54 protein-coding genes (1 of these 54 only partly in view) are annotated in these 56,488 nt (G+C 67.6%); 19 read left to right on the plus strand and 35 right to left on the minus strand.

Going from position 1 to position 56,488, the window contains the following annotated elements; genetic code table 11:
* Positions 1–161 precede the first annotated feature (161 nt).
* From ACWDUA_RS13280 to ACWDUA_RS13320, 9 genes are all read right to left on the minus strand, one after another.
* On the minus strand, positions 162–770 hold the full coding sequence (locus ACWDUA_RS13280) for a TetR/AcrR family transcriptional regulator (RefSeq protein ID WP_449751476.1): 609 nt from the start codon (positions 768–770) through the stop codon (positions 162–164).
* 16 nt (positions 771–786) lie between these two features.
* Positions 787–1,602 (minus strand): enoyl-CoA hydratase family protein, encoded by an 816-nt coding sequence (locus tag ACWDUA_RS13285; RefSeq protein WP_449751477.1) that lies wholly within the window; start codon positions 1,600–1,602, stop codon positions 787–789.
* Positions 1,603–1,643: 41 nt separating this feature from the next.
* A complete protein-coding gene (locus ACWDUA_RS13290) occupies positions 1,644–2,810 on the minus strand; it encodes an acyl-CoA dehydrogenase family protein (RefSeq protein ID WP_449751478.1) in 1,167 nt (388 codons plus the stop codon).
* Positions 2,807–4,876 carry an acetyl/propionyl/methylcrotonyl-CoA carboxylase subunit alpha gene (locus ACWDUA_RS13295; RefSeq protein ID WP_449751581.1) on the minus strand — a complete coding sequence of 690 codons (2,070 nt, stop codon included), beginning with the start codon at positions 4,874–4,876 and terminating at the stop codon, positions 2,807–2,809. The genes ACWDUA_RS13290 and ACWDUA_RS13295 overlap by 4 nt, the downstream gene beginning before the upstream one ends.
* Before the next feature lie 88 nt (positions 4,877–4,964).
* On the minus strand, positions 4,965–6,563 hold the full coding sequence (locus ACWDUA_RS13300) for an acyl-CoA carboxylase subunit beta (protein WP_449751479.1): 1,599 nt from the start codon (positions 6,561–6,563) through the stop codon (positions 4,965–4,967).
* Positions 6,560–7,720: an acyl-CoA dehydrogenase family protein gene (locus ACWDUA_RS13305; protein WP_449751480.1), complete on the minus strand. Its 1,161-nt coding sequence runs from the start codon at positions 7,718–7,720 to the stop codon at positions 6,560–6,562. The genes ACWDUA_RS13300 and ACWDUA_RS13305 overlap by 4 nt, the downstream gene beginning before the upstream one ends.
* Positions 7,721–7,799: 79 nt before the next feature.
* Entirely contained in the window at positions 7,800–9,521 is a 1,722-nt protein-coding gene (locus tag ACWDUA_RS13310) for an acyclic terpene utilization AtuA family protein (protein ID WP_449751481.1), read from the minus strand.
* A gap of 4 nt (positions 9,522–9,525) precedes the next feature.
* Positions 9,526–10,347: a TIGR03084 family metal-binding protein gene (locus ACWDUA_RS13315; RefSeq protein WP_449751482.1), complete on the minus strand. Its 822-nt coding sequence runs from the start codon at positions 10,345–10,347 to the stop codon at positions 9,526–9,528.
* Between the two features lie 137 nt (positions 10,348–10,484).
* Entirely contained in the window at positions 10,485–11,360 is an 876-nt protein-coding gene (locus ACWDUA_RS13320; RefSeq protein WP_449751582.1) for a PaaI family thioesterase, read from the minus strand.
* Positions 11,361–11,557: 197 nt separating this feature from the next.
* Here ACWDUA_RS13320 and ACWDUA_RS13325 point away from each other — a divergent pair, with 197 nt between their 5' ends.
* Both ACWDUA_RS13325 and fadD1 read left to right on the plus strand, forming a co-directional pair.
* On the plus strand, positions 11,558–12,163 hold the full coding sequence (locus ACWDUA_RS13325; RefSeq protein WP_449751483.1) for a hypothetical protein: 606 nt from the start codon (positions 11,558–11,560) through the stop codon (positions 12,161–12,163).
* 56 nt (positions 12,164–12,219) lie between these two features.
* The gene (fadD1, locus tag ACWDUA_RS13330) at positions 12,220–13,791 is read left to right on the plus strand and encodes a fatty-acid--CoA ligase FadD1 (RefSeq protein WP_449751484.1); all 1,572 of its coding nucleotides are present in this window, start codon (positions 12,220–12,222) and stop codon (positions 13,789–13,791) included.
* Positions 13,792–13,817: 26 nt separating this feature from the next.
* Here fadD1 and ACWDUA_RS13335 read toward each other — a convergent pair whose 3' ends face one another.
* From ACWDUA_RS13335 to ACWDUA_RS13370, 8 genes are all read right to left on the minus strand, one after another.
* On the minus strand, positions 13,818–14,687 hold the full coding sequence (locus ACWDUA_RS13335) for an SDR family NAD(P)-dependent oxidoreductase (RefSeq protein ID WP_449751485.1): 870 nt from the start codon (positions 14,685–14,687) through the stop codon (positions 13,818–13,820).
* A complete protein-coding gene (locus ACWDUA_RS13340) occupies positions 14,687–15,970 on the minus strand; it encodes a hypothetical protein (protein WP_449751486.1) in 1,284 nt (427 codons plus the stop codon). The genes ACWDUA_RS13335 and ACWDUA_RS13340 overlap by 1 nt, the downstream gene beginning before the upstream one ends.
* Positions 15,971–16,011: 41 nt before the next feature.
* Positions 16,012–16,554 (minus strand): nuclear transport factor 2 family protein, encoded by a 543-nt coding sequence (locus tag ACWDUA_RS13345; RefSeq protein WP_449751487.1) that lies wholly within the window; start codon positions 16,552–16,554, stop codon positions 16,012–16,014.
* 73 nt (positions 16,555–16,627) lie between these two features.
* Positions 16,628–16,834, minus strand: a complete 207-nt coding sequence (locus ACWDUA_RS13350; RefSeq protein ID WP_449751488.1) for a ferredoxin — start codon at positions 16,832–16,834, stop codon at positions 16,628–16,630.
* Entirely contained in the window at positions 16,834–18,195 is a 1,362-nt protein-coding gene (locus ACWDUA_RS13355; protein WP_449751489.1) for a cytochrome P450, read from the minus strand. Before ACWDUA_RS13355 ends, ACWDUA_RS13350 begins: the two co-directional genes overlap by 1 nt.
* Complete coding sequence (locus ACWDUA_RS13360; RefSeq protein ID WP_449751490.1) at positions 18,192–18,995, minus strand: SDR family oxidoreductase; 804 nt, start codon at positions 18,993–18,995, stop codon at positions 18,192–18,194. The genes ACWDUA_RS13355 and ACWDUA_RS13360 overlap by 4 nt, the downstream gene beginning before the upstream one ends.
* A gap of 1 nt (position 18,996) precedes the next feature.
* Positions 18,997–20,256 (minus strand): cytochrome P450, encoded by a 1,260-nt coding sequence (locus ACWDUA_RS13365; RefSeq protein ID WP_449751491.1) that lies wholly within the window; start codon positions 20,254–20,256, stop codon positions 18,997–18,999.
* 17 nt (positions 20,257–20,273) lie between these two features.
* Positions 20,274–20,861: a TetR/AcrR family transcriptional regulator gene (locus ACWDUA_RS13370; protein ID WP_449751492.1), complete on the minus strand. Its 588-nt coding sequence runs from the start codon at positions 20,859–20,861 to the stop codon at positions 20,274–20,276.
* A 64-nt stretch (positions 20,862–20,925) separates the two neighbouring features.
* Between ACWDUA_RS13370 and ACWDUA_RS13375 the strand changes: the two genes are divergently transcribed.
* From ACWDUA_RS13375 to ACWDUA_RS13395, 5 genes are all read left to right on the plus strand, one after another.
* Positions 20,926–22,392 carry an aldehyde dehydrogenase gene (locus ACWDUA_RS13375; protein ID WP_449751493.1) on the plus strand — a complete coding sequence of 489 codons (1,467 nt, stop codon included), beginning with the start codon at positions 20,926–20,928 and terminating at the stop codon, positions 22,390–22,392.
* A gap of 55 nt (positions 22,393–22,447) precedes the next feature.
* Entirely contained in the window at positions 22,448–23,185 is a 738-nt protein-coding gene (locus ACWDUA_RS13380; protein ID WP_449751494.1) for an SDR family oxidoreductase, read from the plus strand.
* A complete protein-coding gene (locus tag ACWDUA_RS13385; RefSeq protein WP_449751495.1) occupies positions 23,182–24,060 on the plus strand; it encodes an NAD(P)-dependent oxidoreductase in 879 nt (292 codons plus the stop codon). Before ACWDUA_RS13380 ends, ACWDUA_RS13385 begins: the two co-directional genes overlap by 4 nt.
* A 62-nt stretch (positions 24,061–24,122) precedes the next feature.
* Complete coding sequence (locus ACWDUA_RS13390; RefSeq protein WP_449751583.1) at positions 24,123–24,494, plus strand: carboxymuconolactone decarboxylase family protein; 372 nt, start codon at positions 24,123–24,125, stop codon at positions 24,492–24,494.
* Between the two features lie 14 nt (positions 24,495–24,508).
* On the plus strand, positions 24,509–25,882 hold the full coding sequence (locus ACWDUA_RS13395) for an alpha/beta hydrolase domain-containing protein (protein ID WP_449751496.1): 1,374 nt from the start codon (positions 24,509–24,511) through the stop codon (positions 25,880–25,882).
* A gap of 331 nt (positions 25,883–26,213) precedes the next feature.
* Here the strand turns inward: ACWDUA_RS13395 and ACWDUA_RS13400 are convergent, their stop codons facing one another.
* From ACWDUA_RS13400 to ACWDUA_RS13415, 4 genes are all read right to left on the minus strand, one after another.
* Positions 26,214–27,929: a DUF222 domain-containing protein gene (locus ACWDUA_RS13400; RefSeq protein ID WP_449751497.1), complete on the minus strand. Its 1,716-nt coding sequence runs from the start codon at positions 27,927–27,929 to the stop codon at positions 26,214–26,216.
* Between the two features lie 806 nt (positions 27,930–28,735).
* Positions 28,736–29,557 (minus strand): SDR family NAD(P)-dependent oxidoreductase, encoded by an 822-nt coding sequence (locus ACWDUA_RS13405; RefSeq protein WP_449751498.1) that lies wholly within the window; start codon positions 29,555–29,557, stop codon positions 28,736–28,738.
* A gap of 37 nt (positions 29,558–29,594) precedes the next feature.
* A complete protein-coding gene (locus tag ACWDUA_RS13410; RefSeq protein WP_449751499.1) occupies positions 29,595–30,461 on the minus strand; it encodes an N-acyl homoserine lactonase family protein in 867 nt (288 codons plus the stop codon).
* Entirely contained in the window at positions 30,458–31,075 is a 618-nt protein-coding gene (locus ACWDUA_RS13415; RefSeq protein WP_449751500.1) for a carboxymuconolactone decarboxylase family protein, read from the minus strand. The genes ACWDUA_RS13410 and ACWDUA_RS13415 overlap by 4 nt, the downstream gene beginning before the upstream one ends.
* A gap of 146 nt (positions 31,076–31,221) precedes the next feature.
* Between ACWDUA_RS13415 and ACWDUA_RS13420 the strand changes: the two genes are divergently transcribed.
* The 3 genes from ACWDUA_RS13420 to ACWDUA_RS13430 all read left to right on the plus strand — a co-directional run bounded on the left by ACWDUA_RS13420 (position 31,222) and on the right by ACWDUA_RS13430 (position 33,793).
* The gene (locus tag ACWDUA_RS13420; RefSeq protein ID WP_449751501.1) at positions 31,222–31,881 is read left to right on the plus strand and encodes a TetR/AcrR family transcriptional regulator; all 660 of its coding nucleotides are present in this window, start codon (positions 31,222–31,224) and stop codon (positions 31,879–31,881) included.
* Positions 31,882–32,211: 330 nt separating this feature from the next.
* On the plus strand, positions 32,212–32,844 hold the full coding sequence (locus ACWDUA_RS13425; RefSeq protein WP_449751502.1) for a PaaI family thioesterase: 633 nt from the start codon (positions 32,212–32,214) through the stop codon (positions 32,842–32,844).
* Positions 32,845–32,863: 19 nt separating this feature from the next.
* A complete protein-coding gene (locus tag ACWDUA_RS13430; protein ID WP_449751503.1) occupies positions 32,864–33,793 on the plus strand; it encodes an amidohydrolase family protein in 930 nt (309 codons plus the stop codon).
* A 74-nt stretch (positions 33,794–33,867) separates the two neighbouring features.
* Here ACWDUA_RS13430 and ACWDUA_RS13435 read toward each other — a convergent pair whose 3' ends face one another.
* From ACWDUA_RS13435 to pdxH, 3 genes are all read right to left on the minus strand, one after another.
* The gene (locus ACWDUA_RS13435; RefSeq protein WP_053776646.1) at positions 33,868–34,941 is read right to left on the minus strand and encodes an isopenicillin N synthase family dioxygenase; all 1,074 of its coding nucleotides are present in this window, start codon (positions 34,939–34,941) and stop codon (positions 33,868–33,870) included.
* A 35-nt stretch (positions 34,942–34,976) separates the two neighbouring features.
* Complete coding sequence (locus ACWDUA_RS13440; protein ID WP_449751504.1) at positions 34,977–36,266, minus strand: MFS transporter; 1,290 nt, start codon at positions 36,264–36,266, stop codon at positions 34,977–34,979.
* Positions 36,267–36,329: 63 nt separating this feature from the next.
* The gene (pdxH, locus tag ACWDUA_RS13445; RefSeq protein WP_449751584.1) at positions 36,330–37,025 is read right to left on the minus strand and encodes a pyridoxamine 5'-phosphate oxidase; all 696 of its coding nucleotides are present in this window, start codon (positions 37,023–37,025) and stop codon (positions 36,330–36,332) included.
* 201 nt (positions 37,026–37,226) lie between these two features.
* On the opposite strand from pdxH, the gene ACWDUA_RS13450 reads away from it, so the two are divergent.
* Positions 37,227–38,354: a citrate synthase 2 gene (locus ACWDUA_RS13450; RefSeq protein WP_449751505.1), complete on the plus strand. Its 1,128-nt coding sequence runs from the start codon at positions 37,227–37,229 to the stop codon at positions 38,352–38,354.
* A 99-nt stretch (positions 38,355–38,453) separates the two neighbouring features.
* On the plus strand, positions 38,454–38,678 hold the full coding sequence (locus ACWDUA_RS13455; RefSeq protein ID WP_449751506.1) for a hypothetical protein: 225 nt from the start codon (positions 38,454–38,456) through the stop codon (positions 38,676–38,678).
* A 15-nt stretch (positions 38,679–38,693) separates the two neighbouring features.
* Here ACWDUA_RS13455 and ACWDUA_RS13460 read toward each other — a convergent pair whose 3' ends face one another.
* Together ACWDUA_RS13460 and ACWDUA_RS13465 are read right to left on the minus strand one after the other, a co-directional pair.
* Positions 38,694–40,295 carry an ABC transporter permease gene (locus ACWDUA_RS13460; RefSeq protein WP_449751507.1) on the minus strand — a complete coding sequence of 534 codons (1,602 nt, stop codon included), beginning with the start codon at positions 40,293–40,295 and terminating at the stop codon, positions 38,694–38,696.
* The gene (locus ACWDUA_RS13465; protein ID WP_449751508.1) at positions 40,295–41,245 is read right to left on the minus strand and encodes an ATP-binding cassette domain-containing protein; all 951 of its coding nucleotides are present in this window, start codon (positions 41,243–41,245) and stop codon (positions 40,295–40,297) included. Before ACWDUA_RS13465 ends, ACWDUA_RS13460 begins: the two co-directional genes overlap by 1 nt.
* Positions 41,246–41,342: 97 nt before the next feature.
* On the opposite strand from ACWDUA_RS13465, the gene ACWDUA_RS13470 reads away from it, so the two are divergent.
* The 4 genes from ACWDUA_RS13470 to ACWDUA_RS13485 all read left to right on the plus strand — a co-directional run bounded on the left by ACWDUA_RS13470 (position 41,343) and on the right by ACWDUA_RS13485 (position 45,287).
* Positions 41,343–41,966: a hypothetical protein gene (locus ACWDUA_RS13470; RefSeq protein ID WP_449751509.1), complete on the plus strand. Its 624-nt coding sequence runs from the start codon at positions 41,343–41,345 to the stop codon at positions 41,964–41,966.
* 85 nt (positions 41,967–42,051) lie between these two features.
* A complete protein-coding gene (gene serC, locus ACWDUA_RS13475; RefSeq protein ID WP_449751510.1) occupies positions 42,052–43,194 on the plus strand; it encodes a phosphoserine transaminase in 1,143 nt (380 codons plus the stop codon).
* 126 nt (positions 43,195–43,320) lie between these two features.
* Positions 43,321–44,427, plus strand: coding sequence for a septation protein SepH (sepH, locus tag ACWDUA_RS13480; protein ID WP_449751511.1), 1,107 nt, complete (start codon positions 43,321–43,323; stop codon positions 44,425–44,427).
* Between the two features lie 8 nt (positions 44,428–44,435).
* A complete protein-coding gene (locus ACWDUA_RS13485) occupies positions 44,436–45,287 on the plus strand; it encodes a DUF6928 family protein (protein ID WP_449751512.1) in 852 nt (283 codons plus the stop codon).
* 48 nt (positions 45,288–45,335) lie between these two features.
* Here the strand turns inward: ACWDUA_RS13485 and ACWDUA_RS13490 are convergent, their stop codons facing one another.
* The gene (locus tag ACWDUA_RS13490; protein ID WP_449751513.1) at positions 45,336–45,740 is read right to left on the minus strand and encodes a DUF2537 domain-containing protein; all 405 of its coding nucleotides are present in this window, start codon (positions 45,738–45,740) and stop codon (positions 45,336–45,338) included.
* The gene (locus ACWDUA_RS13495) at positions 45,737–46,624 is read right to left on the minus strand and encodes a TrmH family RNA methyltransferase (RefSeq protein WP_449751514.1); all 888 of its coding nucleotides are present in this window, start codon (positions 46,622–46,624) and stop codon (positions 45,737–45,739) included. The genes ACWDUA_RS13490 and ACWDUA_RS13495 overlap by 4 nt, the downstream gene beginning before the upstream one ends.
* Before the next feature lie 67 nt (positions 46,625–46,691).
* On the opposite strand from ACWDUA_RS13495, the gene ACWDUA_RS13500 reads away from it, so the two are divergent.
* Positions 46,692–47,933, plus strand: a complete 1,242-nt coding sequence (locus ACWDUA_RS13500) for a GNAT family N-acetyltransferase (RefSeq protein WP_449751515.1) — start codon at positions 46,692–46,694, stop codon at positions 47,931–47,933.
* Between the two features lie 30 nt (positions 47,934–47,963).
* Here ACWDUA_RS13500 and ACWDUA_RS13505 read toward each other — a convergent pair whose 3' ends face one another.
* Both ACWDUA_RS13505 and ACWDUA_RS13510 read right to left on the minus strand, forming a co-directional pair.
* Complete coding sequence (locus ACWDUA_RS13505; RefSeq protein ID WP_449751585.1) at positions 47,964–48,341, minus strand: MarR family transcriptional regulator; 378 nt, start codon at positions 48,339–48,341, stop codon at positions 47,964–47,966.
* A gap of 150 nt (positions 48,342–48,491) precedes the next feature.
* The gene (locus ACWDUA_RS13510; RefSeq protein WP_449751586.1) at positions 48,492–49,934 is read right to left on the minus strand and encodes an NCS2 family permease; all 1,443 of its coding nucleotides are present in this window, start codon (positions 49,932–49,934) and stop codon (positions 48,492–48,494) included.
* A 77-nt stretch (positions 49,935–50,011) separates the two neighbouring features.
* Here ACWDUA_RS13510 and ACWDUA_RS13515 point away from each other — a divergent pair, with 77 nt between their 5' ends.
* Entirely contained in the window at positions 50,012–50,281 is a 270-nt protein-coding gene (locus tag ACWDUA_RS13515; RefSeq protein WP_449751516.1) for a DUF2530 domain-containing protein, read from the plus strand.
* On the opposite strand, the gene ACWDUA_RS13520 is transcribed toward ACWDUA_RS13515, so the two are convergent.
* The 5 genes from ACWDUA_RS13520 to ACWDUA_RS13540 all read right to left on the minus strand — a co-directional run bounded on the left by ACWDUA_RS13520 (position 50,278) and on the right by ACWDUA_RS13540 (position 56,124).
* A complete protein-coding gene (locus ACWDUA_RS13520) occupies positions 50,278–50,706 on the minus strand; it encodes a hypothetical protein (protein WP_449751517.1) in 429 nt (142 codons plus the stop codon). The genes ACWDUA_RS13515 and ACWDUA_RS13520 overlap by 4 nt on opposite strands.
* A 41-nt stretch (positions 50,707–50,747) precedes the next feature.
* On the minus strand, positions 50,748–52,136 hold the full coding sequence (locus ACWDUA_RS13525; RefSeq protein WP_449751518.1) for an APC family permease: 1,389 nt from the start codon (positions 52,134–52,136) through the stop codon (positions 50,748–50,750).
* Between the two features lie 81 nt (positions 52,137–52,217).
* Positions 52,218–52,736 (minus strand): flavin reductase family protein, encoded by a 519-nt coding sequence (locus ACWDUA_RS13530; protein ID WP_449751519.1) that lies wholly within the window; start codon positions 52,734–52,736, stop codon positions 52,218–52,220.
* Positions 52,733–54,751, minus strand: coding sequence for a primary-amine oxidase (locus ACWDUA_RS13535; protein ID WP_449751520.1), 2,019 nt, complete (start codon positions 54,749–54,751; stop codon positions 52,733–52,735). Before ACWDUA_RS13535 ends, ACWDUA_RS13530 begins: the two co-directional genes overlap by 4 nt.
* A 26-nt stretch (positions 54,752–54,777) precedes the next feature.
* Positions 54,778–56,124 (minus strand): NtaA/DmoA family FMN-dependent monooxygenase, encoded by a 1,347-nt coding sequence (locus ACWDUA_RS13540; protein ID WP_449751521.1) that lies wholly within the window; start codon positions 56,122–56,124, stop codon positions 54,778–54,780.
* A 168-nt stretch (positions 56,125–56,292) separates the two neighbouring features.
* Between ACWDUA_RS13540 and ACWDUA_RS13545 the strand changes: the two genes are divergently transcribed.
* Positions 56,293–56,488, plus strand: the 5' portion of a protein-coding gene (locus tag ACWDUA_RS13545) for a TetR/AcrR family transcriptional regulator (RefSeq protein WP_449751522.1). The gene runs 410 nt beyond the window's last position; only the first 196 of its 606 coding nucleotides appear in the window; its start codon is at positions 56,293–56,295; its stop codon lies off the right edge, out of view.

A 56,488-nucleotide genomic window follows, 5' to 3' on the forward strand; every position in this document is an offset into this window, starting at 1 on the left:
AACACCCCCACGACCGCAACCACCTCCACAGCGGTCACGTCCCGAGCACGACTGTCCGAGGTTTCGACACAGGTCCTCGCTCCGCTCGGTCCTGGCTCAACCACCCACCACGAGTTGATGATTGAGCCAGACCCCCTTGATGATTGAACGGGCAGTCTCGGTCAGCCCAGTATGGCGCGCATCATCTCCGACCAGGTCGCGACCACCTGTGAGCGCCGGGCCGAGTCGTCGGAAAGGGTGTCGGCCAGGCCGAGTCCGCGCGCGAGGTCGAGGGTGGCCTGCACTGCCCGGCGGGCGGCGTCGTCGTCGGGTCCGGCACCGAGTACGGCCATCGTGGTGCGGTGCGCGGCCCGCGCAAACCTCGCTTCCATCGGCAAGATCAACGCCCGCAGTGCCGAATCCGACGCTGCGGCTGCCCAGATCTGCAGGGCCGCCTTGAATTCGGTGCCCGTGTACATCGCGACGGCGTGCTCGACGGCCGCGGACACACGATCGGCGTCGTCGGGCACCGTGTGCGCCCGGGTGGCCGAGTCGGCGAGGTCGTCGAAGATCTGCTCGAGCGTCGCCGTGATCAGGGCCTCACGTGTCGGGAAATGGTGTTGTGCCGCACCGCGGGAGACGCCGGCCCGCTCGGCCACCGCGGCGACCGTGGCGGCCGACCAACCGTCCTGTGCCAGGGCCTCGATCGTCGACGACAGCAGGCGTTCGCGGGTCAGCCGTGATCGTTCCTGTTGCGGTTCACGTCGATTCGTGCGTCCTGCGGTGGTCATGGTGTCACTGTAGTGCTCATGCCGGGTCGGTCTGTCCGGAGAGGTCCCACGCCGGCAGTCGTTTCCCGAGGAAGGCGGCCATCCCCTCGCGTGCCTCGTCACTGCCGAACAGCGCCGACGACTCCTCGGCACGCAGGTGGGCGTCGCGGTCGAAGTCGCGCAGGATCGACGCCGTGGTCAACCGCTTGGACGCGGCCAGCCCCTGCGGTGACGCCCTGCGGATACCCGCGAGGATGGCGGCCACCTCGGTGTCGAGGTCATCGACGGTCCCACATGCCCGGCTGAGGAGTCCGATCTGCTCGGCCGTCGCCGGGTCGAAGGTCTCCCCGGTCAGGTAGTAGCGGCCCGACGAGCGCGCGGTCATCTTGGGAAGCAGCACCACCGAGATCATCGCCGGGGCCAGGCCAAGCCGCGCCTCGGTGAGCGCGAAGGTCGACGACGGTCCGGCGACGACGATATCGGCGGCACCGATCACTCCGAACCCACCTGCCCGCACGTGCCCGTCGATCCGTGCCACCACCGGCTTCGGCAGTTCCAGGATGGTCCGCATCACCTGCAGCATCGCCTCGGTGCCGGCCGCCGACGCCTCCTCGACACTCGCACCACGGCGCAGCGCCTCTCCGAGGTCGGCGCCGGCACAGAAGGTCGAGCCCGCATGGGTGAGCACCACCGCACGCACGTCCCCGTTCGCCCCGGCCGCACGCAACGCCGACAGCAACTGCCCGACCAAATTCTCGCTCAATGCATTTCGGTTGCGCGGGGAATCCAGCGTGATGGTGGTGATGCCGTTGTCGGTGGTGGCGTGCACCACCTCCGGTGACGTCTCGGTCATCGTGTGTCTCCTCTGCCGGATTCTGGAAAATGACGGGGTGTTCAGTACGACTTGGGGAGTCCGAGGCTCGTCTGTGCGACGAAGTTCAGGATCATCTCGCGGCTGACCGGCGCGATGCGTGCGATGCGGGCCAGGCTCAGCATCGGGGCCAGCCCGTACTCGCTGGTCAATCCATTTCCGCCGAGCGAGTGGACCGCCTGGTCGACGATCTTCACACATGCCTCGGCGGCGGCGTACTTGGCCATGTTGGCCGGTTCCGCGGCACCCCAGTCGTCGCCCGCGTCGTAGAGGGTCGCAGCCTTCTGCATCATCAGCTTGGCCATCTCCAGCTCGATCTTGCCCTGCGCCAACGGATGCGCGATCGCCTGATGGGTGGCGATCGGCGCCTTCCACACGGTGCGGTCGGAGACGTAGGCGACGGCCTTACCCAGGGCGAAGCGGCCCATGCCGACCGCCGACGCCGCGGCCATGATGCGTTCGGGATTGAGCCCCGCGAACAGCTGGCTCAGCGCCGCGTCCTCGGAACCCACGAGTGCCTCGGCGGGCAGCCGAACGTCGTCGAGGAACAGCTGGAACTGCTTCTCCGGGTTCTGCAGCTCCATCTCGATCATCGTGAACGTGAAGCCCGGCGCATCGGTCGGCAGGATGAACAACGCGGGCTTGAGCTTGCCGGTCTTGGCGTCCTCGGTACGCCCGACGATCAGCACGGCGTCGGCCTGGTCGACGCCGGAGATGAACACCTTCTGCCCGTTGAGGATCCAGTCGGACCCGTCACGCCGGGCGGTGGTGGTGATCTGGTGGGAGTTGGAGCCCGCGTCGGGTTCGGTGATACCGAACGCCATGGTGAGCGTGCCGTCGGCCAGACCCGGCAACCACTGCTGCTTCTGACCCTCGGTACCGAACCGGGCGATGATGTTGCCGCAGATGGCCGGTGAGACCACCAGCATCAGCAGTCCGGTCCCGGCGGCGGCGATCTCCTCCATCACGATCGCCAGTTCGTACATGCCGGCACCGCCGCCACCGTACTGTTCGGGCAGGTTGACGCCGATGAAGCCGAGTTGCCCTGCCTCCCGCCACAGTTCGTCTGTCTTGCGTCCCTCCCGGGCGCACTCACGGAAGTAGTCCTGCCCGTACTTGGCGGCCAGACCGGCGATCGCCGCACGCAGTTCGGATCGTTCGGTCGTCTCGACGAACGGATTGTCGGTCATGCGTTCCCCTCCTGCTCGGCCGCGGCAGCTCCCGCGGCTTCCCCATCTGTTCGGGCCCCATCTGCTCCGGCCATCCCTGCTCCGGCCGACCCGTCGGTGATCACGGCCAGCACATCGCCGACGGCGAGTTGACGGCCGGGTTCGACGGCGAGCGTGGTCACCACGCCATCCGCGGGGGCGCTGATGGTGTGTTCCATCTTCATCGCCTCCAGCCAGATGATCGGCTGTCCGGCAGCAACCGTGTCACCCTCGGCGACAGCCACCCGGATCACCGCACCCGGCATCGGGGCCAGCAGCGATCCCGGGCGTTGCACGCTCGCCGGGTCGACGAAACGTGGCGTACGACGCAGATGCACCCCGAACCCCGGTCCGTCGACGTACACGTCGGCCTCGCCGTACCGGGCCACTGTCAGGGTCTGCTGCACCCCGTCGGCGTCGGCGAGGGTGACGGCGGCGGCGCCGACGGCGATCACCGCGAGTCCCGGCGCATCCGGCAGTTCCACGCCATCGCGGGTGTGGCGGTAGCGCACCACCGTCTGGGTGTCGTCGGGCAGCAGATAGGTCTTGGTCTGGTACCCCGACGCCATGTTGCGCCAGCCCGATTCGAGGCTCGCCTGGACGCGGGCACCGTCCCGGTTGGCGGCTCCGGTGGCCAGCGCCGCGGCGATCGCGGCCCGGGTCCGCGCCGCGTCGTCGGCCAGCGGCGCCGACAGCACACCCACACCCGTCTCGTCGAGATAGCCGGTGTCGGTGTGACCGGCGCGGAACATCTTCTCACGCAGGATGTTCACGAGGAGGTCGCGGTTGGTGACCGGTCCGTGGATGTGCGCATCGGCGAGCGTTCGCGCCAGCATGGCCGCAGCGCGCGAGCGGTTGGGTGCCCACGAGATCACCTTGGCGAGCATCGGATCGTAGTAGGTGGAGATCTCCGAGCCGTCGCCGATCGAGGAGTCCAGGCGGACACCCGGACGGTCGAGCGGCCCGAAAGACGTTGCGGCGTCCAGCGAGAACGTGTGGACCGTGCCCGACTGCGGCTGCCATCCGGCGGCCGGGTCCTCGGCATACAGGCGCACCTCGATGGATGCACCGCGGGCCGCGGGCGGCTCGGGGTCGAGTCGCTCCCCCATCGCGATGCGCAGCTGCCACTCCACCAGGTCGGTGCCGGTGGTCAGTTCGGTGACCGGATGCTCCACCTGCAGGCGGGTGTTGGTCTCCAGGAAGTAGAACCGGCCGCGGTCGTCGGCGAGGAATTCGACGGTGCCGGCACCGGTGTAGCCGATCGCGCCGACCGCGGTGCGCGCCGCGGCGTAGAGCCGCTCCCGCATGTCCGCACCGATCCGCTCGACCAGCGGAGCGGGGGCCTCCTCGACGACCTTCTGGTGGCGACGCTGGATGGAGCATTCGCGCTCGCCGACGGCCCAGATCGTGCCGTGGGTGTCGGCGAGGACCTGGACCTCGATGTGGTGTCCGCGTTCGACATACGGTTCGCAGAACACGGTGGGGTCACCGAAGGCCGACTCGGCCTCGCGTCGGGCCGCGGCCACCTGCTCGGCGAGGTCGTCGAGGGAGCGGACGATCCGCATACCCCTGCCACCGCCACCGGCCGAGGCCTTGATCAGCAGCGGCAGGTCGTCGGCCGTGACCGCATCGGGATCGATGTCGCCGAGCACGGGTACCCCGGCGTCGGCCATCAGCTTCTTGGCGTTGACCTTGGAGCCCATCGCGGCGATCGCCGACGGCGGCGGTCCCACCCACGCCAGTCCGGCGTCGAGCACGGCGGCGGCGAAATCGGCATTCTCCGAGAGGAATCCGTAGCCGGGATGGACCGCGTCTGCTCCGGCGGCCCGCGCGGCGGCGATGATCTGCTCACCGCGCAGATAGGTCTCGGCGGAAGTGGTGCCGGGCAACCGGATCGCGGTGTCGGCCGCCGCCACATGCGGCGAGTCGGCGTCGGGATCGGAGAACACCGCGACGGTGTCGAGCCCCATCGCGGCGGCGGAGGTGAACACCCGCCGGGCGATCTCGCCGCGGTTGGCCACGAGCACCGAGGTGATCGGACCGGCCATGATCGAGGCGTCTCCCGTGACGGTCTCCGGTGCGCTCCCGGACGTGATTGCTGCTGCGGTGATTGTCGTGTCGTTCAACGTCGTCCCCTCACATCCGGAAGACGCCGAAGTTCGACGTCCCCTCCACCGGCCCGCTGTGGATCGCCGACAGGCACAGTCCGAGGATCGTACGGGTGTCGCGCGGGTCGATCACGCCGTCGTCGTAGAGCATCCCGGACAAGAAGGCCGGCACGGACTCGGCCTCGATCTGAGCCTCGATCATCTGGCGCATCGCGGCGTCGGCGGCCTCGTCGACGGTGCCGCCGCGGGCCTCGGTGGCCGCCCGGGACACGATCGAGATGACGCCGGCGAGCTGGGCCGCCCCCATCACCGCGGATTTCGCGCTGGGCCACGAGAACAGGAAGCGCGGGTCGAAGGCGCGTCCGCACATGCCGTAGTGCCCGGCCCCGTAGCTGGCGCCCAGCAGCACCGACAGGTGTGGCACGGTGGAGTTGGACACGGCGTTGATCATCATCGAGCCGTGCTTGATCATGCCGCCCTTCTCGTACTCCTGACCCACCATGTAACCGGTGGTGTTGTGCAGGAACAGGAGTGGGGTGTCGCTGCGGTTGGCTAGCTGGATGAACTGGGCCGCCTTCTGCGACTCCTGGCTGAACAGCACGCCCTGCGCGTTGGCGAGGATGCCGATCGGGTAGCCGTGGATGCGGGCCCACCCGGTACACAGGGAGTTTCCGTATTCGGTCTTGAACTCGTCGAAGTCGCTGTCGTCGACGATACGCGCGATCACCTCGCGCGGATCGAAGGGGATCTTGAGATCACCGGGGACGATACCGAGCAGTTCCTCGGTGTCGTAGCGGGGTTCGAGGACCTCGGCGGCAGGGGCCGGTCCCCGCTTGCGCCAGTTGAGGCGGGCGACGATCCGTCGGCCGATCCGGATCGCGTCCTGCTCGTCGGCGGCGTAGTGGTCGGCCAGACCTGACTGACGAGCGTGTAGCTGTGCGCCGCCGAGCGATTCGTCGTCGCTGTCCTCACCGGTGGCCATCTTGACCAGCGGCGGTCCGCCGAGGAACACCTTGGACCGGTTCTCGATCATGACGACGTGATCGCTCATGCCGGGGATGTAGGCACCGCCGGCAGTGGAGTTGCCGAAGACCAGTGCGATGGTGGGGATTCCGGCCGCCGACAGCCGGGTGAGGTCACGGAAGAGTCGTCCGCCGGGGACGAACACCTCCTTCTGCGTCGGCAGGTCCGCGCCGCCGGATTCCACCAGGGAGATCACCGGAAGCCGGTTGGCCAAAGCGATGTCGTTGGCGCGCAGGTTCTTGCGCAACGTCCACGGATTGGACGTGCCGCCCTTGACGGTGGGATCGCTGGCGACGATGAGGCATTCGACCCCTTCCACCACGCCGATCCCGGTGATCACCGATGCCCCGACGGTGAAGTCGGAACCGAATGCCGCGAGCGGACACAGTTCGAGGAAGGCCGAGTCCTCGTCGATCAGCATCTCGATGCGCTCACGCGGGAGCATCTTGTCGCGCTTGCGGTGTCGGGCGACGCTCTTCTCGCCCCCGCCCGCGAGCGCCTTGTCGAGTTCGATCTGCAGCTCGTCGAGTTTGTCGAGCATCTGCTCGCGGTTGCGGGTGTGATCCTCTCCGGTGGGGTCGAGGGTGGAACGCAGTGCGGTCATCGTTGGTACCCCAATCGTTTTGCGGCCAGTCCGGTGAGGATCTCGGTGGTGCCACCGCCGATGCCGATGATCCGCATGTCGCGGTACTGACGTTCGACCTCGGTGCCGGTCATGTACCCCAGTCCGCCGTGCAGCTGAACGGCCTTGGACGCCACCCATTCCCCGGCCTCGACGGCGGTGTTCTTGGCGAAGCACACCTCGGCGATCATGTCGTCGTCCGAGGTCACCTTGCGTTCGACGACGGCCCGGGTGTAGGTGCGGGCGACGTCGATCCGGCGGGCCATCTCGGTGAGGGTGTCCTGCACGGACTGTCGGGCGATGATCGGTTTGCCGAAGGTCTCGCGGTCGCGTGCCCACGCCAGGGACAGGTCCAGGCACCGCTGGGCACTGGCATAGGCCTGCACGGCCAGCGACGAGCGTTCGGACACGAAGGCGGTGGCGATCTGGGCGAATCCGGAGTTCTCGGCCCCCACCAGGTTGGTGACCGGCACGCGGACGTCGACGAAGGACAATTCGGCGGTGTCCGAGCAGCGCCAGCCCATCTTGTCGAGTTTGCGGGTGACGGTGAATCCCGGTGTGCCCTTCTCGATCACGAGGAGCGATACCCCCGCCGCCCCGCCGCCGCCGGTGCGCACGGCGGTGACGACGAAGTCGGCGCGCACGGCGGAGGTGATGTAGGTCTTGGCGCCGTTGACGATGTAGTGGTCGCCGTCGCGGACGGCGCGGGTCGTCAGGTGCCCGACGTCGCTGCCGCCGCCCGGTTCGGTGATCGCGAGGCTGCCGATCATCTCGCCCGCGAGGGTGGGTCGCACCCAGCGGTCGATCTGGTCGGGGTCGCCGGCGGTGATCAGATGCGGTAGCGCGATTCCGTGGGTGAACAGCGAGGCGAACACCCCGCCGGCGGCACCGGAGTAGTGCAGTTCCTCGGCGAGGACGGTCGCGTCGATCATGTCGCCGCCGCTGCCGCCGATCGCCTCGTCGATGCCCAGTCCGAACAGGCCCAGGTCGGCCGCCGCGCGGTGGACGTCGCGGGGGATCAGTCCGTCGCGTTCCCAGTGGTCCTGATGCGGCAGGACGTGGCGGGTGACGAATCCGCGAACGGTCTCACGCAGGGCGCGACGTTCGGGTCCGTCCCACACGGAGTCGGTGATCGGCATATCGGTGGGTCCTCGCAATCATGGGCGTGGGGTGCCGGGTCGGACGAGTCGGGAGTGGTTGCGGTGCAGCGTCCGACGGTCACAGGAAGGACCGGGGAATCGGGACGGGCCGGGAGCGCAGCCACTCCCCCATCCCCTTGGCCTGCGGATCGAAGCGGACGTTGTCGGCGACCCCGCGGCCGAGGACGCCCTCGATCACGAAGTTCACGGCGAGCAGGTTGGGCAAGCGGTGACGGTGGATCGTCAGGCCCCGGACCTCGGGCAGCAGGTCGGCGAGCAACTCGGCGTCGAGCGTCTCCTCGAGCCAGGTGTAGTGTTCCGGAACCCGCACCCACACACCGATGTTCGCGCTGCCACCCTTGTCACCGCTGCGAGCGCCGGCGATTCGGCCCAGCGGTTGCCGTTCGGTGGGACCGAAATCGGTGGCGGCCGGGACGGACTGCGGGTCGGGCACATCCGGCTCCACCCGGGTACGCAGCGGGCTCGGGTCGATCCGCTCGACGACGCCGTCGGGGAAGGCGACGCGGTGTTCGACGAGGGCGGCATCGACATATCCGGGCTCGAAGATCCCGAAGGGCGAACCGCTCCCGGGGGGTGCGGTCATGGCGAAGCCCGGATAGCTGGCCAGGGCGAGTTCGACGGCGGTGGACGAGAATCCGCGCCCCACCTTGGTGGCGTCGGGGTCCCGGGCGACGCATCGCAGCAGGGCACTGGCCTGTTCCTCGGTCTGGGCGTCGGCGCGATCGAGGCGGGACAACTCCCAGCTGATCCGCTGCGGTAGCGCGGGCAGTGCGGCGAGGAACTGGGCGCGGAACAGCTCCGCCTTGGCCTCGATGTCGAGACCGGTGAGGATCATGGTGATCTCGTTGCGCACGCCGCCGAGGTGGTTCAGCGACACCTTGGTGGTCTCCGGCGGGGCCTCGCCGCGGACCCCACTGATCGAGACACGGTCGGCCCCTTCCTGGGTGAGCGTGATCGAGTCGAGGCGGGTGGTCACGTCCGGACCGAGGTAGCGGGGGCCGCCCACCTCGTAGAGCAGTTGCGCGGTGACGGTCCCGACGGTCACGGCCCCTCCGGTGCCCTCGTGTTTGGTGATCACCGACGAGCCGTCGGCGGCGATCTCGGCGATCGGGAATCCGATGTGTCCGGCGGCGCGCGAGTCACGCAGCGGCAGTTCGGTGAAGAAGGCGTAGTTGCCGCCGGTCGCCTGCGCCCCGCATTCGATGACGTGACCGGCGACCACCGCTCCGGCGAGTGCGTCGAGATCGTCGTAGTCCCAGTCGAAGACGCTGGCTGCGGGCCCGACGGTGAGCGAGGCGTCGGTGATCCTGCCGGTGACGACGACGTCGGCCCCGGCGTCGAGCGCCGACTTGATCCCGAAGGCACCGAGATAGGCGTTGGCGGTCAACGGTTTCCCGAGACCCAGGTCGGCGGCGCGACCGAGGAGGTCGTCACCGTCGACGAAGGCGATGTCGGCGTCGACGCCGGTCTTGTCGGCGAGGTCACGCAGCGCGACGGCGAGCCCGTGTGGATTGAGTCCGCCGGCGTTGGCGACGATCTTGATCCCCTTGTCGACGGCGAGGCCCAGACAATCCTCCATCTGCCGCAGGAATGTCTTGGCGTAACCGGTCTTCGGGTCCTTGAGCCGGTCCTTGCCCAGGATCAGCATGGTCAGTTCGGCCAGGTAGTCGCCGGTGAGGAAGTCGAGCTCGCCACCGTCGAGCATCTCGCGCATCGCCGCGAACCGATCGCCGTAGAAGCCGGACGCGTTACCGATCCGTACGCTCTGCTGCACGTTCATGTGCTCAGCCCTCCGCCGTCGTGGTCGCATCCGCCGGTCGCGTGGGTCCCGGTTTCCGTCCGGACCCTGGCGGACCGGCGAAACACTGTGCGATGGTGGACCATTCGCGAGCGTCGTCGCCGATGAAGTGCAGTGCGAGGTCGGCGGGGGCGCGCCGCTGGGTGACCAGCAGGCAGAAGTCGAGCGCGGGGCCGCGCACGATGTCGGTGGCGTCGTCGGGTCCCCAGATCCACCGGGCGCCCGAGGGAGCGACGAGTTCGATCCGGAACGGTTGTGCGGGTGGCTGTTTGCCGTTCACCGCGTAGGCGAAGTCGCGGGTACGCACGCCGATGTGGGCCACGGCTTTGATCCGGTCGGTGGGGTCGAGGGTGACGCCGAGCGCGTCGGCGACGTCGAGGCCGTGGGCCCAGGTCTCCATCAGGCGGGCGGTGGCCATCGACGTGGCCGACATCGGCGGGCCGAACCACGGGATCTTGGTGCCGTCCGGAACGGCGAGCAGCGCCGCCGCCAGGGTTTCCCGTGCGGTCCGCCACTGCGCGAGCAGTTCGGCCACCGGCAGCCCTGCCCCCTGCTCGGCGGCCTCGTCGACGAAGCCGGTGGGATTCTCCAGCGCTTCGGCGACGACGACGGCGAACGCCGCCGGGTCGGTGGCGGCGAGCCCGGACTGGGTGTCGGTCCAGCTCAGATGCGCGATCTGATGGGCGATGGTCCAGCCGGGCGCCGGTGTCGGGGTGGCCCAGCCGTCGTCGTCGAGACCGGCGACGAGCTCGTCGAGTTCCCGGGACTCCGCGGTGAGGTCGGCCACGATCTCGTGCACATTCGACATGCGACGAGCGTCACACACCCGCCCACAAAAATCAAGCGTGCATGATTGTTTCTTGCCGAGACCCGCGCCACGGGACGTGACGCAGCAGTGGTGGTGGTGGTGGTGGTGCGGTCCCCGGCAGGGCAGACCCGTGAGGACTAGGAGTAGTGGATGTCCGCACTGCCGTCGGCGAGGAGCGTGCCATCGGTGTCGACCATCGTCGCGCGGAAAGCGGCGATGCGTCGGCCGATCTTGACGGGCTCGACGTCGACGACGACGTCCACGCCACCGACCGCCGGCGAACGGTAGAAACCGAACGAGAGGTCGCCGACGCGGTAGTCCTTGCCTGCGGCGGCATGCGCCTGCCCGGCCAGCGAGAACGCCTGGCCGATGATGGTCGCGATCACACCACCGTGCATGGTGCCGAAGACATTCGCCATCCAGACCTCGGTGGCCGCGATGAAGCGCAGCATGCCGCTGTCGCCATCGAACTCGACCCGTCCGCCGAGCAGTTCGGCGAGCGGACCGATGGGCCGCCGGCCGCCGGCGATCTCGGCGATCACGTCCCGACCGTCGAGGTGCGCGGGAACCGGTCCCGGGACCTCGATACCGTGCCCGTCACACGCCGGGGTCTCGGTGGCGATCGGGGTCTCGTCCTCGTCACCGGCGGCGGGCCGCGCCACGCGCATGTTGCGGGCGAGACCGGTGCAGCCCAGCGTGCCGTCGGAGGTACGGATGTCGACGGTGGTGATGCCGGTCCCGTCGTCGTGCATCACCACCTCGGCGCTGCAGCTGATCTTCTCGTCGACGTCGATGTGCCCGAGGCCGGACATGGTGAGGCGGGCCTGCATGCTCAGCGCGCCGGCGTCGGCCCCGAGGCGGAAGAACGGGATCCCACCGACGTGATCGAAGAGGACCCCGAGGGCGGGCAGGTCGATGCGCCCCCGGTGATCGGCGAATCGGGCGCAGAGCTGCTGGTCGGCGCGGATCACGTTCCCCTCCACCGCCATGTGTCCGATGTGGAGCACCGACATCGGCGTCTCGGGGACCGGCGCGGGATCGACGGCAGCGGGATCGACGGCAGCGGGATCGACGGCAGCAGGAACAGATGGGGCCTCGGTCATGCCACAGTCCTATCACCCGGTACACCCACGCACCCATTCCGGCGAAGTGGCCTCGGGATGGGCCCACTGGTACCGTGGTGTGACGGAAGGGGCTGATGTTACTGATGATGTTCAAGAGAATTGCGATCGCGACAGCCGGTGCGATCACACTCGCCGCCGCACCGATCGCCGCCGGAGTTGCCACCGCCGCACCCGACAGCACACCGCAAACCACCACGCCGCAGACCTCGACGCCGCAGACCTCGACGCCGCAGAGCAGCACACCGGACGCCGGCGCTCCGAATGCGCCCGCTCCCGATGCCACCGTCCCGGGCGCCACGGCGCCCAGCGAGCCCGCCGTCCGCCAGCTCGATGCGACCAACCAGACGCCGACCGTCGGCATCACGCGCGTGGGCATCCTGCCGACCGGTGGATTCGTGGCACCGCTGGCCGCCGCGGCCACCGGTACCGACACCACCGTCGTCTGGCTCGAGCCGATGCCACAGAATGCGTGTGCCACCAGCCTGCGTACCGCGAAGGTCGCGGTGAGCTGGAAGAACACGTCCACCCACAAGGCCGACGATGCGACCTTCCCGGCCTGCACCGCGGGCAAGCCGACGATCAGCCCGGCACTGCCGACCGGTGCGGGCACCCTGAGCCTCACCGTGACCGTGCTCGGCGACGGCGGAAACACGGTCACGTTGTCACCCGGGATCGTCAATCTGAACCGCTAGTAGACATTTTCCCGAATCTGTCCACCGGTAGGTGGAACACGTTCTAGATTTGGGGCATGGCCGACACCGTGACCCAACTCCTCGCCGAACGCAGCGACGACGACAACCTGGCGATCACCTATCAGGACCGCCGATGGACCTGGCGCGAGTACATCGACGAGGCCCGCCGCACGGCGGCCACCGTCCTCACCGACACCGACCCCGCCCGTCCGATGCACATCGGCACGCTGCTGGGGAACACCCCCACCATGCTGATCGCCATCGCGGCGGGCGCGTTCGGCGGCTACGTCACCGCCGGGATCAACAACACCCGCCGCGGCGAGGCGCTGCTCGGTGACATCCGGCGCGCCGACTGCCAGGTCCTGCTCACCGACGCCGAGCACCGCGATCTGCTGAGCGGTCTGGATCTGTCCGGGGTCACCGTGATCGACACGTCGAGCCCGGAGTGGGCCGAGCGGGTTGCGAATGCCGGTGAGCTGACACCGTATTCGGTGCCCGCACCGCTCGATCCGTTCATGTTGATCTTCACCTCGGGGACGAGCGGCAATCCCAAGCCGGTTCGGTTGGCGCACATGCTGATCCCGTTCGCCGGCCCCCCGCTGGTGCAGAAATTCGACCTGACCTCCGGCGACGTCTGCTATCTGTCGATGCCGCTGTTCCATTCGGCGGCGCTGCTCGGCGGATACTGTGCCGCGGCCACCGCCGGCGCGTCGATGGTCCCCGCGCGGTTCTCGGCGTCGACCTTCCTCGACGACATCCGCCGCCATGGCGCGACCTACATGAACTACGTCGGCAAGCCGCTCGCCTACATCCTGTCCACCCCGGAGAAGCCCGACGATGCCGACAACCCGCTGCGCGCGGCGTTCGGCAACGAGGCCACCGATCACGACATCACCGAGTTCGCAAGACGTTTCGACTGCAACGTCTGGGACGGATACGGGTCGTCGGAGCTCGCGATCATCGTCACCCGCGAACCCCACACCCCGCCCGGGTCGATCGGCAAGGGCTTCCCCGGTGTCGCCGTCTACGACCCGGACACCGAGACCGAGTGTGCCACCGCCGTCTTCGACGACAACGGTGCCCTCACCAACGCCGACGAGGCGATCGGTGAGCTCGTGAACACCGATGGCGCAGGCCTGTTCACCGGCTACTACAACGATGCGGCCACCACCGACGAGCGTCTGCGCGGCGGCAAGTACTGGTCGGGCGATCTCGCCTACTGCGATGCCGACGGCTGGATCTACCTCGCTGGCCGTACCGGCGACTGGATGCGAGTGGACGGCGAGAACATCACCGCCGGACCGATCGAGCGCGTCCTGCAGCGCATTCCCGGGGTCAATCAGGTTGCGGTGTACGGGGTTCCGGACGACCAGGTCGGTGATGCGGTGATGGCCGCCATCATCCTCGACGACGACGTCAAGCTCTCCCCGGACGAGTTCGTCGCCGAGCTGGAGGCACAACCGGACCTCTCTCCCAAGGCGTGGCCGCGGTATGTGCGGGTCGCCAAGACCCTGCCGACCACGGCGACCAACAAGATCGTCAAGCGGACGCTCAAGGCCCAGGGCCCCACTGCCGGTGACGGCACGCTGTGGGTGCGGGAGCCACGAACCCACACCTACACCGCGTAGCAGTCCTCTTCTGACGAGCCAGACCCTCAGCCGAGCATCTCGGCCAGTTCGGCCATGCTGTACGGCGCGGTGTCCTTGTGGTCGCGGTAGGCGATGAACGTCGGCTGCTGCGGATGGTAACGACCGATGAAACCACCTGAGGCGGTGAAGATCTGGCCGGTGATCCCCGACGACAGGTCGCCCGCCAGGAACTCGTAGAGCGCAGCGACGTACTCCGGCGGTGCCGGGTCGAGGGCGGCGTCGCGGGTGTGGTCGTCGAGAATGCCCCGCTCGTGCAGGCTGTGGATGTGCCGCACGTAGTCATCGCCCAACGACAACCGCGACCTGGCCCCCGGCATCACGACGTTGATGCGCGCCCCGAGGCCGGTCAGGTCCCCGGCGGCGGCCAACGCGAGCGCGTTGACGCCCCCTTTCGCCGCCGGGTACCCGCTGCCGCCGAACGTCCCCAGGGATGCGGCCGATCCGGTGAGCACGATCGCCCCCGAATTCTGTTCGGCGAAGACTCTTCCCGCCACCTGCGTGATGTGGAAGGCACTCATCAGGTGTGCGTCGACCTGCTCGCGGAACTCGTCCTCGGTGATGGTGAGCACCGTCGATCCGGCCGGCTCGGCGATCCCGGCGCAGTTGATCGCGATGTCGAGGGCCCCGAACTCCGACAGCGCGACGTCGGCCATCGTCTCGGCCACCCCCGCCTGCCCCGCCGCACCGCACACGCCGACGGCATAGCCACCGCCGCCGACGATCTCGTCGACGGTGGCGGTCACCGCGGCCTCGTCCCGACCGTTGACCACCACCGACACCCCGCTCCCTGCCAAGGCATAGGCGACAGCCAGTCCGATTCCCCGCGTGGCGCCCGCGATCATCGCCACCCGCCCGGCCAATCCGGCGTCGGTCATCAGACGCCGCCGGCGACCGGGGTGATCGGGATCGACCGGCCGCGGTCGGTGAAGGAGAAGTCGGCACCCGAGGAGAACCGTGCGATGGCCACCTCACCACACTCCTTCTGGTCGTCGTGGCCGAGCACGAACCGCACCCGCAGGCCGTCGTCGGTCTGCTCGGCGGCACCGATCGTCCACCGCGGATGCACCGCGACACCGATCGCCGCCAGCGGTTCGGTGTGGTCGGCGGTCAGCACCGTGACCCAGCCGCCGTCGGCGAAGGCATCCGACGACGCCGGGATGTGCACCACCACCTCACCGTGGTCGCGGCCGTCCCCCTCCACGGTGGCCGTGACACCGCTGTACTGCTGGGGCCCGAGGACCGGCACCAGGCGGATCACCTGGGCCAGGTCGTCGGCACCGGTGCCCAACCGCAGGGCACGCCGCAAACGGTCCGCCGACAACCCCGCGATGCCGGTGAACTGTTTGCGGTAGATCTCGAGTGCCTGCTCCGCCGACTGCGCATACCGCCGCACCGACAGCAGGAACCCCAACGCCAGCAACTGATGTTGCAGCGCAACCTCTTCGGCGATGCGCACCAGGGCACTCGCCGACCACTCGCGGAACTGCAGGTCCCCCACCAACGGTCCGCGATAGTCCACCCATCCGTCCACCGCCGAGATGTCGATCTCGGAGAGCTCCGTCGACGCGGCGCGTGAGGTGAACATCGTCTCCGCGTCGGCGGGCAACGGCAGTTCGTCACGATCGGGTTCGACAGTCACCGTCCACGCACAGTGTGGGTACCGGTCGGCCGGGCGACGCGGGGGTCGGTGGACGGGCCGGATCCGGGCGCGCCGGTTGGTGGCGATGGCGGTGGCGTCGAACGTGGGATCCTCGATGTCGTGGCACATCGCGGTGACGTACTCGTCGCCGAGCGGTTCCACATCCATCAATGCGCCACAGTGGTTCAGCACGAACGCACCGTGATAGCGGTCGGTGATCTCGTACCGGAAGTCCATGAACTGCGGTGGTGCGCCGATGTCGAGTTGGAGGCATTTGAACATGTCCTCGACACCGTCGCCGTCGATCCCGAGAGCGGTACGCATGCGGTGGGTGTAGACCGGGCTGGCGGCCATCCACTCCTCGATGGCCACCCGGGTCATGGTCTCGCGGCCGAAGGCGCTGATCAGGTGGGCCATGCCGCTGCGGTCGATCAACTGACCCGACAACAGCAGTTCGGGAACGAGGCCGGCCAACTGGCCGCCGGTGAGGTCGGAGTACGACTGGACTGTGTGCGTCATTCTCGTTGTCTGCGTTCGTGTTCGGACTACGTGTGCGTGCATCACCAGAACGGGACGGGTGCCTTGCCGAACGGATACCAGCCCGGCTGGTCGCCGGTGGCCTTCTCGATCCGCTTGAGCATGCCGTCGCTCATCGCGTTGTTCTTGAGCAGTTCGATGAACAGTGCCGACACGTTGCCGTAGTCGAAGAAGTCACGCTGCCAGGAGAACTGGAAGTTCCCGCCGTACCGGAACCAGCTGCCCTGGATGCCCTCGAGGGCGTAGTGGCTGCCGTCCTCGCGGGTCCGCTCGTACACCTGCTTCCACAGTCCGATCATCGACCCGGTGCGGTCGTCGATCACCCACTCCTGGTAGGGATAGGTCCAGCCCTCGAGGCCCTCCATCTCCTGACCCAGTGCGATCTCCCGGATCTCGTCGCGGCCGACGGCCATGAAGTCCTTGTCGGGGCCGTAGTTCCAGCCGTAGGTGGCGTCCTCGGTGTAGAACGAGGCGAGCGGCTTCCAGTCACCGGCCTTCTCTGCCTCGATGTTGGCCTGCAGCCAACGCTCCTTCATCTCTTCCAGTTCGGCACGGTCGAATGACATGTATCTCAACCTCTTTCGTCGGTGAACGTCGGTTGCGGGTCGGGGTGGACCCGGCCGTCAGGTGGTGGCTGGGTCAGGCGCTCTCTGCATCGTCGTCGACGATGCGCAGGGCCTGGGTCGGGCAGTAGTGGACTGCGGCGAGGACCTGCTCGCGGAGGCTCTCGTCCGGGTGGGCGTCGAGGATCTCGGCGTGATCGCGGTGGGCGACGAAGACCTCCGGGGCCTCCATCTCGCACATGCCGTGGCCCTGGCACAGATCCAGATCGATCTCGATCCGCATCAGCCCGCTCCGTTCGCCTCCGCCCGCCGGCGGTACCGGACCCGGCACGGCTGCGCGAGCTGGACGACCATCTTGGAGTGGTCGTTGTGGTAGGAGTCGGCGGGCTGGGCCATTTCGAACTCGTAGTTCTGGAACAGGACCGAGAAGATGGCCTTGAGCTGCATGATCGCGAACTGCGCTCCGACGCAACGGTGTCGGCCGGCCCCGAACGGAATCCACGTCCACCGGTTGACCAGATCCTCCTGGCGCGGCTTGACATACCGGTCCGGGTCGAAGGCGTCGGGGTCCGGGAAGTCCTCGGGCAGACGGTTGGAGATCGCCGGCGACACCGCGATCGACTGTCCGGCCGTGATCTCGAAATCCTCGATGCGGAAGTCGTTCTGCACCACCCGCATCAAGACGATCAGCGGCGGATGCAGCCGCAGCGCCTCCTTGAGTGCGTTCTCCAGCTTCGGGATCTGCCGCATCGCGGCAAAGCTGTACTCCGGCTTGCCGTCACCACCATCTGCGTAGATGTCGTCGAGTTCGGCGTACACCTCCTGCATGTACTCGGGGTTGCGCAGCAACTCGATCAACGTCCAGGCTGCGGTGCCCGAGGTGGTGTGGTGTCCGGCGAACATCATCGAGATGAACATCCCGGTGATGGTGTCGGCGTCGAATCCGACCTGCACGAGCACGTCCATCAGGTCGCGATCGTCTTTGTTCTCGGTGGGGTTCGCGATCCGGTCGTTCATCACACCTTGTATGAAGTCGACGAGTTCGGCACGCGCGGAGTCGCGTTTGCGGAAGCTCTCGATGTCGGCGTTGTAGTCGACGTAGGCGATCGGGTCGGTGCCCTTCTCCAGGTCGTGGAACAGGTGGGCGATGTGTCCGTTGAGCTGTTCACGGAAGCGGCGGCCGATCAGGCAGGCGGAACTGGTGTAGAGGGTCAGCTCGGCGAAGAACTCGAGCAGGTCGATCTCACCCTCGTCACCCCAGCCGGCGATGATGCGTTCCACCTCGTCGGGGATGGTGATCGCGTGCTGCTTCATGTGCGGGCCCTTGAGCGCCGCGTTGTGGATCGCCTTGGAGCGCTCCTCGGGGCTGGTGTCGAAGACGACGCCCTCACCGAACACCGGGGTCATGAACGGATAGGCGGCGGCCTGGTCGAGGTCTTCTTCCGGGGCCCGGAAGAACTCCTCGTTGGCGGTGGCCCCGGATACCAGCACCACTTCACGGTCGGCGAGCTGGAACTGTCCGACGTCGCCACACTCGGAACGGATGCGCCAGAACAGGGCGATCGGGTCGGTGGCGAGTTCGTCGAGGTGGCCGTGTTCTCCCTCGCCGCCGGAGACGCGTTGGGGAGTGGTCAATGTGGTCATCTGTCGTGTCCTTTCGCAGCGAGCGTGTTCTTGGGGACCGCACCCTCTGCCTCGACCTCCACCGAACGCATGTGTGCGCCGCGGGGCATGGTGACCATGGCGGCCACCGCTTGCGCGATGTGTTCGGGGGCAAGGAAATTGCCGTGGCGGGCCAGTCCGTGCCTGATCCAGTCGTTGAGCATGTTCTCGGTGACCTCCGGGTCGAGGTCCATCCCCATGCCGGTGAGGGTCTGGCCGGGTCGCACCACGCCGGCGCGCACCCCGGTGCCCTCGAGTTCGAGTTGGATGGTCGCGACCAGTCCGTCGATCCCCGACTTGGCGGCGACGTAGGCCGACGACCAGGGCCGCGGCCGGATGGCCACATCGGAGCCGATGAAGACGAAATCGCCTCGGCCACGGTCGATCATGCCGCCGATCACCGCCCGGTACACCCGGTAGGCGCCGTTGAGGTGGATGTTGATCTGGTCGGCGAAGGCCTCGGGGCTGGTCTCGTAGGACAGTCCGACGGCGAGGTCGCCGGCACCGGCGACGACGATCTCCAGGTCACCGAGGGAGGCCTGCGCCTTGGCGACACAGTCGATCACCGAGGCCTCGTCGGTCACGTCCAGGGGAACCGCGACGGCCTCCCCGCCGTCGGCGACGATCTTCTCGGCGAGCGCCTGCAGCCGCTCCACCCGACGTGCCGCCAGCGCTACCGGATATCCCTGTCCGGCAAGCCATTCGGCGGTGGCCGCACCGATACCGGAGGAAGCCCCGGCGATCAGTACCGGACGACGGTCGGGATGGGGGATGAAACCCATGTCAGTGCCCTCCGTTCCGGCGGGTGATCCGCACCGGCAGCTCGGCGAAGCCGCGCACGTTGACCGAGTGCACACGCACGGCGCGCTCGATGTCGATGTCGACGGCGCTGACGGTGCGCGCCACCTCGGCCAGACCGATGTTGGCCTCGAGACGGGCGAGGTGGGCGCCGAGACAGAAGTGGGTCCCCATCCCGAAGCTCATCAGGGCCTGCCCGCAGTCGCGGCCGATCCGGTAGTCGTCGGGCTCGGCGAAGACCTCGGCATCGCGGTTGGCCGATCCCACCAGCAGCAGCACACGCTGACCGGCGGCGATCACGTGGTCGCCGTAGGTGACGTCATTGGCCACCCGGCGCAGCACCATCTGCGTCGAATTGTCGTAGCGCAGAGTCTCTTCGGTCCAATCGGGCACGATGGCGGGATCGGCGATCACCTTGGCGAGCTCATCCGGATTGTGCCAGCCCCAGTAGAGCGCATTGGCCAGGAGTTTGGTGGTGGTCTCGTTGCCCGCCACCACCATCAGCACCATGAAGCCGACGATCTCGTCGTCGCTGAGACTGGTCTTGTCGCCGTTCTCGTCGTCGATCTCGGCGTCGATCTCGGCGTCGATCAGCGCGGAGACGAGGTCTTCGCCGGGATTCTTGCGGCGGTCGGCGATCAGGGCGCTGTAGTACTTGTGCAGTTCGAGGTAGGCGTAGATCGCCGCCTCGGGGACGTCGAGCACCCCTTCTTCGCGGTGCAGCAACAGATCCGACTGCCGACGCAGGAATGCGCGGTCGGCCTCGGGGACACCGAGCAGTTCGGATACCACATCCATCGGGAGCAGGCCGGCGAAGTCGGCGATGTAGTCGAACTCGCCCTTCTCCAGGCACACATCCCAGTGTTGCCGGGTCAGCGTGGTGATCCGTTCGGACAGGTCGTTGACGCGGCGCGGGGTGAATCCCTTGGAGACGAGCTTGCGGATGCGCATGTGCTTGGGATCGTCCATCGCCAGGAATGACATGGACTTGTGCGCGTCGGGACTGTAGGAGGACGGGTCCAACGAGACTCCCCACGCGTTGGACAGGTTCACCGAGTCGCGAAAAGCGCTGCGTACGTCCGCATGTCGGGCGAGTGCCCAGAAGTCCATGGCACCGTTGTAGTAGACGGGCGCCTCGCCGCGGAGGCGGGCGTAGGTGGGATAGGGGTCCTCGTGGAAGTCATAGGCGTACGGATCGAACGGGATCCGCTGCTCCATGCCTGCCTGGGTGACGGTGTCGGTCATCGGATTCGCTCCATGATCTAGGGCTGCTTCTCCATGAGTAGGTGGGCTGCGGCGACGAGTCGCTCGGAGGTCTGTTCGTAGCTGAGGTGTCCCATTCCGGCATGCACGAGCGCGCCGGCATAGAGCATCTCGAGGGCGTCGACGACGGGGCCGGGATTCTCCGGATCCACCTCGAGGGCATCGGCCAGGCGGCGGCGGATCAACCCGCCGATTCGCAGGCGCAGATGTTCGACGTCGGGGTCGGTGCCGAGCAGTGCAACGGTGACCGCACCGCCGAGCTGCCCCTGTCCGGCGACCACCATCGACACGTCACGCAACACCTGCGCGACGCGTTCGGCCGGCGGCAGGGCGGCGTCGGGCTCGGCGAGTCCGTCGGCCAGCCGGCGCCAGAAGACCTCGGCGACAAGGTGACTCTTCGACGAGAAGTAGGTGTAGGCGGTCGCCGGTGCCACCCCCGCGAGCTTGGCGACCGCGCGCACGGTGAGGCCGTCGAAGCCCTCGTCGTTGAGCACGTCGACGGCGGCGTCGGTGAGGCGGGCGACGGTTTCCGCCTGCTGTGCCGAGAGGCGTCGTCGGGTCGATTCCTGCGATACGGGGCTGGACATGTGACCGACGCTACACTAGGTTCGAACTCGAGTCCAGACACCTGTCCAGATGGAGTTCCAGTTCATGTCTCTCCGACCCGAATCCGCATCGGATCTACTCATCGACGGCAAGCTGGTCCCCGGCAGCGGGGGCGCCTTCGCCATCATCGATCCCGCCACCGAGGAAACGATCGGCCACGCCGCCGACGCCACCGCCGACGACATGGACGCCGCCATCGCCGCGGCGCGTCGCGCCTTCGACACCACCGACTGGTCACGTGACCACGCCCTGCGTGCACGTTGCCTGCGTCAGCTGCGCGATGCCCTGCTCGGCCATGCCGACGAGTTGCGCGAACTCACCGTCGCCGAGGTGGGCTGCCCGGTGTTCCTCACCCACGGGCCGCAGCTCGAAGGGCCGATCACCGACCTCGGCTACTTCGCCGATCTCGCCGAGAACTATACGTGGACAACCGATCTCGGCGAGGCCTCACCGATGGGCCTGAAGAATCGCCGCGAGTTGCGCGCCGAGGCGGTCGGCGTCGTCGGCGCCATCACACCGTGGAACTTCCCGCACCAGATCAACTTCGCCAAGATCGGCCCGGCGCTGGCCGCCGGATGCACCGTGGTCCTCAAGCCCGCCCCCGACACCCCGTGGTGTGCCGCACTGGTCGGCAAGGTGATCGCCGAGGAGACCGACTTCCCGCCCGGCGTGATCAACATCGTCACCTCCAGCGACCACACCCTCGGCGCCCGGCTCGGTTCCGATCCGCGCGTCGACATCGTCTCGTTCACCGGGTCCACCGCGACCGGCAAGAAGGTGATGGCCGGCGCCGCCGAGTCGCTGAAGAAGGTGTTCCTCGAACTGGGCGGCAAGTCGGCGTTCATCGTCCTCGACGACGCCGACCTCACCGCCGCCTGCTCGATGGCCGCCTTTGCCGTGGTCACCCATGCCGGCCAGGGCTGTGCGATCACCACCCGCCTGCTCGTACCGCGCAGCAAGCTCGACGAGGCCACCGCGATCACCCGCGACAGCCTGGCCGGTCTCGCCGCCGGTGACCCGACCGAGCCGGGCACCATCTGCGGGCCGCTGATCTCCGCCCGCCAGCGTGAACGCGTCGAGTCCTACATCGCCCACGCCCGCGAGGAAGGCGGCACCATCGAGATCGGCGGCGGTCGTCCGGCCGACAAGGAGAAGGGCTTCTTCGTCGAGCCCACCCTGATCTCCGGCCTCGACAACTCCGCCCGAGTCGCCCAGGAGGAGATCTTCGGTCCGGTGCTGGTGATCCTGCCGTTCGACGATGACGACGACGCCATCCGGATCGCCAACGACTCCCCCTACGGCCTGTCCGGTGCCGTCTGGGGTACCGACGAGGACCGGATCGACCACGTGGTCAACGGTGTTCGCACCGGGACCATGGCCGTCAACGGCGGCATCTGGTACTCCGCCGACGTCCCGTTCGGCGGCTACAAGGCCTCCGGCATCGGCCGCGAGATGGGCGTCGCCGGCTTCGAGGAGTACCTCGAGATCAAGGCCGTCGCCCGCCCCGCCTGACGGGGCACTCGGTCACCTTCCACCCACGATCCACCAGTCACCAGAGGAGAACCCCATGAGCACAGGACGTTTCGACGGCAGGACCATCATCGTCACCGGCGCCGCCGGCGGCATCGGCGAGGGCTACGCCCGCGGACTCGCCGAAGAGGGCGCCCACGTCGTCGTCGCCGATCTCAACGACGAGGCCGGCGAGAAGGTCGCCGCCGACATCGGTGGCCTGTACGTGCACGCCGACGTCGCCGATCCCGACTCCGCACAGAATCTCGCCGCCGCCACCGTCGAGAGGTACGGCACCATCCACGGCCTGGTCAACAATGCTGCGATCTACGGTGGCATGAAGCTCGACTTCCTGATCACCGTGCCGTGGGACTACTACAAGAAGTTCATGAGCGTCAACCTCGACGGCGCACTCAACGTGACCCGCGCGGTGTACCCGCACATGACCGACGGCGGCGCGATCGTCAACCAGTCCTCCACCGCCGCCTACGTCTACAGCGGTTTCTACGGACTCGCCAAGGCCGGTATCAACAACCTGACCTTCCAGCTGGCGAACGAGCTGGGCGGCAACAACATCCGGGTCAACGCCATCGCCCCCGGCCCCACCGACACCGAGGCCACCCGTACCACCACCCCCAAGGAGATGGTCGCCGAGATGGTCAAGGCCTTGCCGCTCAAGCGGTTCGGCACCGCTGACGATCATGTCGGCATGTGCAAGTTCCTGCTGTCGGACGAGGCTAGCTGGATCACCGGCCAGATCTTCAACGTCGACGGCGGGCAGGTGTACCGGCCGTGAGCGCTCCCACCCTCCGTCTCGGGTACGTCGGCCTCGGCAACATCGGCGGTCCGATGGCCGGCAGCCTCGCCAAGTGGCACGGCGGCCTGAGTGTCTTCGACCTGTCCGACGACGCGATCGCCAAGGTCGTCGACCAGGGTGCGACGCGGGCCGACTCGCTCGCCGAGCTCGCGGCCTCCGCCGACATCATCGGGATCTGCGTGCTGAACGACGAGCAGGTGCGCATCGTCGTCGCCGGTGACGGCGGACTGTTATCGGCGGCACGGGCGGGCACCATCATCACCGTGCACTCCACCATCTCGCCGCAGACGGCCGTCGATCTCGCCGAAACCTGTGCGGCCCAAGGTGTCACCCTGCTCGACGCGCCCATCTCCGGTGGCGCCGGCGGGGCCGCCGAAGGCCGACTGGCGGTCATGGTCGGCGGACCGCGAGTGGCCTACGAGCGGATCAAGGAGCCGTTCGCGCTCACCTCGGACATGCTGGTGCACGCCGGCGACGAGGTGGGTGCGGGCACCCGGATGAAGCTGGCCCGCAATCTGCTGCACTTCGTCTCGTTCACCGCCACCGCCGAGGCCGCCCGGCTGGCCGAGGCTGCCGGGATCGACATCACCGAACTGGGCAAGGTGGTGCGCCACACGGACGCGATCACCGGAGGGGCCGGGTCGATCATGCTCCGCGACACCACAGCCCCGATCGCCGAGGACGACTTCTGGTTCGGCATCTTCACACCGGTGCGCACGCTCGGCGAGAAGGATCTGACCCTCGCACTCGAACTCGGTGCACACCTCGGCGTCGACCTGCCGCTCGCCGAACTGGCCCGTCGCGATCTCGCCGCCGCACTCGGCGTCCCCCACACCGAAGGAGAAGACCAGTGAGCACGGACGCATCGGGTGACGAGCACACCGAATCCACCGCGCAGCGCCGCAAGGGCCTGGACATGATGTCCCGGGTGTACGGCTGGGAGATGGCCGACGGTCCGGGCGACTTCTTCGCACACACCGCCGATCAGGTGTTCGGCGAGGTGTGGAGTCGCGAGGGCCTGTCCATCCGGGATCGGCGACTGATCCTGCTCGGCGCGCTCGCCCAGGCCGGGCAGATCGACGTCGCCGAGATCCAGGCGGGGTCGGCGCTGGGCAACGGTGAACTCACCCCCGAGCAGCTCGAGGAGATCAGCTTGTTCCTCTGCTACTACGTGGGCTGGCCGCTGGGCACCAAGATGCACTTCATGTTCGGCAAGGTGATTGCCGAGCACCGCAAGAAGCAGACCCGGAATACCGAGCACAGCGACGAAGCACAACCGACGTCGTGACCTACACTCGGGACATGAGAGCAGTCGTCACCTTCTCCGTCCTGCACGGCGGGAAGGGACACAACATCCTCGCGGCCGCCAAGACACCCGATCTTCGCGATTCGGACTATTCCGAAACCGAATATGCCGCAAGCGGTACCGCCCGGCACTTCCTCGCCGACGCCCACGGCGGAGTCGTCGAGGCGGGTGCCGCCCCGTACATCACCCGCATCCTGGTCCGCAGACCCGAGCGTGCCGCCGCCTTCAACGGATTCGTCGTCGTCGAGTGGTTCAATGTGTCCTCCGGAGTCGACGCCGCACCCGAATACTCTTATCTGGCAGACGAACTGATCCGTTCCGGCTATGCCTGGGTCGGCGTGTCGGCGCAGTACACCGGGATCGAGGGCGGTGCCGGGTCGGTCGGTCTGGGTGAGGCGCTCGGCGGCCCCCAGGGTCTCGCCGCGAAGGAACCGGAACGCTACGGCACCCTGCACCATCCGGGTGATGCGTTCTGCTGGGACATCTTCGGGCAGATCGGGGCGGCGCTCGCCGACAACGACGCCCCCGGGCATCCGCTCGCCGGATTGGCGGTACGCCACCTGATCGCTGTCGGCGAGTCGCAGTCGGCGATGGCGTTGACCACCTACACCAATCATTTCGTCGACCACCACCAGGTCTTCGACGGTGTGCTCATCCACAGCCGGTCGATGGGCACCCTGCCGCTCGGCCCGGTGGGTGGTCCGGCCGACATCACCGACGCCTACCATGGGGAGCCGGTCTCGATCTCCCTTGACATCACCGTCCCGGTGTTCGTGGTGCAGACCGAGACCGACGTGCTCACCAACTTCCAGTATGTCCGTGCACGCCAGCCTGATTCGGATCGTCTCCGGGTGTGGGAGATCGCCGGCACCGCACACGCCGATCTGCATCAGATCGGCGAGTACGAGTCGATGCTGGGGTGCCCGAGCCCGGTCAATCGCGGTCAGCAGCGGTTTGTGCTGCGGGCGGCGCTGCGTCACCTGCGCGACTGGGTGGTCGGCACAGCCGAGCCCCCGGTCGCCCCTCCGCTGCTGGTGACCGATGCGCACGGTCATCCGCAGTTCGAGGTCGACGCGGTCGGCAACGTCCTCGACGGGGTGCGCACACCGTGCGTCGACGTCCCGACGCAGGTACTGAGCGGCGTCGTGGATGCCGATGTCCCCCGGATCTGCGTCCTGTTCGGCAAGACCAGCCCCTTGCCCCCGTCGATCCTGGCCGACCTGTACGCCGACGAGCAGGAATACCTGGCGAGTTACGCGACCGCCGCAGACGCCGCGATCACCGCGGGTTTCATCCTCCCCGAGGATCGGGATGCGCTCCTCGCCGACGCTCGCACCGACCTCATCGCCGGGGCCTCAGCGTTCCGGTAGCCCGCGACCGGGTGGTGCCGGCTCAATCATCCAGCTGCAGTTGGTGGTTGAGCCGACGAAACGGGTCGACACGGGTCCTCGCGATGCTCGGTCCCGGCTCAATCATCAAGCTGCAGTGGGTGGTTGAGCCGATGAGGAGCGAAGCGACGAGACGAGTCGAAACCTCAGACAGCCGAAGTCGGGACGTAACCACCACGAACGCACAAGCTCAATCAGCAAGCCGTCGTTGCTGGTTGAGCCGATGAGGAGCGAAGCGACGAGACGTGTCGAAACCTCAGACAGCCGACCTCCCCAACGCGACCACCACGAACCCCGACAACGCTCCGACAGCTCAGAGCCCGAGGCCTTCCAAGATCTCGACCAGGCGGGTCTCGATCGGCCCGACGGGGGTGATGACTTCCCTGATGGGGAGTCTCATCCCGGTGTCCTCCGGATCGGGATCTTCCGGATCGAGGGCGAGGGGTGGGTCGAACACCGTGATCACCAGAGCATCGTCGTCGATCATGACGAACCCGTCGTCGGTGGTGCTGTCGAGAGTCACCTTGCCCGGTTGACCGATACTGCTGGTGTTGGTTTCGGTGCCGTGGATTTCGGCACGTACTTGTGCCAGGTGTTCCACATACTGCTGCCCGACATCCGGTAACCGGTTGACCTGTTTCTCGTTGTCGGGTTGGCCGGGTTTGGTGTTGCGTTGCCACCAGGTACGGCCCTCATCCGGACCCGACCCGACTTTCCCGGTCGTGTACTGGCCCGGCTGGTCACCCACCATGCGGTGGTGGGTGGGACAGGCCGGAGCCAACTCGATAATGTCGGTACGCCCACCGTCGGCGAAGTCGTTGACCGCATGATGGATTTCGACGTGTGCCGCTGCCCGGTCACATCCGGGTGCCGAGCAGTGATGGCCGTCGGGTGCGGAAAACAACATCAATCGTTGATGTTTCGTGGCGACCCGTTTCGCTTGCCCGAAGTACAGGGGGATCGCGGTGTGGTCTTTGAACACCGACAGATACATTTGGGCGTCGGCGGCGAGGTCGATCAGGTCTGGCATCGGGATCAGGGTTCCGGTCGCGGTGACCGCATACCCGGCTTCGCGGATCAGGTCGTTCACATCGGTTTTGACGATCAACTGGATCGGCACACCCATGTTGGTTGTGCCGAGCATTCCGTCGGCGAACACGGCGGTCAGCAGGGCGTTCACCGCGTCGTGGTTGCGTTGGGGTTGGGTGCGCATGTCTTTGACCGCCGCCGCCTCCAGGGCGTCGGGGTCGACCATCTCGGCGGCACGGCTGTCCCCGTTCAGGCCGTTGGGATGGTCGGGGTTGTTGACGCCGTACTTACCCCACGCGGCGAACAGTGTTTCCAGTCGTGCCCGCAGGATGGGGTCGACGTAGCCGGACAGTTTGGACATGCCGTCGGCGCCTTGTTTGCCGAGGGTGATTCCGCGTCGACGGTCGCGGTCTTTCTTCTCGATCAACTCGCCGTCGGGGTCGATGTGGGCGATGATGCGGGAGCCGCAGGTGCCGAGTGCGGACGCCCCGAATTCGGTGGCGTGTCCGGCGAGGGTGCGTTCGGCGGCGATTTTTTCGTCGTAGGCGGCGGCGAGGGGGATTTTCTTGAGCCAGGACAGGGCGATGTCGATGTGGGTGGTGCCGGCGTCGCCGGAGGCGAACACTTTCGCGAGTTCGGGGTATTCGGGTTGGGTGGGTTCGCCGGTCAGGGATCGTTCGGGTTGGACGCGGTCCATCCGTTCGAGTCGGGCTTTGCAGTTGGAGGCGTGGAGTTCGGTGTCCATGAACGCGAAGATGGTGCGGTAGCCGCGGTCGCGGTGGATGTCTCGGTGGTTGATTTCGGTGATCACCCGGTCGCTTTGGAAGGTCAACCGGTTCAACGATTTTTCGGCGGTTTTCGCGATGGTGATCAGGGTGTCGGCGTTGCTGGCGGTGAGGTCGGCGGCGGCGAGTAGGTCCAACCCTTGCGTGATCAGGGCGAGTGCACGGGCCGCGTCGGATGTGGGTTCGGTTGTACCGGTATCGGTCTCGTTGGTCATCGACGCTCACCCCCTGTCGCGTGAAGATTCTTTTATGGTACAGGTGTTCGACGGTGTGTGCAAGGGTTTTGTCGTGGTTGGTTTCCGGTGCTGTCTGCGGAGATTTCGACTCGGGTCCTCGCGATGCTCGGTCCCGGCTCAATCACCAACGGGCAGGTGGTGGTTGAGCCGATGAGGAGCGTAGCGACGAGGCGTGTCGAAACCTCGGGCGGCCGGGTTCGTCGACGACACCACCTCGGATGTGGTTGCTACCCGGCGTGTGCTGTGGAGATTTCGACTCGGGTCCTCGCTACGCTCGGTCCCGGCTCAATCAGCAACGGTGGTCGCTACCCAATCACAATCGCCAACGGGCAGGTGGTGGTTGAGTTGAGCCGGTGAGGAGCGTAGCGACGAGACGAGTCGAAACCTCAGAAATGGTCACCACCCAGCCCACACTACAGAGATTTCGACACGGGTCCTCGCTACGCTCGGTCCCGGCTCAATCAGCAACGGTGGTCGCTACCCAATCACAATCGCCAACGGGCAGGCAGTGGTTGAGCCGATGAGGAGCGTAGCGACGAGGCGTGTCGAAACCTCGGGCGGCCGGGTTCGCGAGGTGACCACCTCCGAGGTGGTCACGATCCGAGGTAGTCTCCAGAGATTTCGACTCGGGTCCTCGCGAAGTTCGGTCCCGGCTCAATCAACCAGTGCTGCAAGATGGTTGAGCCGACGAGGAGCGCCGCGACAAGACGAGTCGAAACCCTCAGACAGCCGACCTCAGGAGCGCCCCCACCTCTTCGTGGAGCTTCCAGCGGCAAGCCCAGCCGTCAACCGACTCGCGCGGGGATGCCGGCGATCCGTGCCGAGACTCGATCGAAGAGAATTGTCGGAGTCAGTGCGGCCGCGACGAGTTGGACCTTTGCGGACACGCCGACCGTGTACCGGGCCCGGGGACGGCGCGCACGAAGTGCCACGTCGACGGTGCGCACGACGTTCTCGACCGGCGACGCCGTCCGCTGGACGAAGCCGATCGTGGAGGCGAGACCGGCCAGGTGAGGGCCGTACAAAGTCTGCATGGCCGGTGACATCCCGGCCCGGTTCTCCTCGATCAGGTCGTCGGCGGTCCGCCACAGGTCGGTGTCGATGGGGCCGGGCTCGATGCAGACGACCGGGATTCCCCAGGGGCGCAGTTCGACTCGTTGAGCATCGGCTAGAGCCTCCAGCGCGAACTTCGACGCGTTGTAGGCTCCGGTCATGGGGGTGGACAATCGGCCGTTCAGCGACGTCATGTAGATGACCCGACCACCGGCGGCCCGCAGGAGGGGCAGCACCGCCGTGGTGATCGCGATCTGGGCGACCACGTTGACCTCGAACTGACGCCGCAGCGCGTCGGGCGTGAGACTCTCCACCGGACCTGCCACCACGACCCCGGCGTTGTTGATCACGGCGTCCAGGGTGTCGGGGAGGTGTGCTGCGAGCCGGTCGACATGGGTCGCGTCGGTGACGTCGAGTTCCACCGGCGTGGTGCCGGGTGGAGCGTCGACGACGTCACGTACCCCGGCATACACCGTCCATCCACGTTCGACGAGGTGGGTGCTGATCGCACGGCCGATGCCGCGGGACGCGCCGGTGATCAGGATCGTGGGCATGTGGGTTCCTCCGTTCGACGGACGCCGTCACCGGTTGTCACGGTGCGGCTTTCCGGGGTGATGGGTGGTAGACGGCCTTGGTGGCGAGTCGTTCGCCGGCTCGGGGATCGTGAGCGGGCAGGATCACCGTCGGTCGCGTCCGGGCGAATTCCTTGATGGCACGCAATGATTCGATGGCCTGCCGCGGCGCACTGTTCACGCCGTCGGTCAGCTCGGCATCGAGAAGCTCCTGGTCATAGGTGCTGTCGCCGCCGAAGAAGTAGGCGACGTCGTCGTCGAGTGCGATGACCGACAGATGACCAGGGACATGACCAGGGGTGTCGACGGCGAAGACGGTGCCGTCGGAGGTGATCGGGTAGCTCCGGGTGAACGGCCCGACCGGGGGCCCGGATGGTTGGAGGATCCGCGGCGTGAAGTCATGTGGCCATCGCTTGGGCACTGCGCCCTCGATGGTCGCCGGAATGTAGCGGCGGTTGGCTTCCCACTGTTCGGCACTCACATAGATGGGTGCACCGCCGAGATCAGGGATGCCGTCCCCATGGTCGTGGTGCAGATGTGTCAGGATCACCGCGGTGAGATCGGAGGGCACGAGGCCGTACTCGGCGAGTCTGCTGCGTATCCCCTCCTCCGGGCCGACCTGCAGGTCCACCGCGACGTGAAAGAAAGGCTGCCAGAACGGAAAGAACCCCCGCTGGGAGACATGCGGCGATTCTCCCGAGTCGACGAGGATCGCTCCCTCCGGATGCCGGATCAGATAGGTGTTGATCGGCAACGGTGCAGTCCAGCGCCGATCGGTCAGCACGCGGGCGCGCCGCAGCAGGACGGGCCGGCTCGCCGACTGGGTCCGATGGCTGGGCCGGATGGCGACGGTGCCGGTTTCCAGGATGTCGATGGAGATCGTCATGACCTGCCTTCCGGTGACGTCGATCGGAATTCGGGTTCGAGTTGGATGCCGGCACTCGTGATGGCCATCGCGACCATCACGTAGTGGCCGACGAGCAGGCACAGTTCGAGGGCCCGATCGGGACTCGTGGCGTCAGACAGCGCCGTCCATTCCGCCTCGTCGAGGTGACCTCGGTCAACGAGAACCGCCGCGGCGGAGAGGAGTTGAGCGAGAATCGGGTCGTCGACGGCCGGCACCGCAGTGGACACGGCCCGAATCTGGTCGGGTGTCACGTCGAGCGCACCGGCCATGTGGGCGTGGTGGGCCCACTCGTAGGCGCAGCCGGTGCGCCATGCGACGTGCACGATGACCAGTTCCTTGTGCGCCGCGGAGATCCTGCCGCGCAACAGGATCTGCGACAGGAAGACCGAGTGTGCGGGAAAGATGCTGCCGAGGCGGGCAAAGGTGCGGAACACCGTGAAGTCGCCGTCGTAGTCGGTGCGGCGGCGGATCAGGCGGAGGGTGAGTCGGGCCGCCCATCCCATCTGCCCACGATCCAGCGGTGACACCCTGGCCATCTCCGGTACGACCCAGCGTCCTTCCGCCGGCAGTTCCCACGTGGTTGCCTCACTCATCGGTGACCTCCCATTCAGTCTCAGACTTATGTCATAAGTAGGATCAACTTATGGGCTAAGTTAGGCTTGGTCAAGAGGTGATCGCGACGGGAACGTCGCGATGGGAACGTGGCAGCGAGAACGTGCGGAGACGGCGAGGTGCACAGGTGGCGAGACGTCGGACCGACCGGGGCCCGCTGACCCGGACAGAGATCATCGATGCGGGATTGACCCTCACCGAGTCCGACGGCATCGACAAGTTGTCGCTGGCCAAGGTCGCGGCGGCGGTCGGCGTCCAGACGATGTCGCTGTACAACCACATCGACAACAAGGCCGATCTGCTCGACGGGATGGCCGAGCGACTCCTGAACTCCGTCGAGATCCCTCCCGCCACCGACTCCTGGCAAGACGACATGATCGCGCTCGGCCACGCCTTCCGTGTCGCGGCGATCCGCTACCCACAGACCGCGCCACTCGTCTTGACGCGCCACCTCAACTTCCCGTCGATCATCCCCCTCGTCGAGGCCGCCCTCGAGGCCGCGCGGCGGGCGGGCATCCCCGAATCGGAACGCGTGCGGGTTCTTCGGATGTTCATCGCGTACCTGATCGGGGCATTGATCCGCGAGATCGGACTCGGCGGATCGGTGGCCTCGACCGCGAACGCCTCGCTCTTCGACGACGACCGCTTTCCCAATGTCCGGATGCTGGCCGCCGACCTGGCGACCTGTGACCACCTCGACGAATTCGATCGTGGTCTACGCCTGCAGATCTCGGCGATCGCCGCCACCTACGCCGTCGACGGATCGCAAGTCACCGACTCCCGCTGACATCCTCCCGACCGCCGGTGGTGCAGCGCGACCGTGCCCGGTCGACGAATTCGGGCGCCCACTCGACGGACCTCGGGCACGACCCCAGAGGAGGTCGCCGACAGCATCCCGGAGACCCCGGGACCTCGCCCACACCACCGTCGGCCATCGATCATCCTTGCCGGATGCCCAGTGGAACGTGCCGGATGCCCAGTGGAATCAGAACACGTTCTCGGGCAAGATTAGAACACGTTCTATCTGTGTGTGTCGGTTCCCGCGCAGCTCCGCGAGGGCCGCCCCGGGACAGACAGCCCAGGTAAGCGACCCCGACGAACGACCACAGGAGCGGCCATGCAGTTCACCCTCGAGGACATCACCGCCGACGAGATCGACCGGCGGCGCGGGGTCTACGGCCCACTCACGGACTCCGTCCGCGATCTGATCGACGCGGTGATCCGCACCGAGGTCGACGACGCCGACATCGACGTCGCCCGTCGTCGTATCGACGAGGTGGTCGCGGACCTGCGCTCGCGTCAGATCGACGGGTCGTACGGTGTGCGGTTCAACACCGATGCGGTCGGGATGCCCTGGGGAAATGCCGTGATGGGTGTGCGGAACGCGATCGCCCCGCCGGTGCGTACCGTCGCCGACGGCGAGGGCGTCACCGCGGAATTCGCCCTGGGTGCCGCTTATGAGGGACCGGCCCACCACGTCCACGGCGGTGTATGTGCGATGGTCCTCGACCAGATGCTCGGCGAGGCCGCGGCCGCAGACGACGTCCCGTGTTTCACCGGCACGATCACCGTCACCTATCGTCGTCCGACCCCGCTCGGCGCGCTGTCGGCGCGGGCGGAGATCGTCGAGCGGGACGGCCGCAAGAAGATCGTGCGCGGCACGCTGTCCGACGCCGACGGTGTGACCGCCGAGGCCGAGGGTGTGTTCATCGTCCCCAAGAACTGGTCGGGACCCTCGAACCTCAAGTGAGGCGGGTAACGTCGGCCACATGGACAGTGCTGTTCCCGGCCACCAGGAGGCCGCCACCCCGTTCAGCGAGCTGGAGGCCAGTCACGTCCGGGCCGTCTGGGAGCCCCTCGGGCTACCGGGGCTGATCGACGTCCACACGCACTTCATGCCGCGGTCGGTGATGGACAAGGTGTGGGCCTACTTCGACTCGGCCGGCCCGCTGCTCGGACGCGAGTGGCCGATCACCTATCGCGCCGACGAGGACGTGCGGGCGGCGGCGCTGCAGTCGTTCGGGGTGCGCGCCTACTCGTCGCTGGTCTATCCCCATAAACCCGACATGGCCGAGTGGCTGAACGGATGGGCCACCGACTTCGCCGCCCACCATCCCGACTGCCTGCACACCGCCACGTTCTATCCCGAGGAGTCGGCACCGGGCTACGTCGCCGCCGCGATCGAGGCCGGTGCACGAGTGTTCAAGTGCCACATCCAGGTCGGTGACTACTCGGCACTCGACCCGCTGCTCGACGGCGTGTGGTCGCAGCTGGCCGACGCGCAGGTGCCGGTGATCATCCACTGCGGCTCCGGCCCGGCGCCGGGCACCTACACCGGGCCCGTCCCGATCATCAAACTGCTCAGGCGTTTCCCGTCGCTGCCGCTGATCATCGCGCACATGGGCACCCCGGAATACGACGAGTTCCTCACCCTCGCCGAACGTTACGAGCACGTGCACCTCGACACGACGATGTCGTTCACCGACTTCTCCGAGGAGTCCGCGCCGTATCCGCCCGAACTCCGGCCCCGGCTGCGTGATACGGGGCCGAAGATCCTGTTCGGCAGCGACTTCCCCAACATCCCCTACACCTACACCCATGCCCTCGAGGCGATCGTGCACCTCGATCTCGGGGACGACTGGCTGCGTGGGGTGTTCTACGACAACGCCGCCCGACTGTTCGCCCCGGCGTCGCGGTAGGCAGACCCTCCACACTTACGCACACGCTCCGGGTTTTGCCCGGAGTGTCTGCCGAAGTGTGGAGGGTCTGACCGCTACCGCCGTCGCTGCATCGCCTGGCGGACACGCGCAGCTTCACGGCGGGCGTACGGATTCGGTTGCCCGGCACGCGAACCCGCGAGCTTGGCGCCGATGTGCTCGCCGACGGTGATCGGCGAGTAGCGGCTCCCGGCGCCGACACAGCTCGGCAACGTGGAGATGGTGGCGTCGATGTTGCCGTCGTGGAAGTAGGCCGCCGAACGGCGACGTTCGATGCTGCCGTCGACGATCGGCGGCTTGACCCGGTGCAGCGTGGACATCCACCGTTCGTTGGTCCAGCGGGCCATCAGGTCGCCGAGGTTGATCAGCAGCGCACCGTCCTCGGGGGCGACGTCGTGCCAGGTGCCGTGGTGGTCGAGCACCTGCAGCCCCCTCACCTGGTCGGCCCACAGCACGGTGACGATCCCGTAGTCGGTGTGCTCCCCCATGCCGGTGAGCTCACCGTCCAGGTCGATCTCTCCCGGGGGCAGGGCGTAGTTGTTCATCCGCAGCACGTCGAGCGAGTGATCGGTGTAGCCGTCGAAGAAGTCCGGCGGCAGGTCGAGCGCGTCGGCGAAGATCCGGGTGAGCGTGTGCGCCACCCGCCGGGCCTCGACGAAGTACGTCGACACCGCCGCCTCGAAGTGCTCGACCGCCGGCCAGGTGTTGTCGGCGTAGTGGTCGGCGGGCAGTTCCAGGTCGGGGTACTCCCCGGCCTCGACGCCGACGTTGTACGCCTCGAAGAAGTCGTTCATCCGGTCGGCCGACTCGATGCCGAGGCTCAGCGACAGCGACTCCGATTTCGGGGGCGCATAGCCGCGGTTGATCTCGGCCGGGGTGCGGTAGGCCTTTTTCTCCTCGAGCGGCAGGGCGAAGAAGTCGTCCATCACCGCGGTGAACTCCTCGATCACCACCGACGGGATCTGGTGGCCGAGGATCTGCATGAATCCGAGCGAACTCGCCGCGTCGTCGATCTGCGCGGCGACCACGGCCCGCTGGGCGGGATCACCCCCGGCGACATACGGGGTGATGTCGATGGCCGGTACGTGAAAGGACTCCACGGGGTGGACGGGGGCAGTCATGGCGTCCATGGTGACATCGAATCGGAGAACTCGCTGATCACACGCTATCCGACATCGGTGAGGGCCTGTCCCGGACGGTTCACGCGGTAGGCCACGAAGGCCGGGATGGCCAGTGCCGCAACGATGGTCCCGATGATCACCCCGACACCGCCGAGTGCGGTGGTCAGCGCCACGCCCGCGGTGGCCGCGGCCGCACCGTGGGCGACGTCGGCGATCCGCGGTCCGCCGGCGACCACCACGATGAACACACCCTGCAGCCGGCCACGGACCTCGTCATTGGCCGCCGCGAGCAGGATGGCCTGCCGGAACGCCGCCGACGCCATGTCTGCGGCACCACCGATCATCAGCAGCACCAGCACCACCGGGAGCATCGGCATCGCCGAACCACCGGCGAAGGCCACCGCGACCCCGGTCGCGGTGATCGCCACACCCCAGATCAGGATGCAGACGATCACCGCCAGGCCCTGCCGCTGGACCCGCGACACCCATCCGGAGAAGACACCACCGAGGACGGCACCGGCGGAGATCGCGACGAACAGCAGGGCGAAGGCGAGACCACCACCGGCCGGTCCGCCGAAGTTCTCGTGGGCCATCTGCGGGAACAATGCGCGCGGCATACCGAAGATCATCGCGATGAGATCCACGAGGAACGATGCCAGCAGGATCTTGTGTCCGGCCAGGTAGCGCAGGCCCTCCAGCACCGACCGCAAGCCGGCGACCTTCGGTGCGGCGGCACTCTCCGGCGGCAGCTTCGGCAACCGGATCACCGCCCACAGCGTCGGGATCAGCAACAGGGTGTCGAGGAAGTACAGGATCGAGTACCCGAGCACCGGGATGAGCGCTCCACCGATCAACGGCCCGGCGATGGCACCGGCCTGCATCACCGTCATGTTCAGGCTCAACGCCGCGGGCAGTTGGTGGTCGGGCAGCAGGCGCGGCAACACGGCGGTCCGGGTGGGCTGGTTCACCGCGAAGAACCCCTGCTGGACGGCGAACAACGCGAGGATCAGCCAGACGTTCTGCAGATCGAGGGCCGCCTGCATCCAGAACAGGCCGCTGCAGACGATCAGTCCGATGGTGGTGCACACCAGGATGAGTCGTCGGTCGAGGACGTCGGCGAGCGCACCGCCCCACAGGCCGAAGACCACCAGCGGGACCAGGCCGAAGATACCGGTCAGACCGACATATGCGGAGCTGCCGGTGATCTCGTAGATCTGGGCCGGGACGGCGACGACGGTGAGCTGCGCCCCGACGACGGTGACGATGTTCGCAGTCCAGAGCCGCCGGAAGAAGGGATTCTGCAGTGACGTGGTGTCGGCAAGCATTCGGCGCACCGACACCACTTTATCCAGGGACCATCCGCCCTCCCGGGCGGCCCTTCCGGTGTCACCGACTCGTCACGGCTGCAGCCGGGCGGCCTGCCAGATCCCGTCGATCAGCGACAGCCGGACGCGGTTGTGCAACCGGTTGGCCCGGCCCTGCCAGAACTCCACCCGGGCGGGCTCCAGTCGGTAGCCACCCCAGTCGGCCGGGACCGGGATCGGGTCGTCGCCGTCGATGCCGCCATGCCGGGCGGCGACGTCGGCCGCCCTGGCCTCGAGCTCGTGACGGCTACCGATCGGGCGGGACTGATCCGATGCCAGCGCCGACAGCTGCGAACCGCGGGGGCGCATGCGCCAGTAGGCCTCGGTCTCCTCCGGGCTCACCGGCACCACCGCACCGCGGAAATGCACCTGCCGTTCCAAAGCGATCCACGGAAAGGTCACCGAGGCAACCGGGTTGGCGGCAAGGTCGATGCCCTTGTCGGAGTCGTAACCGGTGAAGAACACCACGCCCGCCTCGTCGGCGCCCTTGCACAGCACGGTGCGGGTGTTGGGGACGCCGTTGGGGTCGATGGTGCCGAGGACCATGGCGTTGGGTTCGGGGATTCGCGCCTCGACGGCCTCGCGCAGCCACACCCCGAACAGGTCGAGCCAGGGCGGATCACCACGCAGCCAGCTCGGATCGAGGTTGTCGCGGACACCGTCGGCGCCCGCCGCTCGGTCGCCGTCGCCGACATTCGGCGGGATGCCACCGCCGTACCCCACCCGCATGTTGGGCAGATCGATCGGCGAGATCGGGGTCGCCGGCGGAATCGATGTGTCACTCACCCCTGTAGAACCTACTCCCGCGGTCGGTCGTCGGCTCCCCGGTGTGCCCCACCGGGTTCGCTGACCTAAAGTGCTGGTGAGATGCCACAGCCCGGCATCAGACACAACTTCCCACGACGTCGTGTGGAGAGAGGTGGTCCCGCGATGGCGGTGAAGGTCCCCGACGATTTCGTTCCCGGCCTCGAGGGGGTGGTGGCCTTCACCACCGAGATCGCCGAGCCCGACAAGAACGGCGGCAACCTTCGGTACCGCGGGGTCGACATCGAGGACCTCGTCGAGAACAAGGTGACCTTTGCCGATGTGTGGGCGTTGCTCGTCGACGGCCGGTTCGGTGACGGCCTGCCGCCGGCCGAACCGTTCCCGCTGCCGATCCACACCGGCGACGTGCGCGTGGACGTGCAGGCCGCACTGGCGATGCTGGCCCCGATCTGGGGATATCAGCCGCTGCTCGACATCGACGACGCGACCGCCCGCGCCAACCTCGCCCGCGCATCGGTGATGGCGCTGTCCTATGTCGCGCAGTCGGCCCGCGGCATCCACCAGCCCGCCGTCCCGCAGCGGATCATCGACGAGTGTCCCACCGTGACAGCACGTTTCATGACCCGATGGCAGGGCGACCCCGATCCGCGGCACATCGAGGCGATCGACGCCTACTGGGTCGGCGCCGCCGAGCACGGGTTGAACGCCTCCACCTTCACCGCCCGGGTGATCGCCTCCACCGGCGCCGACGTCGCCGCCGCCCTGTCCGGGGCGATCGGCGCGATGTCGGGGCCGCTGCACGGTGGTGCGCCGGCCCGCGTGCTGCCGATGATCGAGGAGGTCGAGCGCACCGGTGACGCACGCGCGCTGGTCAAGGGCATCCTCGACCGCAAGGAGAAGCTGATGGGCTTCGGCCACCGCGTGTACCGGGCCGAGGATCCCCGCGCCCGGGTGCTGCGCCGTACCGCCCAGCAGCTCGACGTACCGCGCTACGAGGTGGCCGCGGCCCTCGAACTCGCCGCCCTGAACGAGCTGCGGGAACGTCGTCCCGATCGGGCGATCGAGACCAACGTCGAGTTCTGGGCGGCGGTGATCCTCGACTTCGCCGAGGTGCCGACGCACATGATGCCGGCGATGTTCACCTGTGGCCGGACCGCCGGATGGTGTGCTCACATCCTCGAGCAGAAACGGCTGGGCAAGCTGGTCCGTCCGGCCGCCGCCTACACCGGCGCCGCTCCCCGTCGGCCGGAGGACGTCGAGGGCTGGGGTGACGTGGTGAAGCCCGGTTTGTGACGCTCCGGCGGCGCCTGTCCCCACAGGCGCCCGATCCCGGGCATGCTGGAGTGTGGGTCACGACCTCCGTGACGACCGAAACCGAAGGGATATCCGTCGATGTCGAAGAATGTGAAGATCGCTCTCATCGTGCTCGGCCTCGGGGCTCTCGTGGCACTCACGGTGATCCTCCGACGCGAGAAGACCATCGTCGACGCCACCACCGCGAAGATCGAGGACACCATCGATCAGCTCGATCCGGCGGCCCGCGCCGCCGTCGTCGCCAAACTCGGCCTGGACGCCAAGGACAAGGCCCTCGAGGCCAAGGACCGCGTCTTCTCCTGAGCGGCTGATCGGCGTTCAGCCCACGTCGCGGCCGGCCCACCGCCAGAGGCCGGCCGCGCCGAGGGCCACCGCGATCACCCCACAGATGACCAGCGGCAGCCACCGCATCGGTTCGATCGGCACCACCGGGGTGTGGCTGAACGGTGACAGATCCCGCACCCATTGCGGCAGGTCGAACATCCCGGCCAGCGGTCCGAGGAACAGCGCCGCGATCACCAGTCCCCACCCGAGATGGGTGAGCCCCGGCCGCATCGCGTAGAGCAGCACGGCGGCGGCCGCGACCACCAGCACCGCCGGGATCTGCGCGGTGGCCGCCGCGAACGCGTGCGCCGCCGGCCGCATCCAGCCGCCCCCGGCAATCCCGTTGCCGAGCGTCATCGCCGACGCGGCGACCAGCGGCAAGACGATCGACCCGCCGACCACCAGCCCCAGGTGGGCGGCGTGGAACCGGGTGCGGCCCAACGGCGTCGCCAACAGCACCTCGGTGCGCCCGGCGTCCTCCTCCGCCCGTAGCCGCTCGGCGAGGTTCACCGACCATCCACATGCCGCGACCGCCAGCAGCGAGAGCATCGTGAACACGAACAGGTCGGTGAGGGTCGCGGCCAGCCCTGACTGTCGCAGCATCTCGGTGACCTGGGCGTTGCCGTCGGCGAGCTGGGACACCGAGGGTTGGATGAAGCCGATGATCAGGGCGTAGGCGCCGATACCGACGATCCAGGAACCCAGGATCGGGGCGTGTACCCGGACGGCGACGCCCTCGATCGACCCCAGCCGTTCGGCGTGGGCGGGCCCGGGGCGTGGGGTGACGATCCCGGCACCCAGGTCCCGGTGCAGCGCAACCCATCCCGCCGCACCCGCACACACGACGAAGACCGCCAGGCAGGCGAGTGCGGGCAGTAGATCGTTCACGCCGTAGGGTTCGATCAGCTCCGCCCAGCCGATCGGTGTGACCCACCGCAGCCACCCCCATCCGTCTGCGGTGTCGGCGACGCCGCGCAGCAGATAGCCCGACAAGATCACCACCGCAGCAAGACGATTCGCGAGATGCGCGGTGGTGGCGGCCTGCGCGGTGAGCAACGCGACCCCGGCTGCGGCGAGCCCGGTGCACGCGTACTGACAGAACACCGCGAACAGCGACACCGATTCGGAGCCACCGTCGAGCGGCAGGAGTACCGCCGTCATGCCGGCGGCCACCACGACACACAGGACCGCGGTCACGATGGTGGCGGCGGCCGGGACCGCCAGGGGGCCGGTCACCGCGGACCGGATCAGCTCCCCGCGACCGAGCTCCTCCTCTTTGCGGGTGTGCCGCACGACGGTCAGCGCCGCGACCACCGCCAGTGCGGTGACCATGAACAATCCCGCGCGCCACACCACCAGTGCCGCAGTGGATTCGTCGCTGACCACCGGGCCGAGCAAGAACCGGAACGCGGCATTCGACCCGGGTCCGGCGACCAGCATCCGACGTTCGTCCGCATCCCCGTAGGACGCGGCGATCGAGGCCGCGGTGGCCGCGTTGATCGCGACGAATGCGATGACGGTGACCGGGATGGTGATGCGTTCGCGACGGGCGGCGAGGCGCACCAGGAGTCCGGTGTGCGCGAACAGATCTCCCATCACGGCCTCACCGGCGGTGTCGCGCGGGACGTCGCACCGTCGGAATAGGCATGCAGGAACAGTTCTTCCAGCGTCGGTGGTTCGACGGAGAGATCGCCGACGCCCGCTCGCCCCAGGGCCCCGGTCACCTCGCCGAGTGCGGCGGCGTCCACGGTGAAGGTGACCGGCGTGCCGTGCCGGGCCGGGACTCCGACCTCGAGATCATGGACCCCGTCGATGCCGGCGAGCACCCCCGGGTCACCGAGGACGAGCGCGGTGACCCGGGACCGCCGGAGATGTCGCAGCCGGGCAAGGGTTCCCGCCTGCACCGTCCGTCCGGCCCGGATGATGGTGACCGACTCACACAGCTCTTCCACCTCGGACAGGACGTGGCTGGACATGAGCACGGCGGTACCCCCGGCGGCGCGCTCGCGGACGCAGTCGGCGAACACCCGCGTCATCAGCGGGTCGAGTCCGGCGGTGGGTTCGTCGAGGATGAGCAGCTCGGTGTCGGCGCTCAACGCCGCCACCAGCGCCACCTTCTGGCGGTTGCCCTTCGAGTAGGCCGATGTCTTCTTGGTGGGATCGAGTTCGAATCTCTCGACGAGTTCCTCCCGGCGGGAACGGGATTGATCACCGACGTCGCGCATGTCGAGCAGCAGGTCGATGCACTCGCCGCCGGTCAGCTGTGGCCAGAGGCTCACATCGCCCGGCACATAGGCGAGTCGACGATGCACGGCGACGGCGTCGGCGAAAGGGTCGGCGCCGAAGATCCGGACCGATCCTGCATCGGAACGGTACAGGCCCAACAGGATCCGGATGGTCGTCGACTTCCCGGAACCGTTGGGACCGAGGAAGCCCGCGGTCTCACCGGCCCGGACGGTCAGGTCGAGTCCGTCGAGTGCGACAAAACGGCCGAAGGTCTTGCGCAGACCCCGGATATCGATCACCACATCCCCGGTCGTGGGCATGCACCGAGGTTAACGCCGCCGCGGCCCACCCGACTGCCGATCGGCCCGGCCGGATCGCGACGCGGCACACCGGGCGCCCGGGTTCTATCGTGATCGGGTGAGCGTCACCCTGCTGTGGATCCCGCTGGGCGCGGGCGGCCGGGTGGTCCCGGTGTGTGGCCGTGCCTACGAGGCGGTCTGCGCCGGCATCGCCCGACGTCGACCCCGCCGACTCGTCCATGCCGCCCTGGTGGTCGACGTGGACGCGCATCGCCACGGGGTGGAGATGGCACCGGCCTGGGGTGTCCCCGACGGCGACCGCGGGGTCCGGCGCACCGGACCGGTGGGTCTCGGGTTCCTCGGCGTGTCCCGCTTCTTCCGATACGAGATCCGTTGCCGGCCGGACGGACACATCCCGGATGCGGCCGCTGCGATCGCGCGCCGGGTGATCACCGACGACGAGGCGCGCTCGCGTCGCGTCGTCGAGTACACCGCGCTGGTCCCGGAACTCACGTGGGGCCGGCGAGCACCCGGCACCACCGAGATGTGGAACTCCAATTCGGTGGTGGCCTGGACGCTGGCGATGGCCGGGCTCGAGATGGGTCGGCTCGGGCCGCCACCGGGCTGCCGGGCCCCGGGCTGGGCGGCCGGCGTCGAGCTCGCCGACAGCGGCCCCTCGGCGCCCGGCGGGATGCACCCGAGGACCGGGTCGGGGTGCCCGGACGGCGGGGACGGACCCTGACCGACCGGGTCGAATCCGCTGGTGCGACCGCGTTCGTGCAGGGTGGTAACCCTGTGTCGGGGGGCACATCCCTAGAATTGCCCCCATGAGCGACGCCGCCACACCGATCACCATCCCCGCCGACCTGCTGCCCGCCGATGGCCGTTTCGGCTGCGGCCCGTCGAAGGTTCGCCCAGAACAGCTGCAGTCCCTCGTCGACACCGGCGCCTCGGTGTTCGGCACCAGCCACCGCCAGGCCCCGGTCAAGAACGTCGTGGGCTCGGTCCGCGAGGGCCTGTCCCAGCTGTTCTCGCTGCCCGAGGGCTACGAGGTGATCCTGTCCAACGGCGGTACCACCGCGTTCTGGGACGCCGCCGCATTCGGCCTGATCAACCGCCGTTCGCTGCACCTGACCTACGGCGAGTTCTCGTCGAAGTTCGCCACCGTCGCCAAGAAGGCCCCGTTCTTGGACTCACCGGCGGTGATCTCCACCGATCCGGGCACCGCCCCCGACCCGGCCGCCCTGACCGCCGACGACTTCGGCGGCGTCGACCTGATCGGGTGGGCCCACAACGAGACCTCGACCGGTGTGGCCGTGCCCGTCGTGCGTCCCGACGGCTCCGACGACGCGCTGATCGCGATCGACGCCACCTCCGGTGCCGGTGGTCTGGCCGTGAACGCCGCCGACACCGACATCTACTACTTCGCCCCGCAGAAGTGCTTCGCCGCCGACGGTGGCCTGTGGCTGGCCCTGATGAGCCCGGCGGCCATCGAGCGGATCGACCAGATCGCCCACACCGACCGCTGGTGCCCCGAGTTCTTGTCGCTGCCGACCGCCGTCGACAACAGCCGCAAGAACCAGACCTACAACACCCCCGCGCTGGCCACCCTGCTGCTCCTCGACAACCAGGTGCAGTGGATGAACGCCAACGGCGGCCTGGACTGGTGTGTCGCCCGGACCGCCGACTCCAGCTCGCGTCTGTACTCGTGGGCCGAGAAGTCGGAGTTCGCCACCCCGTTCGTCACCGATCCGGCGCTGCGCAGCCAGGTGGTCGGCACCATCGACTTCGACGACGACGTCGACGCCGCCGCGGTGGCCAAGACCCTGCGCGCCAACGGTGTGGTCGACACCGAGCCGTACCGCAAGCTCGGCCGCAACCAGCTGCGTATCGGTATGTTCCCGGCCATCGATCCGGAGGACATCAGCAAGCTGACCGCCTGCATCGACCACGTCGTCGAGCGCCTCTGAGGGCTCGGTCACCGAGATCGGCCGCGCTGAACTGCGGCTTTGCCGCGTGTCCCGGCGTCCAGAGCACGGTTTGTGGTCTACCCTGACCCCAATGCCCGCACTCATGGTCAACCGGAGGAGGAGCAGATGCGCGAGCTTCGAGTAGTCGGCGTCGACGCCGACGGCTCCCGGGTCATCTTCCAGGATCCCGAGTCGGGTGAGAAGTTCACCGTCCCCGCCGACGAGCGCCTGCGCGCCGCCGCCCGCGGTGATCTCTCCCGGCTCGGTCAGATCGAGATCGAGATGACCAGTGCGCTGCGCCCCCGTGAGATCCAGGCGCGCATCCGCGCCGGCGCGACCGTGGCCGAGGTGGCCGCGATCGCCGGTGTCGGGACCGACAAGATCGAACGCTTCGCCCACCCGGTGCTGCTCGAACGCACCCGGGCGGCCGAGCTCGCCGCCCTGTCCCATCCGATCCGGCACGACGGTCCGTCGGAGTCGACCCTGGCCGAGGCCACCACCGAGGCGCTGGTCGCCTTCGGCGTCAATCCGGCCGATTCGAGCTGGGATGCGTGGAAGGGCGACGACGGGCACTGGGCGGTGCAGGTGTCCTGGAATCTCGGGCACACCGAGCATCGCGCACACTGGCGGTTCCAGCCGGGCTCGCACGGTGGGACCACCGACCCCCTCGATGACCTGGCCGAGGAGATGACCCATCCCGAGCTGATCGAGACGCGGCGGCGATTGTCGCCGGTCGCGATGCCGGTGTTGACGCCCGTCGTCGAGGCGTCGCCGCGGCACCCGAATGTCGACGTCGGCGACGACGGCCGGGAGCAGGTGACCTTCGACGCGGACTCGATCGTCGGGGCGCAGCGCACACGCCACGATCCGCGCCCCGCCCCGTTCGACGAGCACGGCACCTACGCCATGGATTTCGAGGTCGTCGAGGCCGAGTACGTCGAGCTCACCGCCGAGACCGGCGACGAACGGCCCCGGCGGGAGGACAAGACCCGGGGCGCACGTGATGACCACGACGACCGTCCGGACGGCGATCGGCGCGACGATCGTCACGAGGACCTCACCGACGACCCCGAGGGGTCCGATGCGGCGGGGTCCGATGCAGCGGGGTCCGACCAGCAGCACGAACCGAAACCGGCGCCGGTGGCCGCGGCCCGACGACGCAAGGGCCGTAAGCCCGCGGTACCGGCATGGGAGGATGTTCTGCTGGGTGTCCGTAGCCACCCGAACAGCTGAGGGGGACGATGTCGGCACGTGCTGTCACACTCTGGTTCATCGACACCGACGATCCGGTCGGCTCGCTGCGTGCGGGCGTCGAGCATGACGTCACGGCCGCACAGCGGCTCGCGGCGTCCATCTACGGTGACAGTGTGCTGCTCCCGATGGTCGACACCACCCTCGCCGGGGCGATGGATGCGAACGACGCACATGTCTACGCCGGGTACTACGGGCGGCTGTGCGTGGTCTCCTGCTCGCTGTTCGCCACGGTCCGCCCGGCGGAACTGACCCGCACGGTCTCCTCGATCCGGCAGAGTGCGGCGGCAACCCTCCTGCACACCGACCCCGAGTCGGGGATCGGCGCCTTTGCACGGTGGGAGGACGGCGAGCTCAAACGATCCTTCTCGGCGACGCCGGTCGACATCTTCGACGACCAGGGGCTCCCCTACCCCTTCGAGCGACCGTTCTGGGCCGGTGAACGGCCCCTGCACTACGCCGCCGGGGTGAGTCCGGATCCGCTGGCGTTGCCCTTCCACCCGCAGCAGCTGGCCGAGGAGTCCAACCGGGCATGGCTGGGATTCCGGTTCACCCGTCCGCTGGCCGCGACCGACGTCGACCCGGCGACGATCCCGGTGACCGGGTATGCGATCCACCCGGCCGACTACGTGCCGACCGCCGAGGACGACGACCGGTATCGCGCGGCGTCGCGGGCCGCCCGCCCGGACGGCGAGGCGCCGACACGGGCCCCCGGCTCCGTCGCTGCCGCCGAACAGGTCCCCGGATCCGAACCGATGTCCGGTGCGGCCGAGTCGGTGCCCGCGGCGCCCCGCAAACGCGGACGACTCGCCCGGTACTTCGGTTTCGGCGGTCAGGACTGAGGGGACCGCCGAACCCGGGGGGTCACTACCCGACGGTCCGGCGTGCGATCACTGACCGAGCGCGAAAAGCGCTATGGCGGAACCCAATCCGGCGAGCAACCCGGTGAGTGAACCCCACACCGGCCACCGCCACACCGGCCGGAACCGGAACTCCCACAGGGTCCACGACCCGGCGAGCGCCACGACCAGCACGGACACCAGTCCGGCCCAGCGCACGATCCCGCCGATCAGGGTGTACACGCCGACCAGGGTCAGCGCACAGAACATGACGCTGACGGCGGTCACCAGAACACCCAGCGACCACGGCGTGGGTTCGGCGTGCCGCCATCGTTCGAGATCTCCCAGTGGCGTCGATCCCACCACCACGCGTTCGGCCTGCGGGACGTAGATCTCCCATCCCGAGGTGACGGAACCGGGCGTCGTCGGGGGTGGCGAGGGCGGGGTGTCGGTCACCGTTCCATCGTGCCCGACCGGACCCGTTCGTAGAAGGCCACCGCGGCAGCCGTCGCCACATTGAGCGAATCGGTGCCGCGACTCATCGGGATCCGGGCCCGGATGTGGGTGGCACGCATGGTCGCCGCGGTCAGGCCCGGACCCTCGGCGCCGACCAGGAAGGCGATCTTCTGGGCGTCGACGGCCTGCGCGAGCGTCACCGCCGACGGATCGGGGGTGAGCGAGACCGTGGTGAAGCCGTGCGCGTGCACGCGGTCGAGGTCGCGCGGCCAGTCCGGCGCGATCGCGAAGGGCACCAGCAGCGCGTGGCCCATCGACACGCGGACGCTGCGCCGATACAGCGGATCGGCGCTGCCCGCCCCGAACAGCACGCCGTCGACGCCGAGCCCGGCGGCATTGCGGAAGATGCTGCCGATGTTCTCGTGGTCGTTGACCCCTTCGAGGATCGCGATCGTCCGGGCGCCGTCGAGCACCTCGTCGACGGTGAGCGCCTGCGGTCGGCGGGCCACGCCCAGCACGCCGCGGTTGAGGTGGAACCCGACGATCTCGGCCATCACCTCGGCCGATGCCCGATAGAACGGCACCTCGGCCGTGTCGTCGATCACCACATCCGCCGACAGCTCACCCAGGCGACGGTCCACGCCGAGGAAGGCATGCGGGGCGAACCGCGAGGCGATCATCCGCTGCGCGACGAGCACACCCTCGGCGATCACCAACCCCTTGCCGCGACGTCCACCGGGCAATGCGGGCAGGTCAGGGCGCCGATCGACGGAGTTGAGGTCGCGGAAGTCGTCCACCCTGTCGTCGTCGGGGTCGTCGAGGTCGACGACGCGGACCGGCAACGGTCGGATCTCCGGGGTGGCGGGGTACGCGATTTCTGACACGGCTTTCCAGTCTGCCAAACGACACACCCGGCGCCTCGCCTCCCGGCCGGTGTGACACGGTGGACGGGTGAGTGACATCGATGTGATCGAGGACCTGACGCTGGCCCGGGCGACCGACGACGACTGGGACGACATCATCGCCGCCGACGCGCGGGCGTTCGCGATGCGCAACCCCCTCGCCGACGACGAGCGTGCGGATCTGCGCCGCAAGGTCGCCGACAGCGACATCGTGGTGGTCCGCGACCCGTCACTTCCGTCGGTGCCACTGGTCGGGGTGTCGATGTTCTACCGGATGTCGATGACGCTGCCGGGTGGCGCGCAGGCCGATGCCGTGGGACTGTCCTGGGTGTCGGTCGCCGCCACGCATCGTCGGCGCGGCATCCTGCGGCGAATGCTGAGCGAACTGCGTGATCAGTGGCTCGCCGAGGACCAGACATTCGCGATCCTCACCGCCTCCGAGGGCACCATCTACGAGCGGTTCGGATTCGGACCGGCATGTTTCGCACACACCGTGCAGATCGCATCGGGTGCACAGCTGCGCTCCGCACCGCCGGCGGCGGCACAGGTCCGGTTCGCACATGCCGACGAGGTGGCCGCGGCGATCCCCGACATCCATCGACGGTGGACGGCGACCCGGCCGGGTGCTCTGACGCGCACCGAATCGTGGTGGACCCCGATCCTCGCCGACCGGTCGTCGGAGCGTCCCCCGGCCGCAAGTGGCCTGCACTACCTGCTGCACGAGGACGGGTATGCGAGCTACCGGGTGCTCAAGGATGTCGCCGACGGCACCGTCCGCGCCGAGGTCGAGGAGGTCGTCGCCATCACCGATGCCGCACACACCGAACTGTGGCGGGTGCTGTCGGCACTGGACCTGATCCCGACGCTGCGCGCGAGTATCCCTGTCGACGATCCGCTGCCGGCCAAGATGATCGACCTGCGGGCGGTGGAGATGACCGGTCAGGACGACAAGATGTGGGTGCGCATCCTCGACATCCCGGCAGCCCTGTCCGCACGGCGGTACCGCGGTGACCTCGACATCGTGCTCGGCGTGGAGGACCGGTTCGCCGGACGCGGCGGGGTGTTCGCGCTGACCGTCTCCGACGACGGGGTGGCCACGGTGACCGAGTCGTCGGATCGGCCGACCGTGCGCCTGGATGTCTCGGTGCTCTCGAGCATCTACCTGGGCGGGATGCCGGCACGGGGATTCGCCGCGGCGGGCCGGCTGTGGACCGACGCCGAGGCCACCCTCGACGCGCTCGATCGGGCGTTCTCGACCGTCCGTGCGCCGTTCGCCGGCACCTTCTTCTGAGCCGGGATCAGCCGTTCACTTCGCCGGGGTTCATTCCTCTGCGGAGATGATCCCGTCGAGGATCGGCAGGGCCGCCGACAACGTGGCCCGCTCGGTGGTGCTGAGTTCGGCGAGCCGGTCGTTGAGCCAGGCCTTGCGGGCGGCGAGTTCGGCGGAGATCACCTGGTGTCCGAGCGGCGCGAGGGTGACCACCGCCTGCCTGCCGTCGGTGGGATGCGGCTCCCGTTTGATCATGCCGAGGTCGGCGAGCGAGGCGATCACCCGTGTCATCGACGGGGGTTTGACCCGTTCGGCCGCGGCGAGGGCCCCTGGTGACATCGACCCCTCCTGGAAGAGGGTGTTCAGCGCAGACAGTTGGGTGAGCGACACCAGTTCGTTCTCCCGGCGCAGCCGCAGCCGCCGCGCCATCCGCACGATGGTGAGGGACAACGCGCCCGCGAGGTGTTCATCAGCGTCTTGGGCTGCTTTCACGCCTAAAGACTAGGTTTGCGGCTCCGGATACTGCCGCACCGACATCTGAAAATCCGCTATACGAACCACATGGATTCATCGAATCCACTAACCGATCCAGTCGGAGATGGGTTGACGGGCGAAGTAGAGGACGAAGACGATGGCGACCGCCCACAGCAGCGGATGCACCTGGCGCCACTTGCCCGTGGCCACCTTGAGCACCACCCAGCTGATGAAGCCGACGCCGATGCCGTTGGCGATCGAGTAGGTGAACGGCATGGTGACCAGGGTCAGGAAGGTCGGCAGTGCGATGGTGAAGTCGGTGAAGTCGATCGCACGGACCTGGCCGATCATCAGCGCGCCGACGATCACCAGCGCCGGGGCGACCGCCTCCGACGGGATCACCTCGTAGACCGGGGTGAAGAACATGGCGGCCAGGAACAGCAGGCCGGTGACGACATTGGCGAGGCCGGTGCGCGCGCCCTCGGCGATACCCGACGCAGACTCCACGAACACGGTGTTCGACGACGACGATGCCACACCACCGGCGATCGCGCCGGTGCCCTCCACCACCAGGGCCTTGCCGATACCCGGCAGGTTGCCCTTCTCGTCGGCCAGACCGGCCTCCTTGCCGAGGCCGGTCATGGTGCCCATCGCGTCGAAGAAGTTCGACAGGACCAGCGCGAACACGAACACCGACGCGGCGAGTACGCCGATGCGGGTGAACGCGCCGAACAGATCGACGTCGCCGACCAGGCTCAGGTTGGGCAGCCCGCCGAGCGAATCGGGGATCGACGGCACCGACAAGCCCCATCCGTCGGGATTGGTGGCACCCGAACCGAGGTCGAAGACCGACTCGAGGATCACCGCCAGCACGGCGGTGATGACAATGCCGATGAGCAGGCCGCCCGGCACCTTGCGCGCCACCAGCACACCCATCAGCAGCACGCCGATCACGAACACCAGGGTGGGGATGGTGGCCACCGAGTTCCCGGTGCCGAGCTGCACCGGCACGGTGGTGCCCGCGGCGTCGGGGATGCGCCGGACGAACCCGGCGTCGACGAATCCGACGAAGGTGATGAAGCATCCGATGCCGGCGGCGATCGCAGCCTTGAGTTCGGCCGGGACGGCATTGAACACCGCGGTTCGGAACCCGGTGACGGCGAGCGCGACGATGATGATGCCGTCGATCACGACCAGACCCATCGCCTCGGGCCAGGTGACCTCGGGCGCGATGGTGACCGCGAGCAGGCTGTTGATGCCGAGTCCGGTGGCGATCGCGAACGGATAGTTCGCCACCATGCCGAAGATGATCGACATGACGCCGGCCACCAGCGCGGTGACCGCCGCGACCTGTGCGATCGGCAGCACATGCCCCAGGACGTCGGCGTTCTTCGACTCGCCGGGGATGCCGCCGATGATGATCGGGTTCAGGACGACGATGTAGGCCATCGTGAAGAAGGTGACCAGTCCGCCGCGGACCTCGCGACTCAGGGTCGAGCCCCGTTCGGAGATCTTGAAGAAGCGGTCGACCGGGTTCTTTGCGGTCACGGTGCTCGCGGGCGGCGGCGTGGTGGTGGACTCACTCGACGAATCGCTTGACACAGGGGAAAGCTACCCTGAGGCCCATGCCCGAACCAACCCGCCCCGAGGCATCGGCCGCGCCGATTCCCGAGCTCCCCAAAGCCCTTCGGGCCCCGGAACCGGTGATCATCGTCGGCATGGCGGCCTGGCTGGTGGCGAGCGTCGTCGTCGGCGTCACCGGGTGGGGTGGGTCACGGGCGCTGTGGGTGTGTCTGGTCGGCCTGATCGTCGGGGTGCTCGGGACCACACTCTTCCTGGCGCAGCGCGCCGCATCCCGACGCGGTGACCGAACCGCCCAACGCGGGTTGGACTAGCAACCCGCCGGATCGGCCACCGCGCCCGGATGTCGTGGTCGCGAGCCCGGAAGGGGGATGACGACCACTCCGTCCGCGACCCGCGCGGCGACGATGTCGCCGACGAGTTGCCGTAGCCCGGCATCGGTCCCTGCATACCGGATCGTGTCGGGGACACCGGAACCGGCCGGATACAGGGCGGACAGTCGAGTACGCGCGGTCGGTCCGTCGGCGTCGATCATCACCTCCACGTCCAGAAGGACCTTGGTGTCGGAGCTGCGAAGGCGTCGGTACGCGGTCTGTGCGGTACCCAGGTCGGGTGCGGCTATCCGGCGGATATGCCGGCAGCCGGCGACATCGTCCACGTGGAGCGCGAGCGCGATCTCGGTGGTGAGTGCGATCTCGGTGGTGAGTGCGATCTCGGTGGGGAGTGTGTGGGTGCTCATGCGGTGTCTCTCTCGGATGGTTGGGGATTCCTGGCCGGCGATCAGAGCGTTTCGGTTGATTCCGCTGCCGGTATCCGGCGACCCGTGATCATGCCCGCGGTCCACAGCACGGCGATGAGACCGACGGTGATCAACGACGTGGTGCGGTTGGCGGAGAAGATGCTCTGGAGCAATGCCCCGGTGACTCCCGCGCCGGCGAGAATCGCACCGAGGACAAACCAACGGGAGCGGGTGCGCACACCGTCGACGACGCCCGCGACGGCGAGGGCGACATACGCAACCGCCCAGGCATACGAGGTGATCACCGCAAAGTTGATGAATGCGGTGTAGATGGGATCACCGCTGATGAGAAGGTGCAGAGCGAGAACCACCAGACCGGTCGCCGAGACGAACACGATTGCGTTGGCCGGTGTTCGGTGGACGGGGTGGATTCTTCCCACGATGGCGGGGAGCAGGCCGTCGCGACCCGCGGTTCCGAAGATCCGACCGGCATCGTTGATGTAGGCGAGCAGCGATCCCACCGATGCGAGGAACATGAGCAGGTTCGTGAAGGTACCCAGAGCACCGAGATGGGCGACGTCGGCGAGGACCTGCAACGGCGAAGCGCCACCCAGGATGCTGTCCGAATGCGCGAGCATGATGGGGGTGGTCAGAAAGACGCTCGCGACACTGCAGACTGCGAGGATGGCGACCAGCGCCAGAATCAGTCTCGGGATGGTGCGGCGCGGGTCCGCGGTCTCCTGCGCCAGCGCGGTGAAGCCCTCGAACCCGGCCATTCCGCCGAAGGCGAGGACGAACGCAGCGACGAAGCCGTCGAACCCGAAGCCGTCGAACCGGATCTGCGGCGCCGCATCGATACCGAAACGCATGACTGCGACAACCAGGATCACGATGACGAACGGGACACTGACCCAGCCGAGGAAGACGGCCGCCTTGACCGACACACTCACCCCGCGTCGGCTGATCAGTACCAATGTGGCGACGATGACGATGCCGATGACGGTTTCGACAACGGTGTTGGTCACGTCGAGCCCGACGTCGTTCAGGAAGCTGATGAGGAAGACCAGTGAGAGGAACGTGAACAGCACCATCACGGCGATGTAGCCGACGAAGAGCGCGGCGCCCGCGAGGATCCCGAGCGGCCTACCGACCTCGAGGTTGAGGTAGGACATGATCGATCCGGTCGTCAGATGGCGCCGGGAGAATCGGATGACAACGGTGCCGAGCAGCATGATGACGACTGCGCCGAGCACCATGGCCAGCCATGACGAGTAGCCGCCATCGAAGCCGATGGTGGCGCCGTAGCCGGAGATGACCGCGGAAATGCCCACGGACGTCAGGCCGAAGAACAGGGCTTGGCGGGCCGAGATCGTGCCGGTGACGAGTTCGGGTGACGCCGAGTCCGAGGGTGGGGCGATTTCAGTGCTCATCGGGTGCCTTTCGAGGAGGTGTGCGAGTCGACCGCACGGGCACCTCGTTGTGCCCCGGGTTCGATTGAAAACGGTTTCGGGTCAGTCGGATTCGCGACGGGCGATGGTATGGAAGCCTGACCGGTGGAAGATCAGCGGCTCGATGTCGTCGTCGGCCGACATTTCCTCGACCTCGAGCATGACGACCTCGTGATCACCGGCAGCGAACGCGGAACGCAAGCGGGTACCCAACCGCAGCACAGCACCGTCGAGAGTGATCGCGTCACCGGAATGGCGGCCGAGGTCCACGCCGTCCCATCGCCGGGCGCGGTCCGGGCCGGCCAATTGACGGCATACACCCGCCTGGTCCGCGGACAGCACCGATACGCCGAGCCGTTCGGCGCGCCGCAAGACCGGCCATGTGGCGGAGGAACACTGTGCGGCGAACATGACCAGAGTCGGTTCGAGCGATACACCGACGGTGAAACTGGAGACGACCATCACCTGATCGCGTCCATCAACCCTGGCAGCCACCGCCGCCACCCCCGAGGGGCAGTGCGCGAGGACTCCCCGGATACCGGCGGCTGCTGCTTCGGCAGTGTGGAGGTGAGTGACGGTCATTCGTGGGTCTCGGTTTCTGCGGGACCGTCTGACGGGCTGTGATGGCAGTGGTCGCCGGCCCCGGCAGGGAGGTCGAGCACGGGGTTCCGGTCGAAGAAGCCGTTGGGGGACAACGTGAACCCGGTGTGGTCGACCGGCATCACCGGCCAGTCCTCCGGCCGTGGGACGTGGGTGAGCCCGAACGTGTGCCAGACGACCAGATCGACATCGTCGAGATGGGCGTCGTCGGCGATGAACTCGGGTATCCCGGCACCGCCCGGGTGCTGGTTGGGGGCGTACCCCGCCGGCCACATTTCGGCAGGATCGTAGCGGGTGACCCACAGGTGCTTGGTGGCGAACGCGGCACGTTGGGCGATGGGTGAATCTTCGGCAGCCATCAACAGGGGGCTGCCGGTCGGATGCAGGACATAGGCAGGTGCCTTGCCGAGTCCATTCGTGGTCTGCCCGGAGGCGATCCGCCAGACCCGTCCTGCCGAGGGATCGGCGACGCGGCCCGCGATGCGCTCGGACAGCAGTCGGGTTTCGGTGGCCCGGAAAGCACCACCCCAGGGATTGTCGTCGTCCATCGGCGTTCGCACGACGTCGATTTCGTCGACGTGATTGATCGGACCATCCACCGTCATGTCCAGCCGCACGTTGAACAGGTGCTGATGCACGGGTGCGCCGACCAACGGGGCCACCTGCGGACTGTAGGGGTTGCTGCCGTCGTGCACGCCCGAGGTGTAGAGGATTCCGGTGGCTTTGACCTCCAACTCCACTCTGCCGTCGAGGTAGAGGTACCAGTAGAAGCCGTAGTCATAGTTGCCGACCTTGAGGAACGTGGAGATCACCAGCCGCCGATTCCGACGGACGTCGCTGCGATCGGTGAAGGAGTCGACATGCTTCCATGCGATACCGGTGTCCTCTTCGTGGATGCAGATACCGTTCTCCACGGTCACCGGTCGCCCCAGATCGTCGGCGAAGGTCACCGGCAGGTAGGTGATGTCGCCGAGGCAGTCACACCCGAGTTCCAGTGAGGAGACGAATCGGCCGAACTGGTATTCACCGGCGTCGAAGTAGTTCTGCCACGCCCGCGTCGGGGTGAGCTCGCCGTAGTTGACAACCATCTCTGCCAGGGATGCCCGGTATATGACCGGGCGTTCCACGCGTGTACCGTCGTCGGCCACGTCCGTGTAGGTGATCTGATGAAGGGTGACGCCTTCGCGGGCGCTGAAACCGATCCGTGCCGACCAACGACCCCAGGTGATGCGGTGTCCATGAAGCGTGAACGAGGGCCCCTGGGGCTGGTTGACCTCGATGGGTGTGAGGTCGGTGCGCTCCGCTCCCCGCACTTCAGGGTTGTGAAAGTTGCTGCGCGAGTTGGTGGGGATGTCGTACTGACCCGTGTCGATGATCCGGAGGACCTTGCGGTTGGACAGATCGACGTGGAATGCGAGCCCTTCGATCGGACTCCCCCAGTAGCTCGCCATGGTGCCGTCATCGGCGCTTCCAACGGCCCGCAAGTAGGGAACCACGCGGCACACACGCACGCCGACCTCGTCCTCGTAGCCCAGACTGCCGCCGGCAAGTGCCTCCCAGCTCACGCGGGTCACGTCGACCACACCGTGTTCGATCAGTTTCTGCCGAACGTCGGGATCGGCACCGAGGATCTCTGCGGCATCGCCGTATTCGTCCATCAGGAACGGCGCAGCACCGTCGACGACGGGATCCATGGATGAGTGGGACACCAGCGATCGGGCGACGACGTCGACCACGAGTCGATACTGCTCACCGGATTCTCGGTCGTAGCTGATGGCGCCGATCTCACGGGTGATCGGGTCGCCGGTTCGCCACGCGAGCACATCCCGCTTGTGGGGTTCGTTCAGCATGACATAGCCGAATCGCGTGGAGCACGAGGCGAGGCCCGCCTCGGCGAGGACCTCTCGGAATGTTGCGATCTCGGCCGCGGTGATCGGCGATAGTGGGTGATCCACCGATGGTGCGGTGACGGTGGGTTCGGTTGTTGTGATGGCCATGATCTTCTCCTGGAGTGTGGACGTGGTCACAGGTCGGCGGTCACCGGCGCCCGGGTGCCCCCGAGCAACGATTCGCGCAACGAGCCACCGTTGTAGTCGGCGCGGATGACTCCTGCCGAGCGCAGGTGGGGCACCAGTTTGTGCGTCACATCGCACAGGAACGACGGTGTCTGGATATTGGAGGCGATGATCATGAACCCATCTCCGCCCACCCGGTCCATGGCATCGATCAGCTTGTCCCCCACACGCTCTGGCGTACCGACGAAATCGGTTGCGGCACCGCCTCGGAAGTGACCGAGCGCATCGCGGAGCGGCACTCCTTGCCGCCCGAGGTCCTGCAAGGTCTCGAACATCCCGGTATGACCACGAGGCGCCAGGTCGGCCGGGAAGGGGGCGTCGAGGTCGAACTCGGTCAGATCGGTGTCGAACATTCCGGACAAGAACGTGATCAGGTAGTCCAACTCGGCCTCGGTCGGGGCCGGGATCACCTCGGACCGGCCCGGTTCGACGAATCGGACGTACGCCGCGAAGATCACCTTGACCTCATCCGGGTCACGACCTGATCTCTCAGCACGAGAACGGATATCGTCGCGATAGGCCTTCATCCCCTCGATTCCCCCGTCGGCCGGCGCGAACACCACCTCGGCGTGCCTGGCCGCGAAGTCGCGGCCACGGGGCGAGGAACCCGCCTGTACGAGCAAGGGATGCCCCTGAGGTGAACGCAGGGTGTTGAGCGGGCCACGAACCTTGAAGTAGGTACCGTCGTGATCGATATGGTGGACCTTCGACGGGTCGATGTAGGTGTTGCTCGCCGTGTCCCGAACCAGCGACCCCTCCTCCCACGAGTCCCACAGCTTCTTGACGACCTCGAGGTACTCATCGGCCATTGCATAGCGCTCACCGTGCGAGGGGAGTTCGTCCATTCCGAAGTTCTGACCCGACGGGGTGTCGGCTGACGTGACGATGTTCCAACCCACTCGCCCACCGGACAAACCGTCAATCGTGGCGAAGGTCCGCGCCAGCAGCCACGGTGGATAGAAGGTCGTCGACGCGGTCGCGATGAGCCCGAGATTCGTTGTGCGCGCCGACAGGTAGGCGAGCAATGCGACGGGATCATGTTTGGGCGAGTAGATCCCGAACTTCAGGTCCGCGTCCATGGTGCCACCGATCGTCGTCGACACCGCAGATGTGTCCTCGAAGAACAGGAAGTCCATCTTCGCTTCCTCGAGTTGTTCGGCAAGGTCGGCGAAGAACTCGCCGCTCCACCAGTCATCTCCATGCAGGCGATCGGAGGGTGCCTGCCAGGCCGGTGCGGCGAAGGACGAGAAGAGACCGAGGCTGAAATGCGTATGGATGCTAGTGCTGAGTGCCATGACCAGCAGTGTTGCCGATCCGACTGAATCAGTGCAATCGCACGGTTGTGGTTTTACGCAGGGCTAACACCCAGGAAACAGTGCGACTGCACGGTTTACATCCCTGTCACACCGGGCGGTTCGTTAGGCTGTCGGAGATCACGACGAACTCCGACGAAAGGGATAGCGATGGGTACCGTCGGCAGACCTGCGATCGGATCGAGCCGGGAGCGCAGACATGCTTACGGCGGGGGGCGTCAAGCACTCATCGACGCCACCATCCGCATCGTGGCGCGCGACGGGTTGACCGCTCTGACCACACGCGCTCTCACCGCGGAAGCGGGTGTCAGTCAAGGGAATCTCCAACATCACTTCGGTACCGTGG

The organism is Gordonia sp. NPDC003376 (assembly GCF_053589235.1).

Excerpts from the sequence above, each read along its gene's own strand:
- ACWDUA_RS13280 (WP_449751476.1), bottom strand. The coding sequence starts at position 770 with ATGACCACCGCAGGACGCACGAATCGACGTGAACCGCAACAGGAACGA.
- ACWDUA_RS13285 (WP_449751477.1), bottom strand. The coding sequence starts at position 1,602 with ATGACCGAGACGTCACCGGAGGTGGTGCACGCCACCACCGACAACGGC.
- ACWDUA_RS13290 (WP_449751478.1), bottom strand. The coding sequence starts at position 2,810 with ATGACCGACAATCCGTTCGTCGAGACGACCGAACGATCCGAACTGCGT.
- ACWDUA_RS13295 (WP_449751581.1), bottom strand. The coding sequence starts at position 4,876 with ATGGCCGGTCCGATCACCTCGGTGCTCGTGGCCAACCGCGGCGAGATC.
- ACWDUA_RS13300 (WP_449751479.1), bottom strand. The coding sequence starts at position 6,563 with ATGACCGCACTGCGTTCCACCCTCGACCCCACCGGAGAGGATCACACC.
- ACWDUA_RS13305 (WP_449751480.1), bottom strand. The coding sequence starts at position 7,720 with ATGCCGATCACCGACTCCGTGTGGGACGGACCCGAACGTCGCGCCCTG.
- ACWDUA_RS13310 (WP_449751481.1), bottom strand. The coding sequence starts at position 9,521 with ATGAACGTGCAGCAGAGCGTACGGATCGGTAACGCGTCCGGCTTCTAC.
- ACWDUA_RS13315 (WP_449751482.1), bottom strand. The coding sequence starts at position 10,347 with ATGTCGAATGTGCACGAGATCGTGGCCGACCTCACCGCGGAGTCCCGG.
- ACWDUA_RS13320 (WP_449751582.1), bottom strand. The coding sequence starts at position 11,360 with ATGTCGGTGCTCCACATCGGACACATGGCGGTGGAGGGGAACGTGATC.
- ACWDUA_RS13325 (WP_449751483.1), top strand. The coding sequence starts at position 11,558 with ATGTTCAAGAGAATTGCGATCGCGACAGCCGGTGCGATCACACTCGCC.
- fadD1 (WP_449751484.1), top strand. The coding sequence starts at position 12,220 with ATGGCCGACACCGTGACCCAACTCCTCGCCGAACGCAGCGACGACGAC.
- ACWDUA_RS13335 (WP_449751485.1), bottom strand. The coding sequence starts at position 14,687 with ATGACCGACGCCGGATTGGCCGGGCGGGTGGCGATGATCGCGGGCGCC.
- ACWDUA_RS13340 (WP_449751486.1), bottom strand. The coding sequence starts at position 15,970 with ATGACGCACACAGTCCAGTCGTACTCCGACCTCACCGGCGGCCAGTTG.
- ACWDUA_RS13345 (WP_449751487.1), bottom strand. The coding sequence starts at position 16,554 with ATGTCATTCGACCGTGCCGAACTGGAAGAGATGAAGGAGCGTTGGCTG.
- ACWDUA_RS13350 (WP_449751488.1), bottom strand. The coding sequence starts at position 16,834 with ATGCGGATCGAGATCGATCTGGATCTGTGCCAGGGCCACGGCATGTGC.
- ACWDUA_RS13355 (WP_449751489.1), bottom strand. The coding sequence starts at position 18,195 with ATGACCACATTGACCACTCCCCAACGCGTCTCCGGCGGCGAGGGAGAA.
- ACWDUA_RS13360 (WP_449751490.1), bottom strand. The coding sequence starts at position 18,995 with ATGGGTTTCATCCCCCATCCCGACCGTCGTCCGGTACTGATCGCCGGG.
- ACWDUA_RS13365 (WP_449751491.1), bottom strand. The coding sequence starts at position 20,256 with ATGACCGACACCGTCACCCAGGCAGGCATGGAGCAGCGGATCCCGTTC.
- ACWDUA_RS13370 (WP_449751492.1), bottom strand. The coding sequence starts at position 20,861 with ATGTCCAGCCCCGTATCGCAGGAATCGACCCGACGACGCCTCTCGGCA.
- ACWDUA_RS13375 (WP_449751493.1), top strand. The coding sequence starts at position 20,926 with ATGTCTCTCCGACCCGAATCCGCATCGGATCTACTCATCGACGGCAAG.
- ACWDUA_RS13380 (WP_449751494.1), top strand. The coding sequence starts at position 22,448 with ATGAGCACAGGACGTTTCGACGGCAGGACCATCATCGTCACCGGCGCC.
- ACWDUA_RS13390 (WP_449751583.1), top strand. The coding sequence starts at position 24,123 with ATGATGTCCCGGGTGTACGGCTGGGAGATGGCCGACGGTCCGGGCGAC.
- ACWDUA_RS13395 (WP_449751496.1), top strand. The coding sequence starts at position 24,509 with ATGAGAGCAGTCGTCACCTTCTCCGTCCTGCACGGCGGGAAGGGACAC.
- ACWDUA_RS13400 (WP_449751497.1), bottom strand. The coding sequence starts at position 27,929 with ATGACCAACGAGACCGATACCGGTACAACCGAACCCACATCCGACGCG.
- ACWDUA_RS13405 (WP_449751498.1), bottom strand. The coding sequence starts at position 29,557 with ATGCCCACGATCCTGATCACCGGCGCGTCCCGCGGCATCGGCCGTGCG.
- ACWDUA_RS13410 (WP_449751499.1), bottom strand. The coding sequence starts at position 30,461 with ATGACGATCTCCATCGACATCCTGGAAACCGGCACCGTCGCCATCCGG.
- ACWDUA_RS13415 (WP_449751500.1), bottom strand. The coding sequence starts at position 31,075 with ATGAGTGAGGCAACCACGTGGGAACTGCCGGCGGAAGGACGCTGGGTC.
- ACWDUA_RS13425 (WP_449751502.1), top strand. The coding sequence starts at position 32,212 with ATGCAGTTCACCCTCGAGGACATCACCGCCGACGAGATCGACCGGCGG.
- ACWDUA_RS13430 (WP_449751503.1), top strand. The coding sequence starts at position 32,864 with ATGGACAGTGCTGTTCCCGGCCACCAGGAGGCCGCCACCCCGTTCAGC.
- ACWDUA_RS13435 (WP_053776646.1), bottom strand. The coding sequence starts at position 34,941 with ATGGACGCCATGACTGCCCCCGTCCACCCCGTGGAGTCCTTTCACGTA.
- pdxH (WP_449751584.1), bottom strand. The coding sequence starts at position 37,025 with ATGCGGGTGGGGTACGGCGGTGGCATCCCGCCGAATGTCGGCGACGGC.
- ACWDUA_RS13450 (WP_449751505.1), top strand. The coding sequence starts at position 37,227 with ATGGCGGTGAAGGTCCCCGACGATTTCGTTCCCGGCCTCGAGGGGGTG.
- ACWDUA_RS13455 (WP_449751506.1), top strand. The coding sequence starts at position 38,454 with ATGTCGAAGAATGTGAAGATCGCTCTCATCGTGCTCGGCCTCGGGGCT.
- ACWDUA_RS13460 (WP_449751507.1), bottom strand. The coding sequence starts at position 40,295 with ATGGGAGATCTGTTCGCGCACACCGGACTCCTGGTGCGCCTCGCCGCC.
- ACWDUA_RS13465 (WP_449751508.1), bottom strand. The coding sequence starts at position 41,245 with ATGCCCACGACCGGGGATGTGGTGATCGATATCCGGGGTCTGCGCAAG.
- serC (WP_449751510.1), top strand. The coding sequence starts at position 42,052 with ATGAGCGACGCCGCCACACCGATCACCATCCCCGCCGACCTGCTGCCC.
- sepH (WP_449751511.1), top strand. The coding sequence starts at position 43,321 with ATGCGCGAGCTTCGAGTAGTCGGCGTCGACGCCGACGGCTCCCGGGTC.
- ACWDUA_RS13485 (WP_449751512.1), top strand. The coding sequence starts at position 44,436 with ATGTCGGCACGTGCTGTCACACTCTGGTTCATCGACACCGACGATCCG.
- ACWDUA_RS13505 (WP_449751585.1), bottom strand. The coding sequence starts at position 48,341 with ATGGCGCGGCGGCTGCGGCTGCGCCGGGAGAACGAACTGGTGTCGCTC.
- ACWDUA_RS13515 (WP_449751516.1), top strand. The coding sequence starts at position 50,012 with ATGCCCGAACCAACCCGCCCCGAGGCATCGGCCGCGCCGATTCCCGAG.
- ACWDUA_RS13520 (WP_449751517.1), bottom strand. The coding sequence starts at position 50,706 with ATGAGCACCCACACACTCCCCACCGAGATCGCACTCACCACCGAGATC.
- ACWDUA_RS13525 (WP_449751518.1), bottom strand. The coding sequence starts at position 52,136 with ATGAGCACTGAAATCGCCCCACCCTCGGACTCGGCGTCACCCGAACTC.
- ACWDUA_RS13530 (WP_449751519.1), bottom strand. The coding sequence starts at position 52,736 with ATGACCGTCACTCACCTCCACACTGCCGAAGCAGCAGCCGCCGGTATC.
- ACWDUA_RS13535 (WP_449751520.1), bottom strand. The coding sequence starts at position 54,751 with ATGGCCATCACAACAACCGAACCCACCGTCACCGCACCATCGGTGGAT.
- ACWDUA_RS13540 (WP_449751521.1), bottom strand. The coding sequence starts at position 56,124 with ATGGCACTCAGCACTAGCATCCATACGCATTTCAGCCTCGGTCTCTTC.